Source organism: Kitasatospora sp. NPDC048286, assembly GCF_043201735.1.
Taxonomy (GTDB): domain Bacteria; phylum Actinomycetota; class Actinomycetes; order Streptomycetales; family Streptomycetaceae; genus Kitasatospora.
Genome location: NZ_JBICZE010000002.1, coordinates 395,589 through 451,256 on the forward strand (window position 1 = coordinate 395,589; position 55,668 = coordinate 451,256).

Consider the following 55,668-nt stretch of genomic DNA (forward strand, 5'->3'; position numbering starts at 1 on the left):
GCTCGGCGACCGGCCACAGCTCGCCGGTCACGTTGGAGGCGCCGGTGACGCAGAGCAGCTTGGGGCCCTCGGGCGCCTCGGCGAGCGCGGCGTCCAGCGCGGCCACCGCCTCGGCCCGCGAGCGCGGCGCCCGCAGGTAGGTGACGTCCAGTCCGGCGTGCGCCCAGGGCAGCAGCGAGGCGTGGTGCTCGGTCTCGAAGGCGAACACCCGGGTGCCGGCCGGAACGGCGGCGGCCAGCAGGTTGAGCGAGTCGGTGGTGGCCCGGGTGAAGACCACCTGGTCGCCCTCGCGCAGGTCGAGGAACTCGCCGACGGTGCGGCGGCTCTGCTCGAACAGGTCGGTGGACAGCTGGGAGAGGTAGCCGGCCCCGCGGTGGACGCTGCCGTAGTACGGCGCGTAGGCGGCGACGTCGTCCCACACCCGCTGGAGCGCCGGCGAGCTGGCCGCGTAGTCGAGTGCCGCGTAGCCGACCTTCTCACCGCTGGCCAGCGGGACCTGGACGTCGGTGCCGAGGACGGCGAGCGGGCCGCAGATTTCGGCGCAGGGCTGCCGCACGATGGGGGTCCCCCCGGACGAAGTCTGGGGGAGCGCCGAGAGAAGGGTGGTGGCGGGAGACGGGTGGGCGGACATGAGGATGCACTCCTTCAAGGGGTGAGGGACCCCGGGAGTGTCATTCGTCCGGCGTCCGCGCTTGTCGCACGGACGGCTTGCCGTGACGACCCGGTCCTCACCCAGGGCACCCCGCCACGGACGGAGGGTTGCCGGACAGCAAGCTGGGGCTTCGCGCTGTCACTCATGACCTGGCGAAGACTCTAGGCCGCGCCCTTCGGGCGGTCAAACGGGCGTCCGGCATCCGGACAGCGCGAGGGGCCCGCGGGAGGAATTCCCGCGGGCCCCGTCAACTGCCGTGTCAGATCCGGCTGGTGGCCTCCGACCAACGCCGCAGCAGGTCCTGGGCCGCGCCGGAGTCGATCGCCCTGGCGGCCCGCTCCATGCCGGCCGCCAGCTGCTCGGCGAGCGGTGCGTCGCGCAGGTCGAGCGCGACCAGCGCCGCCGCCGTGTTCAGCAGGACGGCGTCCCGGACCGGCCCGTGCTCCCCCGCCAGCAGTCGCCGCGCGACCTCCGCGTTGTACGAGGCGTCCGCCCCGCGCAGCGCCTCGATGCCGACCAGCTCGATGCCGACGTCCCGCGGGTCGAAGGCGGTCCGGGTGACCGCCCCGTCGCGCACCAGCCAGACCTGCGAGGTGGTGGTGATGGTCAGCTCGTCCAGTCCGTCGTCGCCGCGGAAGACCAGCGCCGTCGCACCCCGCTCGGCCAGCACCCCGGCGATCAGTCCGGCCAGCCGGGTGTCGAAGCAGCCGATGGCGTGCGCGGTGACCTTGGCCGGGTTGGTCAGCGGGCCGAGGATGTTGAAGGAGGTCGGCACCCCGAGGTCGCGCCGCGCGGTGGCGGCGTGCCGCATCGAGGGGTGGAACTTCGCCGCGAAGCAGAAGGTGAGCCCGACCTCCTCGGCCACCTCGGCGACCCGCCGGGCGGAGAGGTCCAGCGCCACCCCGAGCTTCTCCAGCACGTCCGAGGAGCCGCTGCTCGAGGAGGCCGACCGGTTGCCGTGCTTGACCACCTTGGCGCCGGCGGCCGCCGCGACGATCGCGGACATGGTGGAGATGTTGACGGTCTTCGCCCGGTCGCCGCCGGTGCCGACGATGTCCACCGCCGGGCCGGGGATGTCCAGCGGCTCCGCGTGCGCGTACATCGCGTCGACCAGGCCGCCGATCTCCTCGACCGACTCGCCCTTGGCCCGCAGCGCGATCATGAACCCGGCCACCTGTACGGGGGACGCCTCGCCGCTCATGATCCGGTCCATCGCCCACGCGGTGGACGAGCGGTCGAGGTCCTCCCCCTGCAACAGTGCCGCCAGGAGGTCCGGCCAGGTGCGGACCACCTGCGCGGGGTCGCTACCGCCGTTCGCAGGGTTCACGTTCACCATGGCTGACTCCAGCTGTTGTCGGTTCCCCACTACGGGGGGACGTCCGTACGGATGGAGCCAGCCTATCGAGCGAAGCCTCCGCTTCTACCCCTGTCCTTTCCAGTTGCCGGGGCCGTCTTCAGCGGACGGCCGGAGTCCGCTTCGCCAGTCGCGCCCGCAGCAGGGTGGCCGCCGCCTCGGCCAGCGCCACCGGCTCCACCGGGTGGGAGATGGCCGCGTCGGCCCGGCTCCAGGCGGCGAGCCAGGAGTCCTGCGGCCGGCCGATCAGCACCAGCACCGGCGGGCAGCCGTAGATCTCGTCCTTGAGCTGGCGCGCGAGGCCCAGCCCCCCGGCCGGTACGGCCTCACCGTCCAGCACGCAGAGGTCCACTCCCCCCTTCTCCAGTGCCTTGAGCACCGCGGGGGTGGTCGCGCACTCCAGGTAGGTCAGTTCCGGAAGGTCCTCGGCGGGCCGGCGGCCGAGCGCCGTCAGCACCTGCTCGCGGGTGTTGCGGTCGTCGCTGTAGACGAGGACGGTGAGCGTCTCATCGGTCGTGTACGCCATGGGCCCTGCTCCCTCAAGTGTGATCCGGACCACGTTCGCCTGATCCGGATGCTACTCCCGATCACCCCCCGCCGAGTCCTCCTCGCGCACCTTCCCGGCCAACCGGGCCGCACCCCGGCTCACCCACCCGGAGGACGGCCCGTCACCCGATCCCGCCCGGTCCACCCGTACGGCCGACCCCGGGTCCCTTCCCCTACCTCCCGCGGCTGCTCCGGCCGTGCAACGACGCGCTGGGCAACGGGGTCGCGGGCCCCTCCGAGGAACCATCAGAAAAGGGACACGCCGCTGCTCAGCCCCCGTCCGGCCCCCGTGCCGCCCCCCAAGCGGGCATACCGCACGCACCGGACACTCCGAGGGACACCCCCCGACGTGAAGACGGAATAAGGGACCGACATAATGTCCGTCGTGGCGACAGCAACAGCAGTAGAAACCGGGCACGCGCACGGATCGGTCAACCGGCCGAACATGGTCAGCGTCGGAACGATCGTCTGGCTCAGTTCCGAGTTGATGTTCTTCGCGGCCCTCTTCGCGATGTACTTCACGCTCCGCTCCGTCAAGGGGCCGGAGTTCTGGACCGAGAAGGCCCACGCCCTCAACGTGCCCTTCTCCTCGGTCAACACCACGATCCTGGTGCTCTCCTCGCTCACCTGCCAGCTCGGTGTGTTCGCCGCCGAGCGCGGTGACGTGAAGAAGCTCCGGGCGTGGTTCATCCTCACGTTCGCCATGGGCGCGGTCTTCATCGGCGGCCAGGTCTTCGAGTACACCGAGCTGGTCAAGAAGGACGGCCTCTCGCTGTCCTCCGACCCGTACGGCACGGTGTTCTACCTGACCACCGGCTTCCACGGGCTGCACGTGACGGGTGGTCTGATCGCCTTCCTGCTGGTCCTGGGACGGACGTACGCAGCCAAGCGCTTCACGCACGAGCAAGCCACCGCCGCGATCGTCGTGTCGTACTACTGGCACTTCGTCGACGTCGTGTGGATCGGCCTGTTCGCGACCATCTACCTGATCAAGTAACCAGCTGATCAGGTCGCTGGCCACCGGCTGCGGCCCCCGCCCTCACCGGCGACGGGCCGCTTCTGCCGGTGCCGACGCTCCCACCGACCGACCGCGCGCGCAGCCCTAGACAGGCAGCCTCGTGCCGGCCAGACCGGCCGCCGGGTGCACCCACCAGTCGACCAGATCCTGACACCGGGGTTATTCCGTGAAAAAGCTCTCCGCACGACGGCGCCACCCATTGGCGGCGCTGGTCGTCCTACTTCTCGCCCTGGCGGCAACCGGGGGGCTGTACGCCGCGTTCGCGCCCGCCGACAAGGCGCAGGCCGACGTCGCCGCGCAGTCGCTCGCGATCGATGAGGGCAAGAAGCTCTTCGCCGTGGGCTGCTCCTCCTGCCATGGCATGGACGGCCAGGGCAGCAGTGACGGTCCGAGCCTGGTCGGCGTCGGCTCCGCCGCCGTCGACTTCCAGGTCGGCACCGGCCGCATGCCCGCCCAGCAGCCCGGCGCGCAGGTCCCGCGCAAGAAGAACATCTACACGCAGGCCGAGATCGACCAGCTCGCCGCCTACGTCGCCTCCCTCGGTCCCGGCCCGGTGACCCCGACGGAGGAGCAGTTCACCTCGACCAACCCCGAGGACATCTCCAAGGGTGGCGAGCTGTTCCGCACCAACTGCGCCCAGTGCCACAACTTCGCCGGCCAGGGTGGTGCCCTGACCAAGGGCAAGTACGCCCCGTCGCTGGAGGGCGTGGACGCCAAGCACATCTACGAGGCCATGCAGACCGGCCCGCAGAACATGCCGTCGTTCCCGGACACCACCATGCCCGAGGAGCAGAAGAAGCAGATCGTGGCCTTCGTCCGCCACACCACCAACGATGAGCCCAACCCCGGCGGTCTCACCCTGGGCAGCCTCGGTCCGGTGACCGAGGGTCTGTTCGGCTGGATCTTCGGCCTCGGCACGCTCATCGCGGTCGCGATCTGGGTCGCCGCCCACACCACCAAGGCCAAGAAGTCATGAGCCACGACATGTCAGAAGAGAAGCTCCCGGAGCCGCACGGCTCCGCCGGCGAGGTGGCCGACCACGGCAGCCCGTTCGCCGACCCGGGCCTGCCGGCCCACGAGCCCCGTCGCACCGACATCGACGAGCGGGCCGCCAAGCGCGCCGAGCGCCAGGTCTCGCTGATGTTCGTGATCTCGATGCTCGCCACCGTCGGCTTCATCGCCTCGTACGTGGCCATCGACCCGGACAAGATCGTCTACATCTTCCCGCTCGGTCACGTCAGCGCGCTGAACTTCGCGCTCGGCCTGACCCTGGGCGTGGCGCTGTTCATGATCGGCGCGGGCGCGGTCCACTGGGCCCGCACCCTGATGTCGGACGTCGAGATGCCGGCCGAGCGTCACCCGATCGAGGCCTCCGACGAGGTCCGCGCGGACGTCATCGAGCAGTTCAAGACCGGTGCCGCCGAGTCCGGCTTCGGCCGCCGCAAGATGATCCGCAACACCCTGATCGGCTCCATGGCGCTGGTCCCGCTCTCCGGCGTGGTCCTGCTCCGTGACCTGGGCCCGCTTCCCGAGAAGAAGCTCAAGGAGACCGGTTGGAAGGAGGCGACCGACACCAAGCCGCTGGCGCTCATCAACATGAACACCATGCAGCCGATGAAGCCCGAGGACATCGTCGTCGGCTCGCTCACCTTCGCCATGCCCGAGGGCCTGTCCACGCACGACGAGGACTTCCAGCAGCGGATCGCCAAGGACGCCCTGATGCTGGTCCGGATCGCGCCCGAGGACATCAAGGACGAGAAGTCCAAGGACCTCGGCTTCGAGGGCATCCTGGCCTACTCCAAGATCTGCACCCACGTCGGCTGCCCGATCAGCCTGTACGAGCAGCAGACCCACCACGCGCTCTGCCCCTGCCACCAGTCGACCTTCGACCTGGCGGACGGCGCCCGCGTCATCTTCGGCCCGGCCGGCCACCCGCTGCCGCAGCTGAAGATCATCACTGACGAGAAGGGCAACCTGGTCGCCACCGGCGACTTCGATGAGCCCGTCGGCCCGAGCTACTGGGAGCGTGCTCGATGAGTAGCGCGAGCAGCACCACGACCGGTGCCGCCAAGCCCTCCAGCACGCGTGAGAAGCCCGCCAACAAGTGGGAAGCCGCGGCTGACTGGACTGACGGCCGGCTGGGGATCTACTCCCTCGCCAAGGCCAACCTGCGGAAGATCTTCCCGGACCACTGGTCCTTCATGCTGGGCGAGATCTGCCTCTACACGTTCGTCATCATCATCCTGACCGGTGTCTACCTGACGCTGTTCTTCAAGCCCTCGATGGCCGAGGTCGTCTACGACGGCTCGTACGTGCCGCTCAAGGGCATCCCGATGTCGGAGGCCTACGCCTCCACGGTGGACATCAGCTTCGAGGTCCGCGGCGGTCTGCTGATCCGTCAGATCCACCACTGGGCCGCCCTGGTCTTCGTGGCCGCGATGCTCGTCCACATGATGCGCGTGTTCTTCACCGGCGCGTTCCGCAAGCCGCGTGAGATCAACTGGGTCTTCGGCTTCCTGCTGCTGATCCTGGGCATGTTCGACGGCTTCTTCGGCTACTCCCTGCCGGACGACCTGCTGTCGGGCACCGGTATCCGCTTCATGGAAGGCGCGATCCTCGCCGTCCCGCTGATCGGCACCTACGTCCAGATGTTCCTGTTCGGGGGCGAGTTCCCCGGCCACGACATCGTGCCGCGGTTCTTCACCATCCACGTGCTGCTGATCCCGGGCATCATGCTCGGCCTGCTGGTGGCGCACCTGATCCTGGTCTTCTACCACAAGCACACCCAGTGGGCGGGCCCGGGCAAGACCGAGAAGAACGTCGTCGGCATGCCGCTGATGCCGGTCTACATGGCCAAGGCCGGTGGCTTCTTCTTCCTGGTGTTCGGCCTCATCGCCGTCATCTCGGCGATCGCCACGATCAACCCGATCTGGGCGTACGGCCCGTACCGTCCGGACCAGGTCTCCACGGACGCCCAGCCCGACTGGTACATGGGCTTCTCCGAGGGTCTGATCCGCATCATGCCGGGCTGGGAGATCAGCGTCTGGGGCGGCCACACCCTCAACCTGGGTGTCATGGTCCCGCTGGCGATCTTCCCGCTGGTCCTGGTCTCGATCGCGGCCTACCCGTTCATCGAGGGCTGGATCACCGGTGACAAGCGCGAGCACCACATCCTGGACCGCCCGCGCAACGCCCCGGTCCGCACCGCCCTGGGTGCCGCCTGGATCAGCCTCTACCTGATCCTGCTGATGGCCGGTGGCAACGACCTGTTCGCCACCCACCTGCACCTGTCGATCAACTCGGTCACCTACTTCGTCCGCGTCGGCTTCTTCGTCGTCCCGGTCGTGGTCTTCATCGTGACCAAGCGCTGGTGCCTCGGCCTCCAGCGCCGCGACAAGGAGAAGGTGCTGCACGGCCGCGAGACCGGCGTCATCAAGCGCCTGCCGCACGGCGAGTTCATCGAGGTGCACGCCCAGCTGCCGCAGCAGGACCTGTACAAGCTCACCGCGCACGACCAGAACCAGCCGGTCGAGCTGCCGGCCCAGACGGACGAGAACGGCGTGGCCCGCAAGGCCGGCGTCCTCACCCGCACCCGGGCCAAGCTCTCCCGCGGCTTCTACGGCGAGGGCAGCCAGATCCCCAAGCCGACCGCCGAGGAGCACCACGAGATCACCAGCGGCCACGGCCACCACTGATCCCGTAGGCACCACCGAGTCACCCCGAGGGCCGCTGACCAGAGTTCTTCTGGTCGGCGGCCCTCGGCCCTTTTCCGAACCAGCCGGCCCCGTACCCGCCCGCGTCACCAGGAGCCCCCGTGCAGCTCTCCGTCGACCCCGCCTCGGCCACTCCCCCGTACGAGCAGATCCGCGCCCAGATCGCCGAGCGGGCCCGCTCCGGCGAGCTGCCGACCGGGCTGCGGCTGCCCACCGTCCGGGCCCTGGCCGAAGAGCTGGGGCTGGCCGCCGGGACGGTCGCCCGGGCCTACCGCGAGCTGGAGGCGGACGGCGTGGTGGAGACCCACGGCCGGCGCGGCACGCTGATCGCCGCCACCGGGGACTCCGCCCACCGGCTGGCCGCCGAGGCCGCCGCCGAGTACGCCGCCCGCGCGCACCGCCTGGGCGTCTCCCACGCGGACGCCCTGGCCGCCGTGGACACCGCGCTGCGGCTGGCCTACCCGGAGCTCTGACGGGCCCGTCAGGGCTCCGGACGGATCATCCCCACGGCGGGGGCCTGGGAGACCGGTGAGGTGGTGCTGACGGGCTGTCCGGAGGCGCTGTGCTTGACCCACTCCGTCCAGGCCACGTTCCAGTCCCCGAAGCCGTTGCCGAAGGGCTCCATCGCGCCGCCGCGGCTGTTCACCACCGTCACCAGGTCCCCCACCCTGGTGTGCTGGTAGTACCACTCGGCGTTGTCGGTGCTCATGCCGGTACAGCCGTGGCTGACGTTCTCGACGCCCTGCGAGCCGACCGACCAGGGCGCGGCGTGGACGTACTCGCCGCTCCAGGTCACCCGGGTGGCCCACTTCACGTCGAGGTCGTACGACTCCGCGCTGCCCGCCGCTATGCCGATGGTCTCGCCGTTCATCCGGACCGAGCGCTCCTGGCCGAGCACCACCTTGACGCCGTTGCGGGTGTCGAAGCCGGGCTTGCCGGTGGTGACCGGGATGGTCCGCAGCGCCTCGCCGTCACGCTTCAGGGTGAGCTCGTGGGTCTCCGCGTCGATCACCGACTCCACCCGCTCGCCGATCCGCAGCTTCAGCGAGCTGCGGTCACCGCCGTAGAGGCCGTCGGCGATCCGACTGCCGGTGCCGTCGAAGGCCAGCGAGACGGTCGTCCCGGCCGGCCAGTAGGCCTCCGGGCGGAAGTGCAGGTTCTTGTCGTCCACCCAGTACCAGGCGCCGGTGACGGCGGGCTGGGAGCCGACGGTCAGCACGTGCTCGACCTCCAGGCGGGCCTGCGGGTCCTTCACGGCCTCGGAGAGCTGCACGGTGAGCGGCTGGCCCACCCCGTAGACGCCGCTGCCGGAGGAGTCCGGACCGAGCTTGGCGGTGAGCAGGCGCTGGCCGGGGAGGGTGCCGAAGTTCACCGTGGTGTCGCCGCGGCCGCCCTTGCCGTCGTCGGCGGAGATCCGCACGGTGTACGCGGTGGCGGCCTTCAGCCGGCCGGTGGTCTGCCAACTGCGCTGGTCCTCGGCGAGCTTCCCGGCGACCACCCGGCCGTCCGGGCCGACCACGGTGACGTCGGTGAGCCGGCTGTCCTTGACGGCGGTCACGGTGACCGGCTGGGACGGGTCGGCCTTGTCCTTTGCGGAGAGGCGGACCAGCGGGGCCGCGTCGATCCGGTGCGGTCCGACGGGCTCCTCCTCCCCGGCTGTGCAGGCGGCCAGGGGGGCCAGCACCGCGAGGGCCAGCGAGATGCCGCCGAGGGTTGCGATTCCCCGCCTGTCGGCCATGACCGCCTCCGAAGGTTCGCACGATTGATCAGATCGTAGGAACGCCACCTGGCGGAGCGACATCCGAGGGACTTCCGGTTCACCCACCGGAGTGAGTCCGTCACCCCGGAGGATGCAGCAGGGCCGGTCCTCCCGTGCGGGAGGACCGGCCCTGGTGCCGGAAACGGGAACCCTACTGGTTCTGGTTCTCGCCCCGGTAGAACTCGAAGACCCATCCGAAGATGCCGATCATGATGATCGGGGCGGCCCAGAACATCAGCCACCAGCCGAAGATCACGCCCAGGAAGGCGAGCGCGCCACCGAGCGCCAGCGAGAGCGGCTGCCAGCTGTGCGGGGCGAAGAAGCCCAGCTCGCCGGAGTCGTCCGCGACCTCGGCCTCGGGGTTGTCACCCGCGCCGCTGTCCACCCGGCGGGCGGTGAAGGCGAGGTAGTACCCGATGAACGCGCAGAGGCCGAAGGCCAGGAACAGCGCGGTGGTGCCGGCGGCCTCGATGCCGAGGTCCGAGTGGTTGGTCCACAGACCGTAGGTCAGGGCCATCGCCAGCACGAAGACCGACAGGCCCAGGAAGATCTTTCCCTGTTCCTTCATCAGGCGTCGCCCTCCTTCTTGCCCTTGTCCAGCTTCGGGGCGTCGTACTTCGCCGGGGTCACGCCGGCGAGGTGCTTGGCCGGCTCACCGTGGTTCTCCAGGTAGTCCAGCGCGGCGATCTCCGGGTGGTGGAGGTCGAAGGCCGGGGATTCGGAGCGGATCCGCGGGAGCGTGAGGAAGTTGTGCCGCGGCGGCGGGCAGGAGGTCGCCCACTCCAGCGAGCGGCCGAAGCCCCACGGGTCGTCCACGGTGACCTTCTCGCCGTACTTGGCGGTCTTCCAGACGTTGTAGAGGAACGGCAGGATCGACAGGCCGAGCACGAAGGAGCCGATGGTCGAGACGGTGTTCAGGGTGGTGAAGCCGTCCGCGGCCAGGTAGTCGGCATAGCGGCGGGGCATGCCCTCCGCGCCGAGCCAGTGCTGCACCAGGAAGGTGGTGTGGAAGCCGATGAACAGCGTCCAGAAGGTGATCTTGCCGAGGCGCTCGTCCAGCATCTTGCCGGTCATCTTCGGCCACCAGAAGTGGAAGCCGGCGAACATCGCGAAGACGACGGTGCCGAAGACCACGTAGTGGAAGTGGGCGACGACGAAGTACGAGTCCGAGACGTGGAAGTCGATCGGCGGGGAGGCCAGCAGAACACCGGTCAGACCACCGAAGAGGAAGGTGACCAGGAAGCCGACCGTCCAGAGCATCGGGGTCTCGAAGCTCAGCGAGCCCTTCCACATGGTGCCGACCCAGTTGAAGAACTTCACACCGGTCGGGACCGCGATCAGGAAGGTCATGAACGAGAAGAACGGCAGCAGTACCTGCCCGGTGACGTACATGTGGTGCGCCCACACCGTCACGGACAGACCGGCGATCGCGATGGTGGCCGCGATCAGGCCGGAGTAGCCGAACATCGGCTTGCGGCTGAAGACCGGGATGATCTCGGACACGATGCCGAAGAACGGCAGCGCGATGATGTACACCTCGGGGTGGCCGAAGAACCAGAACAGGTGCTGCCAGAGCATCGCCCCGCCGTTGGCCGGGTCGAAGACGTGGGCACCGAACTTGCGGTCCGCCTCCAGGGCGAACAGCGCGGCGGCCAGCACCGGGAAGGCCAGCAGGACCAGCACCGAGGTCAGCAGGACGTTCCAGACGAAGATCGACATCCGGAACATCGTCATGCCGGGAGCGCGCATGCAGATGATCGTGGTGATGAAGTTGACCGCACCGAGGATCGTGCCGAAGCCGGAGAAGGCCAGACCCATGATCCACATGTCGCCGCCGATGCCGGGCGAGTGCACGGCGTCGGACAGCGGGGAGTAGGCGAACCAACCGAAGTCGGCGGCGCCGTTCGGGGTGACGAAGCCCGCCACCGCGATGGTCGAACCGAAGAGGTACAGCCAGTACGCGAACATGTTCAGACGCGGGAACGCCACGTCCGGGGCGCCGATCTGGAGCGGCATGATCCAGTTCGCGAAGCCGGCGAAGAGCGGCGTCGCGAACATCAGCAGCATGATCGTGCCGTGCATCGTGAACGCCTGGTTGAACTGCTCGTTCGACAGGATCTGGGTCCCGGGACGAGCCAGCTCGGCGCGCATGACCAGGGCGAGGATGCCACCGATCAGGAAGAAGGCGAACGACGTGGCCAGGTACAGCGTGCCGATCGTCTTGTGGTCAGTGGTGGTCATCCACTTGATGATGGTCGAACCCGGCTTCCGGGTCCGCTGCGCCCCGACCGTGACGGCCTCGGCGCCCCCGCCGGCCGCGGCGGGCTCGTTGAGGATTGTCACTTCTCTTCACTTCCCATGGTGATCAGGCCGGAGGGCACCGCACCGTTCTGGCCCTTGGCGCGAAGCTCGGCCAGGTGCTTGTCGTAGTCGGCACGGTCGACGACCTTGACGTTGAACAGCATGCGCGAGTGGTCGACGCCGCAGAGCTCGGCACACTTGCCCATGTACTCGCCCTTGACGGTCGGCGTGACCTCGAACTTGTTCACCACGCCCGGCACGACGTCCATCTTCATCATGAAGTTGACGGGCCAGAAGTCATGGATGACATCACGCGAGGTGAGGCGGAACTGCACCTTCTCGTTGACCGGCAGCCAGAGCGTCGGAGCGTCCTTGGGCGTACCGACCTCGTACGCGGCATCCTTGTTGGCCGGGTCGGGGGTCTCGGTGTTCTCGTAGTTGAACGCCCAGCTCCACTGGAAGCCGACCACGTTGACGTAGTGCTGCGGCTTCTCGGAGACCTGCGTCAGCTTCGACTCGTCGCGGGCGACGAAGTAGAAGAGGACCGAGACGATGATGATGGGGACCGCGGTGTAGAGCGCCTCGATGGGCACGTTGTACCGGGTCTGCGGGGGGATCTCCACACCGGTGCGCTTGCGCCGGTGGAAGATCACGCTCCAGATGATCAGACCCCACATCAGTACGCCGACCACCAGCGCCGCGATCCAGGAGCCCTGCCACATCCGGAGGACCATGGGCCCTTCCTCGGTGACGGGGCTCGGGAGGCCAAGCCTGGGGAGGTCGTTGGCCGAGCAGCCGGTGGCGGTCGCGATGACGAGGCCCAGTGCCAGCGCCTGAGGCAGCTTCCGCCGCATCGTGCGCCGCGGCGAGCGGTCGGAGCCGTTGGGACTCACGTAGCGCCTTCCCGAAGTCTCGCCCGCCTTCGCGTCGCCCCGGGGAGGAGTGTGAGCCTCCCCGGCGACCCGTCCACGGGCACGGTTTGAATGCTTATGCGGGCCAAACCCTACTCCAGCCTTATGCGCTCCTGACGGGCAGCCCCCGGTAACGCGCCGCCTGCTAGCCCGATCAGGCCCGACAGGGGCTGCGTCGCAGGTCATCGCAGGCATTCGAGGTCCGTACGCCCGATCGGGGGATGACCTCGGACGACACCCGTGACGGCCCGTCGGACGCGGACGAAGCGGACATTCGGGATGATCGACTGACGGCGGGTGAGTCGCGCGATCGGACCGGGTCGCGGACCGGGTGTGTCGTTAAATGTGACCGTGTACTTCGACGCGGCCTCGACGGCCCCCCTGCACCCCGTCGCGCGGCAGGCCCTGACCGCCGCCCTGGACGAGGGCTGGGCCGATCCGGCCCGGCTGTACCGCTCCGGCCGACAGGCCCGGATGCTGCTGGACGCCGCCCGCGAGACGGTCGCCGCGGTGCTGGGCGCGCGGGCCGACGAGATCGCCTTCACCGCGAGCGGCACCCAGGCCGTCCAACTGGGCCTGCTGGGCGCCCTGGCCGGGAACCGGCGGCGCGGCGGCCACTTCGTGCACTCCGCGGTGGAGCACTCCAGCGTGCTGCACGTCGCCGAGCGCCAGCTGGCGGGCGGGGGCGAGGTCTCGGTGGCGCCGGTGGACCGGGGCGGCCGGGTCGACCCGGCGGCGCTCGGCGCGCTGCTGCGCCCGGACACCGCACTGGCCGCGGTGCAGAGCGCCAACCACGAGGTCGGGACGGTGCAGCCGGTCGGCGAGGTCGCCGCGCTGTGCGCCGAGGCCGGCGTCCCACTGCTGGTGGACGCGGCGCAGAGCGCCGGACGGCTGGACGTCCCGGCGGGCTGGTCGCTGCTGACGGCGAGCGCCCACAAGTGGGGCGGCCCGCCCGGGGTCGGGGTGCTGGCGGTGCGCAAGGGCGTCCGGTACGCCTCGCCGCTGCCGGCCGACGAGCGCGAGGGCGGCCGGGTGCCCGGCTACGTCAACGTCCCGGCGATCGTGGCCGCGGCCGCCTCGCTGCGCGCCGTACGGGCCGAGGCCGAACGGGAGAACGCCCGGCTGCACGCGCTGGTCGAACGGATCCGCACCCGGGTGCCGCGGCTGGTGCCCGAGGTCGAGGTGGTCGGCGACCCGGTGCGGCGGCTGCCGCACATCGTCACCTTCTCCTGCATGTACGTGGACGGGGAGGTGCTGCTGACCGAGCTGGACCGGGCGGGCTTCGCGGTCTCCTCCGGCTCCTCCTGCACCTCGTCCACGTTGACGCCCAGCCACGTGCTGGCGGCGATGGGGGTGCTCACCGAGGGGAACGTGCGGGTCTCGCTGCCGTACGGGACGGCCGAGGCCGACGTGGAGCGCTTCCTCGCGGTGCTGCCGGACCTGGTGGCCGGCGTCCGGGCGCCGCTCGGGCTGGACCTGCCGGCGCCGGTGGCGCCCGTGGAGGTCACCGGGTCCGAGCACCCGGAGGCGGGCGGGCCCGTCATCATCATCGACGCCTTGGGCAAGCGCTGCCCGCTGCCGGTGATCGAGCTGGCGAAGCGGATCGGCGAGGTGCCGCCGGGCGGCACGGTCGTCGTGCTGGCGGACGACGACGCGGCCCGGCTGGACATCCCGGCCTGGTGCGGGATGCGCGGGCAGGAGTACGCGGGCGAGGCCCCGGCCGCCGAGTACGGCGGCGACCGGGGCTCGGCCTACCTCGTGGTGCGCCGCTCCTGAGCGGGGCGGACTACTTGACCAGGTGCGCGGCGATCTCGCCGGCCGCCTCGGCGCCGTAGGCCTCCTCGAAGCGCTTCAGGAAGGTGGCCGGGCGCAGCTCGTACTCCTGGGTGCCGACGGTCTCGATCACCAGGGTGGCGAGCATGCAGCCGAGCTGGGCGGAACGCTCCAGGTCGAGGTCCCAGGACAGGCCCGTCAGGAAGCCGGCGCGGAAGGCGTCGCCGACACCGGTCGGGTCGACCTTCGCCTCCTCCTTGGCGCAGCCGACCAGGATCGGCGCCTCGCCCTTGCGCTCGATCCGCACGCCCTTGCTGCCCAGGGTGGTGACCCGGGTGCCGACGCGGGTGAGCAGCTCCTCGGCGCCCCAGCCGGTCTTGCTCTCGATCAGCGCGGCCTCGTACTCGTTGGTGAAGAGGTACGCGGCGCCGTCCACGATCTCGCGGATGTCGTCGCCCTCCAGGCGGGCCAGCTGCTGGGAGGGGTCGGCGGCGAAGGCGTAGCCGCGGGTGCGGCACTCCTGGGTGTGGCGGACCATGCCCTGCGGGTCGTCGGCGCCGATCAGGACGAGGTCCAGGCCGCCGACGCGGTCGGCGATCGGCTTCAGCTCGATGTTGCGGGCCTCGGCCATGGCGCCGGTGTAGAACGAGGCGATCTGGTTGTGGTCCTCGTCCGTGGTGCACATGAAGCGCGCGGTGTGGCGGGTCTCGGAGATGTGGACGGAGTCGCAGTCCACACCGTTGCGCTCGAGCCAGCTGCGGTACTCGGCGAAGTCCGCGCCGGCGGCGCCGACCAGGACGGGGCGCAGGCCGAGGACCCCCATGCCGAAGGCGATGTTCGGCGCGACGCCGCCGCGGCGGATGTCCAGGGCGTCGACCAGGAAGGACAGCGACACGGTGTGCAGCTGCTCGGCGACGAGCTGGTCGGCGAACCGACCCGGGAACGTCATCAGGTGGTCGGTGGCGATCGAGCCGGCGACGGCGATACGCACGGAAGGTCTCCTCAGGGTGGCTGCTGGGCCAGCGGGCAGGCGGGGATGAACCCACCCACGGTACCCGGCCCCGGGGAGCGCCCAGGCAGGAGTGCCGCAAGTTGCCGCCCGTACGGCCATGGTGGCACCCGTTGCCCCCCAACGTGTACTACCTCCCGGTAGCACTGGTGGGCGGCCGGGCCGCTGCCTAGGGTCGGCCGTGGAGGGCCCGTCGTGCGGGCCCCGTCGAAGACCGTGGCAGCGTGGCCACGGCCCTGGATCGGAGCGATACCGATGACGACCGACCCCTGCGCCCTGCCCGTCCTGCGGACCGAGGACGGCGAGACGCTCGACGCCCTGGTGGACTCCTCCCGGCGGCTGCGCCGGTTCTGGCCGGAGGTCGCGGCCGGCCCGGAGCCCGCCGTCCCCGCGCCGACCGGCTTCCGGGTGCCCTCCGGCGCGCGGCGGGTGGTCGCCGGGATGGCCGAGTACGGGCTCTGAGTCCGCCGGGCCGGGTTGATCGGAACGGGTCGCAACCGGGGCGGAACCGGATCCGACCGGAGCACGTCACATCCGCGCGGAGCGGCGAGGAGGCGGCACCGCTGAGCCCTCGGGAGGATGTGCAGATGGATCTGGAGACGATGCCCCGGCGCGGTCGGCGGGCGGTGGCCCTGGCCGCTCTGGCACTGGCGGCGGTGGTGACGGTGGCCGGCTGTGACGGGGGCGGCAAGTCCGCCTCGGATTCGGCGGCGAGCGGCGCGGGCGCCGCCTCCGCCTCGGCGAGTGCCTCCGCGCAGGCCCCGGCGGACTCCGCGAGCGGGACCGCTTCCGGTGCCGCTCAGCCGCCGGCCGGCCAGACGGCCACGGCGGCCTCGCCGGCGCCCGGGCAGCCGGCCCCGGCCACTCCCCCGGGCAACGGGATCGCGGTGGGCGAGCCGAACCCGAACGGGTCGGGCTCGCCGGTGCGCCCGCCGGTCGGCTACCGGGTGGACGGCACCACCAAGCTGACCGTCTACTTCTTCGGCGGGGTCTGCACCACGTACGCGCTGAAGGCGGACGAGTCGCAGCCGGGCCGGGTGGACGTGCTGGTCGTGCCGGGACCGCCGACCGTCCAGCCGGGTCAGGTGTGCAACGCCCTGGCCAAGCGGCAGTCGGTGTCGGCCGACCTGCGCTCGCCGCTGGCCGGGCGGACCGTGGTGGACCGGACCAGCGGCCAGGAGGTGCCGCTGGAGGGCGACCCGCACATCGGGCCGGACCCGGTGAGCCCGGACGTCGCCGGGCGGTAGCCGCGCCGCGGCCGGAGGAACGAGAAGGCGGCCCCGGGGTGACCCCGGGGCCGCCTTCCGCAGCGGGCTTAGCTGAACGAGTCGCCGCAGGCGCAGGAGCCGGTGGCGTTCGGGTTGTCGATGGTGAAGCCCTGCTTCTCGATGGTGTCGACGAAGTCGACGGTGGCGCCGCCCAGGTACGGGGCGCTCATCCGGTCGGTGACGACCTTGACACCGTTGAAGTCCTTGAGCACGTCGCCGTCGAGCGAGCGCTCGTCGAAGAACAGCTGGTAACGCAGGCCGGAGCAGCCACCGGGCTGGACGGCGACGCGCAGCGCGAGGTCCTCGCGGCCTTCCTGCTCCAGCAGGGCCTTGACCTTGGCCGCGGCGGCATCGGTGAGGAGGATGCCACTCTCGACGGTGGTCTCGTCCTGGACGGTCATCTGCTTTCTCCCGGTCTTGACGACATTCTGCCGCCAGTGCCAACCAACCGCCGTCCGGTTTCATTTCCCGGGTGGGCGATGAATTGTGCGGCCTGTTCGCGGCTGGATATCCGTGGGCCGGGTGTGCCACCCGCGTCCCCTACGCTCCCCATGCTCGCACACCGCCGGACGCCGGGTCACCGTCGAGCGGTCCCGAGGTCGTGGATCCGGGTGAACCGGCCCCGCGGCGGGCCGCCGGACGCCAGGATGGTCCTCATGATCATTCGCCCGGTCAGGGACACCGCCGCGGACGCGGAGGTCGTCCGGGAGCTCGCCGACGCCGCGTTCGCCGGCACCTCCCCGGCCGGGGCGGCGCCGGGGCCGACGCCCCTGCGGCTGGCCGGGACCAGACACCTGGCGCGCACCGATCCCGGGGGCTGCTGGCTGGCCGAGAGCGGCGGCGAGCCGGTCGGGGCGGTGCTGTCGATCCGTCGGGAGGGCCTGTGGGCGCCCTCACTGTTCGCCGTCCGGCCGTCCGCCCAGGGCAAGGGCGTCGGGCGGCTGCTGCTGGAACGGGCGGCGGCGCACTCCCGGGGCTGCCTGCGCGGGATGGTCTGCGCCGCTGACTCCCCGGCGGCGGCCCGCCGCTACCGGCTGGCCGGGTTCACCCTGCACCCGGCGATGCGGCTGGCCGGGCGGGTGGACCGGAACGGGCTGCTCGATCCCGGGGACATCCCGGTGCACCGCGGCAACGCGACCCACCTGCACCTGCTGGACTCGGTGGACCGGCGGCTGCGCGGCTCCGCGCACGGGCCGGACCACGAGCTGATGCTGGGCCACTTCGAGGAGCTGCTGATCGCCGACGCGCTGGCTGGCAGCGGCTACTGCTACCGGGACGGCGGCGTGGTGCGGCTGCTCGCGGCCACCAGCAAGCGGATCGCCGCCCGGCTGCTGCGCGAGGCGCTGGCCCGGGTGCCGGACGGCGTCGAGGCGCGGGTGGAGCACCTGACCGCGGAGCAGGAGTGGGCGCTGGACGTCGGGCTGGAGGTGGGGCTGACGCCGCGGGCCGGCGGCTTCGTCGGGGTGCGCGGGATGCGGCCGCCGACGCCGTACCTGCCGAGCGGGGCGTTCCTGTAGGCACGCGTACGGCCCCGCCGGAATGCCGGCGGGGCCGTGGACGTCAGGGGGCTCAGACCATGGTGTCCAGGATCTCCCGGACCATCTCCATGGTGGTGCCCGGGTGCAGGAAGGCGAAGCGGGCGACCGTCTCGCCGTCCCAGCCGGTGGGGGTGACGAAGCCGATCTGGTCCGCGAGCAGCTGCTGCGACCAGCGGTAGTAGTCGTCGTTGGTCCAGCCGACGCGCTTGAAGCAGACCGCCGAGAGCTGCGGGTCGAACAGCAGCTCCAGGTGCTCGGTCTCGCGGATCAGCTGGGCGGTCTCCCGGGCCAGGGTGAGGCCGGCCTCGATGGCGTCGGTGTAGGCCTGGACGCCGTGCACGGCCAGCGAGAACCAGAGCGGCAGGCCGCGGGCGCGCCGGGTCAGGTGGTAGGCGTAGTCGGTGGGGTTCCACTCGTCGCCCTCGGTGTGCAGGACGTCCAGGTAGGAGGCGTCCTGGGTGTGCACGGCGCGGGCGAGCTGCGGGTTGCGGTAGATCAGCGCGGCGCAGTCGAAGGGGGCGAACAGCCACTTGTGCGGGTCGACCACGAAGGAGTCGGCGTGCTCGATGCCGTCGTAGCGTTCGCGCACCGAGGGGGCGAACAGGCCGGCGCCGCCGTAGGCGCCGTCCACGTGGAACCAGAGGTCGCGCTCGCGGGCGACCTCGGCCAGGCCCTTGAGGTCGTCGACGATGCCCTCGTTGGTGGTGCCGGCGGTGCCGACGACGGCGATCACCGTCTCCGGGTTGGGGTCGGCGGCCAGCGCGGCGCGCAGCGCCTCGCCGGTGAACCGCCGGTCGACGGTCGGGACCTTGAAGGCCTCGACGCCGATGATGTTGAAGGTGTTCTTAACCGAGGAGTGCACCTGGTCGGCGACGGCGATCCGCAGCCGGGCCTCCGGGCCGACGCCCAGCCGGCGACGGGCGGTGTCGCGGGCGACGACCAGGGCGGAGAGGTTGCCGGCCGAGCCGCCGGAGACGAAGGTGCCGCCGGCCGACTGGGGCAGGCCCGCGCGGTCGGCGATCAGGCGCAGCACCTGGTTCTCGGCGGCGATCGCGCCGGCCGCCTCCAGCCAGGAGATGCCCTGCAGGGAGGCGCAGGAGACGACCATGTCGAACAGCAGCGCGGCCTTGGTCGGGGCGCACGGGATGAAGGACAGGTAGCGCGGGCTGTCGGCGGAGATGACCGCCCGGGACAGCTCGTGGTCGTACAGCTTGAGCACGTCGACCGGGTTGTTGCCGTGCTGGTTGAGCAGGCCGGCCAGCTGGGCGCGCAGGTGCTCGCCGTCACCGGGGTGGTCGAGCGGGACGGGGTCGTACTGCAGCCGCTCCCGCATGTAGTCGAAAACCAGGTCGACCAGTTCGTTGTCGGGCCGGTGCATGCGGTCGGGTGCTGCGGACACGGCGGTCCCTCTCGGCGTGGGGTGTCGGGGGGCGCCCGGTCGGCGGGAGGCTTCACCGCGACGGCCGGACGTGATCAGCGTAGGCAGCGCGGGCGCCCCGCCGCGCGTCGGAACGCGGCTGGTCAGGCAGGTTTCGGGCGTCTTCGGGCGGGTCCGCGCAGGATTCCTGCGTACGGCCCGCGGGCGCTACCCGATGAGCTGGGAGAGGACCACCGAGGAGCGGCTGCGCTGCACGCCGGGCTCGCGCCGGATGCGCTCGATGACGGCTTCCAGGTGGCGCATGTCGGCGGCCCGCAGGTGGACCAGGGCGTCCGGGTCGCCGGTGACCGTCCAGGCGGCGACCACCTCGGGGAACTGCCGCAGGCTGGCGAGGATCTCCTCGGGGGCGGTGCGCTCGCGGCAGTAGACCTCGACGAAGGCCTCGGTCTGCCAGCCCAGCACGGACGGGTCGAGCACCACGGTGAAGCCCCGCACCACGCCGCGCGCCCGCAGCCGGTCGATCCGCCGGCGCACGGCGGTGGCGGAGAGGTTCACCTGCAGGCCGATCTCGGCGTACGAGGCGCGGCCGTCGCTGCCGAGCCGGGCGAGCAGGAGCCGGTCGGTCTCGTCCAGGTCGGCCCCGACCACCTCGTGCGCTCGGCTGCTGGTCATGGGTACGGGGCTCCACGGGTCGTACGGGGGTCGGCGGGGTCGCTCCGGGTGGCGGACTGCCACTGCCGAAACGGTTCGTCACCATTCTGGCGGATGACCTGGACGAGTTCACCGCCGCCGGATGACGGGCGGGAGGCCGTCACGGGACGTCGGGAGGCCGTCACGGGACGAGCAGCACGATCTTCCCCCGGGTGCGGCCCTCGGCGCTGAGCGCCTGGGCGGAGGCGGCCTGGGCCAGCGGGAAGGTGGAGGCGACGGCGACGGTCAGCCGCCCGTCGTCGGCGAGCGCGGCCAGTTCGGCGAGGCCGTCGGCGTCCGGGCGGACCCAGACGTACCGGCCACCGACCGCCTTGACCCCGAAGTCGGCGACCGAGGCGATCCGGCCCGGGTCCGCCACCAGCTCGGCCGAGACCCGGACGGCGCCGTGGCCCACCAGGTCGAGCGCCGCGTCCACCCCGTCGGGGGCGAGCGCGCGGACCCGGTCGGCCAGGCCCTCGCCGTAGAGCACCGGATCGGCGCCGAGGCCGCGCAGGAAGTCGTGGTTGCGCTCGGCCGCGGTGCCGATCACCCGGGCGCCGGCGGCCCTGGCCAGCTGCACCGCCAGATGGCCGACCCCGCCGGCGGCAGCGTGCACCAGGACGGTCTCCCCCTCGGCCAGGCGCAGTGCCCGCAGGCTCTGGAGGGCGGTGAGCCCGGCCAGTGGCAGGCCGCCGGACTGCGCCCAGTCCAGCGCGGCCGGCTTGCGGGCCAGGGTGCGGACGGGGGCGGAGACCAGCTCGGCGTAGGTGCCGTGCTCGACGGCGTCCTTGCGGACGTAGCCGAACACCTCGTCGCCCGGGGCGAACTCGGTGACCGCGCCGCCGACCGCGCGGACCACGCCGGCCACGTCCCAGCCCATGACCAGCGGGAAGTGCGCGTCGAGGATGCCGTCCAGGGCACCGTCCCTGACCTTCCAGTCCACCGGGTTCACCCCGGCCGCCCGGACCTCGACCAGCACGGAGTCGGGGCCGACCTTGGGGTCGGGCAGGTCGGTGTACTCGACCACCTCGGGACCGCCGTAGCGGTTGATCGCGATTGCTTTCATGGGCTCAGCCATACCCGCGGGCTTGGAAATATCGATTCGGCCACCGACGGAAGCATCCGTTTCGACGAGCGGTTCTCGTCACATCGACAGGATGGCCATCGTCACTCTGACGCTAAGCGGTTAGAATAGATAGCGTCAGTTAGACGAAAAGGCCCCACCGCTAGCTCGGCCGCACAGAAGGGCACCCGCCCGTGACCACCACCATCACCGAGACCCACGGCGTCGACCCCACCCCGACCCCGCTCGCTCTGCTGCTGCTCGGCCGCGAGGCCGACCCGAACAGCGAGCGCGGCGTCGAATGCCCCGGTGACCTCCCCCCGGCCTCCGACCCGAACCTCGTCGAGCGCGCCCGCGCCGCCAAGGCCGCGCTCGGCGACCGCGTGTTCATCCTCGGCCACCACTACCAGCGCGACGAGGTGATCGAGTTCGCCGACGTCACCGGCGACTCCTTCAAGCTCGCCCGCGACGCGGCGGCCCGCCCCGAGGCCGAGTACATCGTCTTCTGCGGCGTGCACTTCATGGCCGAGTCCGCGGACATCCTCACCAGCGACCGGCAGCAGGTCGTCCTGCCGGACCTCGCGGCCGGCTGCTCGATGGCCGACATGGCCACCGCCGAGCAGGTCGCCGAGTGCTGGGACGTGCTGACCGACGCCGGCATAGCCGACGTGACCGTCCCGGTCTCGTACATGAACTCCTCCGCCGACATCAAGGCCTTCACCGGCCGGCACGGCGGCCTCATCTGCACCTCCTCCAACGCCAAGCGCGCCCTGGAGTGGGCCTTCGAGCAGGGCCAGAAGGTGCTGTTCCTGCCCGACCAGCACCTCGGCCGCAACACCGCGGTGCGGGACATGGGCTTCTCGCTGGACGACTGCGTCGTCTACAACCCGCACCGGCCGAACGGCGGCCTGACCGCCGAGCAGCTGCGGAACGCGAAGATGATCCTCTGGCGCGGCCACTGCTCGGTGCACGGCCGGTTCAGCCTGGACTCGGTGAACGACGTCCGCGAGCGGATCCCCGGCGTTACCGTCCTGGTGCACCCCGAGTGCAAGCACGAGGTCGTCGCGGCCGCCGACATGGTGGGCTCGACCGAGTACATCATCAAGGCGCTGGACGCCGCCGAGCCCGGCTCCAAGTGGGCCATCGGCACCGAGCTGAACCTGGTCCGCCGCCTGGCCAAGGCGCACCCGGACAAGGAGATCGTCTTCCTGGACCGCGCGGTCTGCTTCTGCTCGACCATGAACCGGATCGACCTGCCGCACCTGGTCTGGGCGCTGGAGTCGCTGGTTGAGGGCCGGGTGCCGAACGTGATCACCGTCGACCCGGAGACCGAGAAGTACGCCAAGGCGGCGCTGGACCGGATGCTGGCCCTGCCGTAGTCCGCAGTTCCCGGGCCCGCGGGCCCGGGAAACCGCGGCCGTACGCACGAAGGGCGGGCCCCCTCCGGTGGGAGGGGGCCCGCCCTTTCGTCTGGCAGCAGCCGCAGGCGCTACTCGGGGAAGCCCGGGATCACGCCCTCGCCGTCGGCCATGAGCAGTTCGCGGACCTCGTCGATCGTCGCGTCGGCACTCGGCAGGATCAGCTCGGACGGCTCCAGCGAATCCAGCGGCACCGGGGTGCCGAACTGCTTCACCGCGTCGATGAGCTTGCCGTAGGCCTGGCGGAAGAGCGTCTCGTCCCCCGACTCCACTGCGGTGACGAGCTCCGCGTCGAGCTCGTTGAGCAGGTTCAGGTGGTCCTCGCCCACCTCGTACTGCCCCTCACCCATGACCCTCATGATCATGCCGTGCGTCTCCCTGGTTCGTGGGGTCGAGCTCAGATCACTTGTTGTAGTTGATGCGCGGGGTGTCCTGCTGCGGCTGCGGCTGGGCACCCGGCTGCTTGCCCTGCTCGATCGCGGCGGGACCGGCCGAGGACGGGCCCGACAGCTCGGCCTTCATCCGGGCCAGCTCCAGCTCGACGTCGGAACCGCCGGCCACGCGCTCCAGCTCGGCCTCGATGTCGTCCTTGCGGCCGAGACCGCTCGCGTCGTCGAGCGCGCCGGAGGCGAGCAGCTCGTCGATGGCGCCGGCGCGGGCCTGCATCTGGGCGGTCTTGTCCTCGGCACGCTGGATCGCCAGGCCGACGTCGCCCATCTCCTCCGAGATGCCGGAGAAGGACTCGGCGATGCGGGTCTGCGCCTGCGCGGCCGTGTACGTCGCCTTGATGGTCTCCTTCTTGGTGCGGAAGGCGTCCACCTTGGCCTGAAGTCGCTGGGAGGCGAGCGTGAGCTTCTCCTCCTCGGCCTGGAGCTGCTGGTACTGCGTCTCCAGGTCGGTGATCTGCGACTGCATGTTGGCCTTGCGGGTCAGGGCCTCGCGGGCGAGGTCCTCGCGGCCGAGCGACAGCGCCTTGCGGCCCTGGTCCTCGTACTTGGCCGACTGCTGCTGGAGCTGGGTCAGCTGGAGCTCGAGCCGCTTGCGCGAGGTCGCGACGTCCGCGACACCGCGCCGTACCTTCTGCAGCAATTCGAGCTGCTTCTGGTACGAGTAGTCGAGCGTCTCACGCGGATCCTCCGCCCGATCCAAGGCCTTGTTCGCCTTGGAGCGGAAGATCAGCCCCATACGCTTCATGATTCCGTCGCTCATGGGCCTCGGGTGCCCCCTTCTCCGGCCTGCGGTCTCTATCTCGTTACCAGACACGACGAGTGTATGTGCAGCGAGCCCGTCGCCGCAGTGCACCTGCCTGCAACAAGACTGCTACAGCGACCGGAGGCGTTTCCTCCTCCCCCGGGTGGATCCGCCCCTCATACCTCCCATCGTCCATCCGAATGATCCCCTACGGGAAGGCCCCCGGAAACGCGGCCCGGACGCCGTCCCTGCGGTATCGATATGCGTTTGGGTCCGAGGGCACCCGTGGAAGCCGCCCGGCACCCCGTACGCTGGTGGTGTGTTCCGACGCCGTTCAGATGATGCCGCCGCCTCCGCCACCGTGCTGGAGAAGCAGGACGAGACGACCCAGGCCCGCGACCCGCAGGCCAAGAAGGGCCGCCCCACCCCCAAGCGCAGTGAGGCCGAGGCCAACCGGCGTACCCGGGTGACCGTGCCCAAGGACCGCAAGGAGGCCGCCCGTCAGGGGCGCGAGCGGATGCGCTCCGAGCGCGAGAAGCAGCGCCAGGCCCTGATGAACGGCGACGAGCGCCACCTGCCGGCCCGTGACAAGGGCCCGGTGCGCAAGTTCGCGCGCGACTACGTGGACTCCCGCTGGTCGCTCGCCGAGTTCTTCCTGCCGGCCGCCGTGGTCATCCTGGTGCTCAGCATCGTCAAGGTGCCGACCCTCCAGCTGCTCTCCACGCTGCTGTTCCTGCTGTTCTTCGTGTTCGTCGTCCTGGACTTCGTCCGCCTCGGCCTCGGCCTGCGCAAGCAGCTGGCCGAGCGCTTCGCCGGGCAGAACACCCGCGGCGCCGTCGCGTACGGCATCATGCGCACCCTCCAGATGCGCCGGCTGCGCCTGCCCAAGCCGCAGGTGCGGCGCGGGGAGAAGCCCTGACCGCCGAACCGGTCGACTCCGGCTGGGCCCCGCCCTCCTGGGAGGGGCCCGGCCTCTACGCGGTTCCCGGGCAGGGGGGCACGCTTCCGGGGCAGGGCGAGGGCGGCCACGACCGGATCGCGCAGGAGCGCCGGCTGCCCTCGCGCAGCGGATCCTTCGCGGGCGGCACCACCGCCTGGCCGACCCGGCCCGGCGGACTGCGCAACTTCGTCCGCCAGGAGCTCGTCGCCCGCCAGCTCGCCGAACAGCTGTCCGGCCGCAGCGCGCAGCGCGTCCTCGACATCGGCTGCGGCCAGGGCACCCAGGCGCTGCGGCTGGCCCGGGCCGGCCACTACGTCACCGGGATCGACTCCGACCCGGTCGCGCTCGGCGTCGCCCAGGCGGCGCTCGCCGAGGAGCCGCCGGAGGTCCGCGGCCGGATGCAGCTGCTCAGCGGCGACGGCCACCAGTGCGGACGCTGGTTCGGCCCGCGCAGCTTCGACGTGGTGCTCTGCCACGGCGTGCTGACGTACCTGCCCGACCCGGACCCGATGATCGCCTCGCTGGCCCGGCTGCTGGCGCCCGGCGGACTGCTCTCGCTGCTCGTCCGCAACCGCGACTCGCTCGCCCTGCGGCCGGCCGCCGCTGGGGACTGGCGGGCCGCCCTGCACGCCTTCGAGAGCGACCGGTACTACAACCGGGTCGGACTGGCCGCACGGGCCGACCGGCTCTCCGACCTCACCGTCACCCTCTCCGAGGTGTCGGTGCCGCTGCGGCACTGGTACGGCGTTCGGGTCTTCACCGACAACGCCGCGGACGACGCGGCCCCGCCGGTGGACGGGCGGCAGCTGGCCCAGCTCCTGGAAGCCGAGGACCGGGCCGGCCGCACCGACCCGTACCGGCAGGTCGCCGCGCTCCTGCACGTGATCGGGGCGAAGTAGCCCCGCGCGCCCGGCCCCGGGCTCAGCCCTCGTGCAGGCTCATCGCGTAGACCTTGTTGCCGTCCTCCAGCAGGACCGCGGTGTCCACGCCCTCCTCGGCGAGCTGCTTCCAGGTCTCCCCGATCCAGGTCTCGGCGTCCCCCTGGCCGGCGAACTCCTCCTGGCCGCCGCCGGGCGTCACCGCGCTGCCGTCCGCCTTCTCGTACCGCCACGTCCAGACCATGCCCGGCTCCTCCCACTGACGCTGCCTGTGTGCTGCGCACCATAGCCTGCCCGACCCGACCCGCCGTATACCTCTCGGGCAGGATGGCGGCATGGCGACCCCACCCGAGCCCACCCGTCCCCCGCTGCCCCGCACGCTGCTGCTCGGCGGCGCCCGCTCCGGCAAGTCCACCCGCGCCGAACAGCTGCTGGCCGACCACCCGGACGTCCTGTACGTGGCCACCGGCGGCACCCGGGACGGCGACGCCGAGTGGGCCCAGCGGGTCGCGCTGCACCGGGAGCGCCGGCCGGGGAGCTGGCGCACCGCCGAGACCTGCGACCTGGAGACCGTGCTCGCCGACCCGGCCGACCCGGCACCGGTGCTGATCGACTGCCTCGCCCTGTGGCTGACCGCCGTGATGGACGAGTGCGGCGCCTGGGACGACGCGGTCTGGGCGGACGGCGGCGAGGCCGCCGTGCGGCGCCGTTGCGACGCGCTGGCCCGGGCCTGGGCCGCCACCGGACGGACGGCCGTCGCGGTGAGCAACGAGGTCGGCATGGGCGTCGTCCCGGCCACCCCCGCGGGCCGCCGCTTCCGCGACACCCTGGGCCGGCTCAACATGGCCGTGGCGGACGCCTCGGAGCGCGTCCTGCTGGTGGTGGCCGGACAGGCGCTCACCATCAAGCCGGACGTCAAGCCAGCCTCAAACTGAACACCTTCGGCGTGTAGCCTTCCGGACGATGGACACGACCGTGGATCTCGATACGTTCTCCTCGCTCGTCGAGCGCCCCGACGAGAGCGCCCGGCGGGCCGCCGAGGAACGCTGGCAGGCGGCCGACCGGCCGCGCGGCGGGCTCGGCCGGCTGGAGGAGCTGGGCAGCTGGCTGGCCTCCGTACAGGGGCGCTCGCCGGTGCTGCCGGTCTCCGCCCCCAAGGTGCTGCTGTTCGCCGCCGACCACGGCGTGGCGGCGCTCGGGGTCTCCCGGATGCCCGCCGAGGGCGGCACCGCGGCCCGGGTGCGGGCCGTGCTCGACGGCAGCGCGCCGGTGTCCCGGCTGGCCGCGCGCTACGGCGCCCAGGTGCGGGTCGTCGACGTCGCGGTGGACGCCGACCCGCACGACTTCCCGGAGGAGGTGGTCGCCCACCGGATCCGGCGCGGCTCCGGGCGGATCGACGTCGAGGACGCGCTCACCGCGCAGGAGACCGTCCGGGCGTTCCGGGCCGGCATGGCCGTCGCCGACGAGGAGGCCGACGCCGGCACCGACCTGGTGCTGCTCGGCGACCTCGGGGTCGGCGCCACCACGGTGGCCGGCGTGCTGGTCGGCGCGCTCTGCGGGACTGACGCGGCGGCGGTGACCGGGCGCGGCTCCGGCATCGACGACCGCGTGTGGATGGTCAAGTGCGCCGCCATCCGGGACTCGCTGCGGCGGGCCCGGCCGGTGCTCGGCGACCAGCTGGCGCTGCTCGGCGCCACCGGCGGGGCCGACTTCGCGGCGATCACCGGCTTCCTGCTCCAGGCTGCCGTCCGACGGCTGCCGGTGGTGCTGGACGGCGTGGTCTCGGCGGCCTGCGCGCTGGTCGCGCAGCGGATCGCCTTCCGGGCCCCGGAGTGGTGGCGGGCCGGGCAGTCCAGCGGCGAGCCGGCCCAGGCGAAGGCGTACGACCGGCTGACCCTGACGCCGCTTCAGGACCAGGGCATCACCATGGGCGAGGGCGTCGGCGCGCTGCTGGCGCTGCCGCTGCTCCAGGCCGCGGGCGACGTGCTCGCCGACGAGGCGCCGAAGCCGTTCGTCCCGGCCGCGCCGGGCGCGCCGAGGGAGCAGCCCAAGCTGCCCTCGGCGGCGGACCTGCTGCGGAAGCTGTAGCGGCACGGCCCGGCCGGCTGACTGACACCCCACAAGAACGCCCCTGGTCAGGGGCGTTCTTGTGGGTGAGAGGAACACGATTCATGGCGAGCGGCGGCGATCGGGCCGGCTGGGCCGACGGCCTGCGGTTCGGGTTCGGGACGCTGTCCGTCCTGCGGGTGCGGGTGGAGCGGTGGGACCGGACCGCGGCGGCCCGGGCGATGCTGACGGCCCCGCTGGTCGGGCTGGTGCTGGGGGCCCTGGCGGCCGCGGCCGGGGCGCTGGTGGCCTGGCGGGCGGGCGGGCTGCTCGGCGCGGTGACCACGGTGGGGGTGCTCGCCGGTCTGACCCGCGGGCTGCACCTCGACGGTCTGGCGGACGTCGCCGACGGGCTGGGCAGCGGGAAGCCGGCCGAGGACGCGCTGCGCATCATGAAGCAGTCCGACATCGGTCCGTTCGGCGTCCTGACCTTGGTCCTCGTGCTGCTCGCCCAGGTCGCCGCACTGGCCGGGCAGTTCGACCACTCCCCGCTGCGCGGCGCGCTCGCGGTGCTCGCCTCGGCGACGGCCGCCCGGTGCGCGCTCTCCTGGGGCTGCCTGCGGTCGGTGCCGGCCGCCCGGCCCGGCGGGCTGGGGGCGATGGTGGCGGGCACCGTGCCGCCCGCCGGGGCCGCCGCCGCAACGGCCGCCGCGGCGCTCGCCCTGGCCGCCGCGGGACTGTTCGACGGATGGTCAACTCTCTTTCTCCCAGTGGCCGTTGTGTTCGGCACCGGCTGCGCCCGACTGCTGCTCGGCCGGTGCGTGCGGCGGTTCGGCGGGATCACCGGCGACGTGCTCGGCGCGATGGCCGAAACCGCCGCGACCGCCTCGCTGTTCGCCCTGGCTTTGCTCGGCTGATACCGGGCGGCGCGTGATCCCAGCATGCGGACTACCATGCGTGGAGCACCGCAGCCCTGCACCGTGGCAGGTCCTGCCCGCCCGGCGCGCACCGAGGAGCCGGGGCCTCTGGTGTGCGCGGCCGCGCGGACGGCCGCGCGCACCAGGGGGCCCGGACCCGCGGAGGCCCGCCGGCGGACGGCCTGCGACGGCGGGCTGCGCCGGTGCGGCAGCCTCGCCGTGGCCGGCCGTGGACCGCGAAAGAACAGGACGCATTACGTGACTGCATTGTCTGTGAGCACCTCCTCCGCCGCCTCGCTGCGCGCGGACGCCCTGGTGGTCGGTGTCGCGAAGGGCCCCAAGGGCATCGTGCTGGCCCCCGGCGCCGAGGCCGTCAACGAGGCGTTCGAGGGCAAGCTGACCGAGGTCCTCAGCACCCTGGGCGCGACCGGCGCCGAGGGCGAGGCCGTCAAGGTCCCCTCCCCCGCCGGCCTGAAGGCCGCGCTCGTGCTCGCGGTCGGCCTGGGTGAGGCCGCCGAGGGCGCCTACGAGCTGGAGACGCTGCGCCGCGCCGCCGGTGTCGCCGCCCGCACCCTGGCCGGTGCCAAGAAGGCCGCGCTGGCCCTGCCGGCCGAGTCCGCCGCGGAGGTCGAGGCGGTCGCGCTGGGCGGCCTGCTCGGCTCGTACGCCTTCGGCGCGTACAAGGGCGACGGCAACGGCAAGGAGCCGGTCGGCGAGCTGGTCCTGCTGGCCGTCCGCAAGGGCAGCAAGGACGCCAAGGCCGCCGTGGAGCGCGCCGCCGCGATCGGCGAGGAGATGAACCGGGCCCGCGACCTGGTCAACACCGCGCCGAACGACCTGAACCCGAAGAGCTTCGCCGCGATCGCCCAGGCGGCCGGCAAGGAGCACGGCCTCAAGGTCGAGGTGCTGGACGAGAAGGCACTGACCAAGGGCGGCTTCGGCGGCCTGCTGGGCGTCGGCGGCGGCTCGGAGAACCCGCCCCGCCTGGTGAAGGTGGCCTACACCCACCCGAAGGCCAAGGCCACCCTCGCCTTCGTCGGCAAGGGCATCACCTACGACTCGGGCGGCATCTCGCTGAAGCCGGCCGGCCACAACGAGACCATGAAGTGCGACATGGCCGGCGCCGCCGCCGTGTTCGCCGCCGTGGTGGCCGCCAAGCGCCTGGGCCTGGTCGTCAACGTGACCGCCTGGCTGGCGCTGGCCGAGAACATGCCGTCCGGCTCCGCCACCCGCCCGGGCGACGTGCTGAAGATGTACGGCGGCAAGACCGTCGAGGTCCTGAACACGGACGCCGAGGGCCGCCTGGTGCTGGCCGACGCGATCGTGCGGGCCGGCGAGGAGAAGCCGGACGTCATCGTCGACGTGGCCACCCTGACCGGCGCCATGGTGCTGGCCCTGGGCAACCGCACCTTCGGCGTGATGGCCAACGACGACGAGCTGCGCGAGGAGCTGCACGTCCTGGCCGGCGAGGCGGGCGAGCAGTCCTGGCCGATGCCGCTGCCGGCCGACCTGCGCAAGGGCTTCACCGAGTCGACCATCGCCGACATGGCCAACATGGGCGAGCGGATGGGCGGCGGCCTGGTGGCCGGCCTGTTCCTGAAGGAGTTCGTGGCCGAGGGCACCGACTGGGCGCACCTGGACATCGCCGGCCCGGCGTTCCACGAGGGCGCGCCGTACGGCTACACCCCCAAGGGCGGCACCGCGAGCGCGGTGCGCACCCTGGTCCGCTTCGCCGAGCAGAAGGCGAACGGCAAGGCCTGATCCAAGGGAACCCGCTGCGACGGGGCCCGGCGCGCGTGCGCCGGGCCCCGTCGGCGTTCCGGCCGGGCGTTCCGGGGTTCCGGCCGGGTTACCTGCGAGTAGGTCGGGGCGCCGGGGCGCACCCCTGTTCGCTGCGGGCGAAACTTTGTTCCGCACTGCGGAAGAAGCTGCGGCGAGCGGCGCGGAAGACGCCCGTCCGGCGGCTGTCAACACCTCGCTGAGCTGCGATGATGCCCTTCCGCCGGGGGTATTCCCGCCCCGGTGACCGCTCCGCGGGACACCCCTGACCCGGGCCCGGACATCAGTCACCGTGAACAAGTGCGAAGATGTATTTCCGGCACGACTGGGCGCCCCACAAAGGCTTCCGACCCACCGGACCGCGACCGGCCCGGCGACCCACCCCATGCATGGAGGACGTGACGTGGCGAACGACGCCAGCACCGTTTTCGACGTAGTCATTCTCGGAGGCGGAAGCGGCGGTTACGCCGCGGCGCTCCGCGCCGCTCAGCTGGGCCTGAGTGTTGCCCTGGTCGAGAAGGGTGAGCTGGGCGGCACCTGCCTGCACCGCGGCTGCATCCCGACCAAGGCTCTCCTGCACGCCGCGGAGATCGCGGACGAGACGAAGGAGGCCGCCGAGTTCGGCGTGCTGGCCACCTTCCAGGGCATCGACATCAACGGCGTCCACAAGTACAAGGACGACGTCATCGCCGGCCTGTACAAGGGCCTCCAGGGCCTGGTGGCATCCCGCAAGGTCACCTTCATCCAGGGCGAGGGCAAGCTCTCCTCGCAGACCTCGGTGGACGTCAACGGCCAGCGCATCGAAGGCCGCCACATCGTCCTGGCCACCGGTTCCGTGCCGCGCTCGATCCCGGGCCTGGAGATCGACGGCAACCGCGTGATCTCCTCGGACCACGCCCTCAAGCTCGACCGCATCCCGAAGTCGGCCGTCATCCTCGGCGGCGGCGTGATCGGCGTCGAGTTCGCCTCGGTCTGGAAGTCCTTCGGCGTCGAGGTCACCATCGTCGAGGCGCTGCCGCACCTCGTCCCGCTGGAGGACGAGAACTCCTCCAAGCTGCTGGAGCGCGCGTTCCGCAAGCGCGGCATCAAGTTCGAGCTGAAGGCCCGCTTCTCGGGCGTCGAGTACACCGAGACCGGTGTCCGCGTCTCCACCGAGAACGGCAAGCAGATCGACGCCGACCTGCTGCTCGTCGCCATCGGCCGCGGCCCGGTCTCGGCCGGCCTCGGCTACGAGGAGAACGGCGTCGCGATGGACCGCGGCTACGTCCTGGTCGACGAGTACATGCGCACCAACGTGCCCACCATCTCCGCGGTCGGTGACCTCGCCCCGACCCTGCAGCTGGCCCACGTCGGCTTCGCCGAGGGCATCCTGGTGGCCGAGCGCCTGGCCGGCCTCAAGCCGATGCCGATCGACTACGACGGCGTCCCGCGCGTGACCTACTCCAACCCCGAGGTCGCCTCCGTCGGCATCTCCGAGGCCAAGGCCGTCGAGCTGTACGGCAAGGAGAAGGTCGTCACCCTCAAGTACAACCTGGCCGGCAACGGCAAGAGCAAGATCCTGAAGACCGCCGGCGAGATCAAGCTCGTCCAGGTCAAGGACGGCGCCGTGGTCGGCGTCCACATGGTCGGCGCCCGCATGGGCGAGCAGGTCGGCGAAGCCCAGCTGATCTACAACTGGGAGGCCCTGCCGGCCGAGGTCGCGCAGCTCATCCACGCGCACCCGACCCAGTCCGAGGCCCTGGGCGAGGCGCACCTGGCGCTGGCCGGCAAGCCGCTGCACGCGCACGACTGATCACGCCCCACCCCCTTTCCCGGTACTTCCCGTACGCAGGTACTTCCCGTACGCAAGACTTGATAGGAGTCGCTGAAACCATGGCGGTCTCAGTAACACTGCCCGCGCTGGGCGAGAGCGTTTCCGAGGGCACCGTCACCCGCTGGCTGAAGGCCGAGGGTGAGCGTGTCGAGGTCGACGAGCCGCTGCTCGAGGTGTCGACCGACAAGGTCGACACCGAGATCCCGGCCCCGGCTTCCGGCATCCTGGCCTCCATCAAGGTCGCCGAGGACGAGACCGTCGAGGTGGGCGCCGAGCTGGCGGTCATCGACGACGGTTCGGGCGCCCCGGTCGCCGCCGCGGCCCCGGCCGCCGAGGCCGCGCCCGCCGCCGCCCCGGCTCCGGCCGCCGAGGCCCCGGTCGCCGCTCCGGCTCCGGCCCCGGTCGCCGCTCCGGCCCCCGCCGCCGCTCCGGCCGCCGACGCCACCCCGGTGCTGCTGCCGGCGCTGGGCGAGTCGGTCACCGAGGGCACCGTCACCCGCTGGCTGAAGGCCGAGGGTGACACCGTCGAGGTCGACGAGCCGCTGCTCGAGGTCTCCACCGACAAGGTCGACACCGAGATCCCGTCGCCGGTCGCCGGCACCCTGGTGAAGATCCTGGTCGGCGAGGACGAGACCGCCGAGGTCGGCGCCCAGCTCGCGCTGATCGGCGCCGCCGGTGCCGTCGCCGCCGCTCCGGCTCCGGTTGCCGCTCCGGCTCCGGTTGCCGCTCCGGCTCCCGTTGCCGCCCCGGCCCCGGTCGCCGCTCCGGCCCCCGCTGCCCCGGCCGCTCCGGCTCCGGTCGCCGCCGCTCCGGCCCCGGTCGCCCCGGCCCCGGTCGCCGCCCCGGCTCCGGTCGCCGCTCCGGCTCCGGTTGCCGCCCCGGCCGCTCCGGTGGCCGACAACGGTGACGCCTACGTCACCCCGCTGGTGCGCAAGCTCGCCGCCGAGCACGGCGTCGCGCTGTCCTCCGTCGCCGGTACCGGCGTCGGCGGCCGCATCCGCAAGCAGGACGTCATCGCCGCCGCGGAGGCCGCCAAGGCCGCTCCGGCCCCCGTCGCCGCTCCCGCCCCGGCCGCCGCGCCGAAGGCCGCCGTCGCGCCGTCCGCCCTGCGCGGTCAGACCGTCAAGATGACCCGCATGCGCAAGGTCATCGGCGACAACATGATGAAGGCGCTGCACGAGCAGGCCCAGCTGACCAGCGTGGTCGAGGTGGACATCACCAAGATCATGTCGCTGCGCGCCAAGGCCAAGGAGGGCTTCCTGGCCCGCGAGGGCGTCAAGCTCTCCCCGATGCCGTTCTTCGTCAAGGCCGCCGCCCAGGCGCTGAAGGTCCACGCGGTCGTCAACGCCCGGATCAACGACGCCGAGGGCACGGTCACCTACTTCGACACCGAGAACATCGGTATCGCGGTGGACTCCGAGAAGGGCCTGATGACCCCGGTCATCAAGGGCGCGGGCGACCTCAACATCGCCGGCATCTCGAAGAAGACCGCCGAGCTGGCCACCAAGGTCCGCGACAGCAAGATCACCCCGGACGAGCTGTCCGGCGCCACCTTCACCATCAGCAACACCGGCTCGCGCGGTGCGCTGTTCGACACCGTGATCGTGCCGCCAAACCAGGTCGCCATCCTGGGCATCGGCGCCACCGTCAAGCGCCCGGTGGTCATCGAGGCCGACGGCGGCACCGCCATCGGCATCCGCGACATGACCTACCTGTCGCTCTCCTACGACCACCGCCTGGTGGACGGCGCCGACGCCGCCCGCTACCTGGTCGCGGTCAAGGAGATCCTCGAGGCCGGCGAGTTCGAGGTCGAGCTCGGCCTCTGACCCCACCAGGTCCCCGCGGAAACCCGCGTACGGAACCCCGCGTCGTCCCCGGACGGCGCGGGGTTCCGCCGTTCCCGGCCCCTGACGGACCGAGTCCCGAACGCGCGCCGAGTCGCGGCATGCGCGGACGCGGCCGAACGGGGATGCTGGAGCGGTGATGGACGAGACGGACTTCTGGCAGATCATCGACGACACCCGGGACGCCGCCGAGGGCGACCCCGACGAACAGGCCGACCTCCTGGTGGAACGGCTCCTCCAGCTGACCCCGGACGACGTGATCGACTTCGCCCGGCTGTTCCAGGCGCGGTTCCACCGGGCCTACCGCCACGACCTGTGGGGCGCGGCCTACCTGCTGCTCGACGGCGCCTCCGACGACACCTTCGACTACTTCCGGTCCTGGCTGATCGGCCAGGGCCGGGAGGTCTTCGAGGGCGGGCTGGCCGAGCCGGACGACCTGGCGGACCTGCTGCCCGAGTTCGACGAGGAGGAGGACGGCGAGGCCGAGGACCTCGGCTACGCCGCCGACGAGGCGTACGAGCAGCTGACCGGTCTGCCGCTGCCCGAGGTGGGCGGGCGGCAGCCCGCGCGGCCGTCCGGGACGGCGATGGACTTCGACGACCCGGACGTCATGGCGAAGCGCTTCCCCAAGCTCTGGGAGCGGTACGGGGACTAGGTGTCGGTCCTCAGACGCTGCTGCCGGCGGTGCCGTCCTGCTTGATGCCCCTGAGGATCCGGTCCAGCGCCGCGAACTCCGGCGCCGCCGGGTTGTCGTCCACGCCGCCCTCCATGACCACGTAGCCGCCGCCCTTGGCCGGGAGGGCGGCCAGCAGGACGTAGCCCTGGGTGCCGTCCGTGGTGCGGATGTGCCAGCGGGTGGCGTAGCCGAGCACCCCGGCCACGCTGACGTACCCGGAGCCGGCGTCGGTGTGCGAGCTGACCCCGGAGAAGATCTGCGCGGCGTAGACGGGCATCCGGGCGTCGGCGGCCGCCTTCGGCGTGGTGCCCTGGACGGTGTCCTTCTCGACCGAGAACTGGCCGCGGATGCAGGAGCTGCCGTCCGGGCAGGTGTAACGGCCGGTGCCGAGGTAGACCGTCGAGTGCGGCGGGTTCGCGGACACGTCCCAGCCGTCGAAGACCGGCACGGTGATCGCGTGCTGGGGGTCGGGGACGGTGCTCTTGACCGCCGGCAGGGGCTTGGGCGCGACGGGGCTGCCGGTGGGTACGGTCGGGCTGGGGCTCGGCGAGGGGCTGCCGCTCTCGGTCACGGTGACGGTCGGGGCCGGGTCCGCCTTCCGGTCGCCGCCGCCGCTGAGCGCGACCCCGGCGACGATCCCGACCACGGCCAGTACGGCGACCGCGATGCCGATGACCGGGCCGGTCCTCGACCTGGTCTTCGGCGGCGGGTAGCCCGGACCCGGGTAGCCGTAGCCGGGGTCCTGGGGCGGGTAGCCTGCCTGGGGCTGGGCCTGGGCCGGGTAGCCGAGCGGGGGCTGGGCCTGGGCCTGGTAGGCGTCCTGGCCCGGGTAGCCGTAGGCCGGTGCCGCCTGGCCGCCCGGGTGGCCGTAGCCGGGCGGCTGCCGGTCGGAGGGCGGCGAGGTCTGGGTGGGGGCGTCGGCGAGCCCGCCCGCGACGCCGCCCCGGAGCGGTCGGACCTCGCTGGTCCAGGCGTTGCCGTCCCACCAGCGCTCGTGACCGGGGGCGCCGTCCGCACCCGGGACCGGGTACCACCCGGGAGGCGTCGAGTTGCTCACGGCCGTACGGTACCCGGCGCGGAGGCGGTCCGGACAGGGCGGAACCGTCACGACTCCGCACCACTCGCACGCGGTGAACCGCCTTTTGCGGCAAGCCTGTTCGAGTGGCCGGCCGCCTGTCCGGGCAGGGTTCCGGCGAGTCCGGGGCAGGGCCACGGTGAGGCCCGGGCAGGCCTCCTGGCGGATCAGTCGGTCAGGCCGCGGGCCATCCAGACGTCGTCCACGAACCGGCCGTCGATCAGGAACTCCTCGGCCAGCGAGCCCTCGACGACGAAGCCGCAGCTCTCGTAGAGGCGGCGGGCCGGGGCGTTCCAGCCGAGCACCCGCAGGGTCATCTTGCGGGCGCCCTCCGCCCGGGCCGCCGCGCAGGCCGCCTCGACCAGCCGGCGGCCGACGCCCCGGCCGCGGACGGTGTCGTCGACGGCGAGGCCCTGGATCTGCCGCACGTGCCGGTTGCTCGCCAGCGGGGTGGGCGGGACCTGGCGGACGTAGCCGACGATCCGGCTGTCCAGCACAGCCAGCAGGTAGTGCTCGGGGGCGTGCCGCTCGTCGAAGATCGGGTCCTCGACGGCCGGTTGCGGGGAGACGTCGGACAGGACGGACCAGGCCGCGTGGTTGAGGACGGCGAGCTCGCGCTCGTCCTCGCTCCGCGCCGTACGGATGATCAGATCGTCGTCAGGCATGCGCGCCATGCTAAGTGAGGTGCGCGCGGGGTGTGACGGGCAGTCGGAGAAGCCGGGAACTGCGAGGATGGGCGCATGCGCATCGCTGTCACGGGTTCCACGGGTTTGATCGGTTCGGCGCTCGTCCGCTCCCTGCTGGCGGACGGCCACGAGGTGGTCCGGCTGGTCCGGCACCGTTCGAAGACCGGCCCACGGCCGGACGGCAGCACGGCGATCGGCTGGAACCCGCTGGGCGGCGAGGTCCAGCGGGGCGGCCTGGACGGGGTCCAGGCCGTGGTGCACCTGGCCGGCGCCGGGGTCGGCGACCGCCGCTGGTCGGACTCCTACAAGCGGGAGATCCGGGAGAGCCGGGTGTACGGCACCGAGACGCTGGCCGTCGCCCTGGCCGCGCTCAAGGAGCCGCCGCAGGTCCTGGTGAGCGCCTCCGCGGTCGGCTGGTACGGGCAGACCGGCGACCGGGTGATCGACGAGGACTCCCCCGCCGGCGACGACTTCCTGGCCGAGGTCTGCCGGGAGTGGGAGGACGCCGCCAGGCCGGCCGAGCGGGCCGGGATCCGGGTCGTCCACCCCCGCACCGGGATGGTGCTCTCCTCGGCCGGCGGGGCCGGCGCACGGCTGTTCCCGCTGTTCAAGCTGGGCCTCGGCGGGCGACTCGGCAACGGGCGGCAGTACTGGAGCTTCATCTCGCTGCACGACGAGGTGGCCGCGCTGCGGTTCCTGATCGACCACGACGACCTCTCCGGCGCCTTCAACCTCACCGCGCCGAACCCGGCGACCAACGCCGAGCTGACGGCCGCGCTCGGCCGGGCGCTGCGGCGGCCGACGCCGTTCCCGGTGCCGGAGGCAGTGCTCAAGGCGGTGCTGGGCGAGCTGGCGGTCGAGGTGGTCGGCAGCCACCGGGTGGTGCCGCGGCGGCTGCTGGACGCGGGCTTCCGCTTCACCCACCCAGAGGTGTACTCGGCGGTGCTCGCGGCGATGTGACGGGCGGGCGGGGCGGACGCCGGGGGCGGCGGGCAGGTCGGGCGGCGGGCGGGCTGGATGCTCGGGCGGCGGGCGCCGGGTGCCGGACGGCGGGGCGCGCGGGGTGGCTGCGCGCGCTGGGCGGGTCGGCGCGCGTGCGGGTCGCGCGGACCCGTGCGTACTCCGACTACGGCATCCGCCCTGGCCAGCGGCATATGCCGGGCGGATCCCGAGGGGGCCCGAGGAGGGGGCGCACGGGAGCACACGGCGGGCGCGTCGCACGCCCCCGGTGACCGTACGCGCCCGCCGATCCCCGAACCCGGCCGCCACGGCGCACTGTCCGTGACCGCGCCCCCGCCCGGTGCCGCACTACCCTCCCCGCCCCTCGGATCCGGACGGATGCGACTGTCTGACGCTCACACTGACTGGGCATCACCCTCCACGGACCGTGTCCCGGCACCCCGCTGCCTGCGTCGGCCGGAGCCCCGGGACCAGGGAGGGAGCACCCCAGTGCCCACGTACGACTTCACCCGCCGCGCCCGCCGGCCGTCCGACCCGGACGTCGTCGTGGTCGGCGCCGGACTCGCGGGCCTGGCCGCCGCCCGCGCGCTCACCGGCCACGGCCTCACCGTTCAGGTCCTGGAGACCACCGACCGGATCGGCGGCCGGATGGCCACCCGCGAGCAGGACGGCTTCCGGCTCGACGACGGCAGTCACCTGCTGAACACCGCCTTCCCGGAACTGCGCCGCACGCTCGACCTCGACCACCTCGACCTGCGCCCGCTCGCGCCCGGCGTACTGGTGCACAGCGCCGGACGCCGGTACCGCGCCGGGGATACCCAGCTCACCGTCGCCCGCCAGGCCGCCGCCCGGGCCCCGCTCGGCAGCCCGCTGGACAAGGCCCGGCTGGCCGGCCGGCTCGGCCGGCTGGCCGCCACCCCGGTCGGCCGCCTCCAGGCCCGGCCGGAGACCACCGCCGCCCGCGCACTGGCCGGCCACGGCCTCGCCCAGCGCACCGTGGACGGCTTCCTGCGCCCGCTGCTCAGCGCCCTGCTCTCCGATCCGGCCCTCGGCACCAGCAGCCGGGTCGCCGACCTGGTGCTGCGCTCGTACGCGCGCGGGCGCCTGTGTCTGCCCGCCGACGGGATCGCGGCGGTACCGGCCCAGCTGGCCGCCGCCCTGCCCGCCGGCACCGTACGCACCGGGGTGCGGGTCACCTCGGTCGCCGCGGACGGCGTGGAGACCGTCGCGCACGGGCGGATCGGCGCCCAGGCCGTCGTCGTCGCCACCGACGCCCGCTCCGCCGCCGAGCTGCTGCCCGGCCTACGGCTGCCGGTCTTCCACCCCGTCACCACCTTCTTCCACGCGGCCGACGCCGCCCCGCTGGGCGAGGCCGTCCTACTGCTCGACGGCGACCGGCCGAACGGGCAGCCGCCACTGGTCTCGCACTCGCTGGTGCTCAGCGAGCTGCACCCGTCCTACGCCCCGGCCGGTCAGGCGCTGATCGCCACCACCGTGCTCGGGCGGCGCGCCTTCGACGTGGGCGGCCCGGCCGGGCTGGAGCCGGCCGTCCGGGCCCGGCTGGCCGAGCTGTACGGCGGCTCGACGTCGGGCTGGCAGTTCCTCGGCGTGCGGCACGTCCCGGACGCGCTGCCCGCGATGCCGCCGCCGCACAACCCCCGCCGCCCGGTGCGGCTGCTGGCCGGGCTGTACGTCGCCGGGGACCACCGGGACACCAGCACCGTGCAGGGCGCGCTGGTCTCCGGGCGGCGGGCGGCGCAGGCGGTGCTGAGCGACCTCGGTGTCCCGGCCGAGGCCCCGGCGGCGGAGGCGGCGGCCTGACGGGCGGGGCACCTGTCGGCCCCGCCGCCCCGCCCGCGCACTTCGCGGCGCCGGGACACAGCAGCGGTCTGCCGGGGTGACAGACCGACGGCGTGCCCGGCGTCCTGGCCCGCACGGAGACCGGGCCCGGCCTCCGTGCGCCGGGTGCGTGGGGCCCGTCCCCACGCACCCGGCCCGCCGGTGGGCGACCGGCTCCCGCCGACCGGTCGGATCACTCCGCCGGTCAGATCACCCCCGCCTGCCGGGCCGTCTCCTCGAAGGCGCGGGCCACCGGGCTGCCGCGGTACGGGGTGAGGCGGCGGTGGAAGTCCCGGACGTACTCCAGCGAGCGGGCCGAGCGCATCTCCCCCGCCGCCCGCAGCGCGTCGGTGGCCATGGTGCAGGCCTCGTCGAGGTCCCCCATGCCGAGCCGGGCGGTGGCCAGCACCAGGCGGCAGAAGATCCGGCTGCGGGCGTAGGCGGGCGAGCGCAGCCGCAGCGACTTCTCGGCGTGCTGCGCGGCCGTCCGCCACTGCTGGAGGTCGCGGTAGCAGTGGGCGAACTCGTCGGAGAGCTGGGCTTCGTCGAAGTACCGCGCCCAGGAGGGCAGTTCGTCGCCGGTCCGGGCCGCGGCCAGCGAGCGCTCGGCGCGCACCAGGGCGGTGGTGCAGGACCTGACGTCGCCCAGCAGGCCGTGTCCGCGCGCCTCGGCGGCGTGCATCAGCGACTGGACCACCGGCGGCACGGCGGTGCCCACGCCCTGCTGGGCGACCCGGGCGAGCTGGACGGCCTCCCGGCCGTGGCCCAGGTGGACGGCCTGCTGGCTCATCGTCACCAGCACGTACCCGCCGAGCGCGCGGTCCCCGGCGGCCTGGGAGAGCCGCAGCGCCTGGACGAAGTAGCGCTGGGCGAGGCCGTGCGCGGCGATGTCGAAGGACGTCCAGCCGGCCAGCCTGGTGAGGTCGGCGACCGCGCCGAACAGGGCCCGGCCGATCTGCTCGCCGTAGCGGCCGCGCAGCATCGGCTCGGCCTCGCTCTCCAGGTAGCGGACCAGCGCCTGGCGGGCGTGGCCGCCGCCGTAGGCGTGGTCGAGCGCGCGGAAGAGGTCGCCGACGGCCCGGATGGCGGCGATGTCGCCGCGGCCGACCCGCAGGGTGGGGCGGGACTCGCGGGCCGGGTCGGTGTACGGCGGCTCGACGGCGACCGGCGGCCGGCGGCTCTGGATCGGCACCCGGCCGATGGTCGGGGCGGTGCCGGTGGTCCCGGCCGTGCTGCGGGCCGTGGGGGCGCCGGGCGCCGGGCCGCGCGCCGGGCTCCCGGGGGACGCGCCGGGCGCGCCCGGCGCCGGGGCGCCGGTGATGGCCGCGGAGGTGGCACTGCCGGCGGGCGGGCCGGCGGCGTCCGGCCGGGCCAGCGTGGAGCCGTCCCGGGCGACCCGCTCGTCGGTGCGGCCGATCAGCCAGTCCCGGCTGGGGACGACCAGGCCGGCCGGGGTGAAGGCGATCCGGCGCAGCTCGGACTGCGGGCCGTTGTCCTTGCGCCACATGCTCGCCACGATGTCCACCGCCTCCTGCGGTGTCTCGGCGAACTCCAGGCCCGCGTAGACCGGGGCGCAGGCGTCCAGGCCGAGGTCCTGGGCGGTGAGCCGGCGGCCGAGCCGGCGGGTGAAGACCTCGGCGATCAGCGCCGGGGTGGCCCCGCGCGGCTGCTGGCCGCGCAGCCAGCGGGTGACCGAGGTCTTGTCGTAACGCAGGTCGAGGCCGTGCTCCAGGCCGAGCTGGTCGACCCGGCGGGCGAGGCCGGCGTGCGAGAAGCCGGCCTCCTCGATCAGCGCCGCGAGCTGGCCGTTCTGCGGCGCCGGGCCGGAGTGGCCGGGGCCGCGGGCCGGGGCGGGCGCGACCGGGTTCTCGTGCCGGTCGGGTGTGGCCTGCACCGGCAGCCGAAGGTCGTCGGCGTCCGGGGCGTCGGCGGGCAGCGTCTCGGCGGTCAGGGCGTCGGGGGCGTCCGGAAGGGTCCGGCCGACCGGCCCTCGGCGCTGGCCGAGCGGGTCGAGCGGTCCGTACGCCGGGCTGTCGGTTGCAGGCCGTTGGGGCATGTCTGTCAACACCTCTCGGACGTCGCACCGGGCTTCACCAGCACTTCGGCGGCCTGGGGCGGCGCCCCCTGTCGGGAATCGGCGTGAATGTAGCGAGCATTCGGGCGCTATGGGTGGATCTGACCGAGCAATCCACCGAACGGGTGAAGCAAGCGCGCCCATTGTGGGGAAGCGGGCTCGGGATGGGTTTGGTCGTCCGGGGTCGAACCTTCGGCCGTTCCGGGGGCTTTCCCGAGGGCTTCCGCGGGGGTCGATCCGCCGTTCGGACCTCGCTCCGGTGTCATGGCGGACGGCACCACAGCCCAGCGGTGTGCTGTGGAGGTCTGCCACATGGGAGCGGGGCCGTCGGATTCCTACCGTTCTCGGCCATGGACACCTCTACTGCCCGCCCGCTCGCCGGCCGCACGGCCATGGTCACCGGGGCCGCCTCGGGCATCGGCCGGGCCTGCGCCGAGGCCTTCGCCGGGGCCGGAGCCCGGGTCTACGTCGTCGACCTCGCGGCCGGCCCGGCCGAGGAACTCGCCGAGCGGATCGGCGGCCGCGCGATCGTCGCCGACCTCGCCGACCCCGGAGCCGTGGACGCCCTGCCGGACGACGCCGACATCGTCGTCAACAACGCCGGTCTCCAGCACGTCGCGCCCGTGCACGAGTTCCCGCCGGACCGCTTCACGCTCATCCAGCGCGTCATGGTCGAGGCCCCGTTCCGCATCCTGCGCCGCACCCTGCCGCACATGTACGAGCAGGGGTGGGGCCGGGTCGTCAACGTCTCCTCCGTCCACGGCCTGCGCGCCAGCGCCTTCAAGTCCGCGTACGTCACCGCCAAGCACGCCCTGGAGGGCCTGAGCAAGACCGTCGCCCTGGAGGGCGCGCCGCACGGCGTCACCAGCAACTGCATCAACCCGGGCTACGTCCGAACCCCGCTGGTGGAGAAGCAGATCGCCGCCCAGGCGCTCGCCCACGGCATCCCCGAGGACGAGGTGGTCGAGCGGATCATGCTCGACCGCACCGCCGTGAAGCGCCTCATCGAACCCGAGGAGGTCGCCCAGCTCGCCCTCTGGCTCTGCTCCTCCTCCGCCTCCTACATCACCGGCGCCAGCCTCCCCGTCGACGGCGGCTGGACGGCGCACTGAGTGGGGACGCTCCGCGCCCCTACCGCCCGCTCATAGGGTAGAGCGGCACATTCGACCCCGGGACTGTGTGGACCACCCACATAGTCCCGGGGTCGGGCGCTTCCTACCTTGTGGCGACATCGACTCCCCCTGGTTCTGGAAGTGGTGGCCATGAACACCTCCGCGCGAGGTACGGCGGCGAGCAGCTCACTCCCGAAAGTGGTGGCTGCGAGCCTGATCGGCACGACGATCGAGTGGTACGACTACTTCCTGTACGGAACGGCGGCGGCGCTGGTGTTCGGGAAGCTGTTCTTCCCGCACAGCGATCCGCTGACCGGGACGCTGCTGTCCTTCCTGACCTATGCGATCGGGTTCGCGGCGCGGCCGATCGGGGCGCTGGTGTTCGGTCACTTCGGGGACCGGGTGGGGCGCAAGAAGCTGCTCGTGGTGAGCCTGCTGCTGATGGGCGGGTCGACCACGGCGATCGGGCTGCTGCCGACCTACGACTCGATCGGGGTCGCTGCGCCGGTGCTGCTGACGGCACTGCGGCTGGTGCAGGGCTTCGCGCTCGGCGGTGAGTGGGGCGGTGCCGTGCTGCTGGTGTCGGAGCACGGGGACCAGCGGCGGCGGGGGTTCTGGGCGTCCTGGCCGCAGGGCGGGGCGCCGGCCGGGAACCTGCTGGCGGCCGGGGTGCTGTCGCTGATGACGGCGGTGCAGTCGGACGCGGCGTTCCTCGCGTGGGGCTGGCGGGTGCCGTTCCTGCTGTCGGCGGTGCTGGTCGCGGTCGGGATGTGGATCCGGCTCGCGGTGGACGAGTCGCCGCTGTTCAAGCAGGCGCTGGCGGCCCGGCAGCAGCGGCAGGCGGAGCGGCGGACGGCCGAACGGCTGCCGCTGGTGGAGGTGTTGCGCAACCACTGGCGGGAGGTGCTGGTGGCCATGGGCGCGCGGATGGCGGAGAACATCTCCTACTACGTGATGACGACCTTCGTGCTGACCTACGCCGTCACCCACGCCCATTTCTCCAAGCAGACCGCGCTGAACGCCGTCCTGATCGCCTCCGCGATCCAGTTCGCGCTGATCCCGCTGTTCGGCGCGCTGTCCGACCGGATCGGGCGCAAGCCGGTCTACCTGGTGGGCGCGGTCGGGGTGGGCGCCTGGGCCTTCGTCTTCTTCGGCATGGTCGACACCAGGTCCTTCGGCTCGCTGGTCACCGCCGTCACCGTCGGCCTGGTCTTCCACAGCGCCATGTACGCGCCCCAGGCCGCCTTCTTCTCCGAGCTGTTCGCGACCCGGATGCGGTACTCGGGCGCCTCGATCGGGGCCCAGTTCTCCTCGGTGGCGGCCGGCGCCCCCGCGCCGCTGATCGCCACCGCGTTGCTCAAGGACTACGGCAGCTCCACCCCCATCGCCGTCTACGTCGCCATCGCGGCGGCGATCACCGTCCTGGCGGTGCTCTGCGGCCGGGAGACCCGGGGCCAGGACCTCACGGAGGTCGACGGGGAGGCCGCGGACGGCGCTCAGGCCGGGCCGGAGGGCCGGGAGGCCGGTGCCGGCGACCACGGGAAGCCCGCCGTCGCCTGAGGACCGAGCCGATACGATCGCGCTTTCTCGGAACCGACGGAACCGACGCCGATTGGCAGCACGCACCATGAACCACCCTCACGAAAGCGCCGCGCCCGCGCTGCGGCGGCTGCTCGACCTGCTCGCCTCCGGCGCCGCCACCGAGGACTTCGCCGACGTGCTGGCCGACGCCCGCCGCCGCGGGGCGCCGGCCGCCGTCCTCGCCGAGATCGACGACGCCACCTGGCAGGCCCTGCGGGTCCACCGCACCCTGCGTCAACACCGGCGCCGCGAAGCCGAGTTGACCGCCCTCTTCGACACCGCAGGAGACCTCGCCGCCTCCCGGGACCTGGACTCGGTGCTCCAGGCGATCGTCCGCCGGGCCCGGATGCTGCTCGGCACCGACACCGCCTACCTGACCCTGCCGGACGAGGCCGCGGGCGACACCTACATGCGGGTCACCGACGGCTCGGTCTCCGTCCTGTTCCAGACCCTGCGGCTCAGCCTCGGCGACGGCCTGGGCGGGCTGGTCGCGCAGACCGCCCGCCCGTACGCCACCCCCGACTACCGCAACGACGAGCGCTTCCACCACACCGGCACGATCGACGCGGGCGTGCTGGACGAGGGACTGGTGGCGATCATCGGGGTGCCGCTGCTGATCGGCGGGCAGGTCATCGGCGTCCTGTTCGCCGCCGACCGCACGCCGCGCGCCTTCTCCCCCGACGAGGTCGCGCTGCTCTGCTCGCTGGCCGCGCACGCCGCGATCGCCCTGGACACCGCCAAGTCGCTGGCCGACACCCGTGCCGCGCTCGCCGAGCTGAACGCCGCCAACGAGCTGGTCCGGGCCCACTCCGCCGCCGTGCAGCGCGCCGAGCAGGCACACGACCGGCTCACCGACCTGGTGCTGCGCGGCGCCGAGGTGCCGGACGTCGCCGCCGCCGTCGCCGCCCTGCTGGGCGGGGAGATAGCGGTCCTGGACGCCGAGGGCGAGCCGCTGGCCGGACGCTCCGCACCCGCCGCCGAACTGGCGGAGGCGGTCGCCGCCTCCCGCGCCGAGGGCCGGTCCGTACGGCACGGCGAGCAGTGGGTCTGCGCGGTGCTGGCCGGGCACGACGCGCTCGGCACCATGGTGCTGCGCGGCCGGCCCGACCTCGACGACGCCGACCGGCGACTGTTCGAGCGGGCCAGCGTGGTCACCGCGCTGCTCCTGCTGCTGCGCCGCTCGGTCGCCGAGACCGAGAACCGGATCCGCGGCGAACTGCTCACCGACCTGCTGACCGCCCCCGAGCGCGACCCGGCCGGGCTCACCGCGCGCGGCCGCCGGCTCGGCGTCGACCTCGCCCGGCCGCACCTGGTGCTGGTGGCGGAACCGGCCGACGGGAAGGGCGACGACCGGGGACGGCTGGCCGGCGCGGCCCGGCGCTACCTGTTCGGCTCCCGCGGCGTCAGCGCCGAGCACGCCGAGACGGTGGTGCTGCTGGTGCCCGTCGAGACCGGCGGCACCGACCCCGAGGAGACCGCCCGGCAGGCCGCCGAGCGGCTGGCCCGGCTGGCCGGGTTCCCGGTCACCGTCGGCGCGGGCCGCCCGGCCGCCGGGCCGTCCGCGGTGGCCGCCTCGTACGGCGAGGGCCTGCGCTGCCTGCGGGCGCTGCGGGTGCTCGGCCGCGCCGGGGAGGGCGCCTCCGCCCGGGCGCTCGGCTTCCTCGGCGTGCTGCTCGGCGACGGCCACGACGTGGACGGCTTCGTCGGCGCGACGCTCGGCCCGCTGCTCGCGTACGACGCCCGGCGCGGCACCGAGCTGGTCCGCACCCTGCGCGCCTACTTCGACTGCGGCGGCAGCCTGACCAGGGCCAAGGACGAGCTGCACGTCCACGTGAACACGGTGGTCCAGCGGCTGGACCGGGTCGAGGCGCTGCTCGGGCGGGACTGGAACCAGCCGGAGCGGTCGCTGGAGCTGCAGCTCGCGCTGCGGTTGCAGCTGCTCGCGGCGAGTTGAGCGAGCGGGCGGACTGCTCGCGGCGAGTCGAGCGAGCGGGGAGGGAGCGCGGCGAGGGAGCGGGTACGGGGTGGCGGCGGCTCGCGGGCGGCTGAGGGGTCCTCGCGGGCGGGGCGTACAGTGGCGAGGTTGGTCTCGAACGCCTGGCAAGGAGCGGTAGCGGTGAGCGAGAACGTGCGTTTTGTTCACATGGGCATCGGCGAGCGGACCGTGCCCTACCAGGAGGCCTGGGAGGAGCAGCAGCGGCTGCACGCCCTGCGGGTCGCCGACGAGATCCCCGACACCGTCCTGCTCCTGGAGCACCAGTCGGTGTACACCATGGGCAAGCGCACCAACCCCGCCGACCTGCCGCTGGACGGCACCCCGGTGGTCGAGGTCAACCGGGGCGGGGAGATCACCTGGCACGGCCCCGGCCAGCTGGTCGGCTACCCGATCGTCAAGCTGCCCGACCCGATCGACGTCATCGCCTACGTCCGCCGGCTGGAGGAGGCGCTGATCCGCACCGCCGGGGAGTTCGGCATCGACTCCACCCGGGTCGAGGGCCGCAGCGGGGTCTGGGTGCTGGGCGACTCCATCCCGGACGCCGTGGTGGACCCGGCGCAGGTGGTGGACATCGGCAAGCTGACCCTGCGGATGGGCCTGCCGCTGGGCATCGACCCGCGGCTGGCGGGCCCCGAGTACGCGCCCTCCAACGCCGGCCAGCGCGGTGACGACCGCAAGCTCGCCGCGATCGGCGTGCGGGTCGCCCGCGGGGTGACGATGCACGGCTTCGCGCTCAACTGCGACCCGGACATGACCTGGTTCGACAAGATCGTGCCGTGCGGCATCCGGGACGCGGGCGTGGCCTCGCTCAGCGACGAGCTGAAGCGCGGGCTGAGCGCCGCCGAGGCGGCGCCGGCCGTCGAACGGCACCTGGCGGCCGTCCTCGCCGAGCTGCCGGAACCGGCGCTCGGCCGCTGAACCCTCCGCCCCGCCGGGGATCCGGCGAGATTCCCGGCGGGGCGCCGGGAATCTACCGGCCGGTAGCCATGTTGCCCTGCGATTGCAGGGCGGCAGGCCCGGCGAAGGCCGTACAACCACAGGCGTACCCTGGGGGTACCCCGTCTAGTTCTAGGAGTCGCACGTGTCCGCTGTCGCGCCCGACGGCAGGAAGCTTCTCCGCCTGGAGGTCCGCAACAGCGAGACCCCCATCGAGCGGAAGCCCGAGTGGATCAAGACCCGCGCGAAGATGGGCCCGGAGTACAACGCCCTCCAGTCGCTGGTGAAGAAGGAGGGGCTGCACACGGTCTGCCAGGAGGCCGGCTGCCCCAACATCTTCGAGTGCTGGGAGGACCGCGAGGCGACCTTCCTCATCGGCGGTGACCAGTGCACCCGCCGCTGCGACTTCTGCCAGATCGACACCGGCAAGCCCGCCGAGTTCGACCGCGACGAGCCGCGCCGGGTCGCCGAGTCCATCGTCACCATGGACCTCAACTACGCCACCATCACCGGCGTCGCCCGCGACGACCTGGAGGACGGCGGCGCCTGGCTGTACGCCGAGACCGTGCGCCAGGTGCACGCGATGACCGCCGGCCGCGAGGCCGGCCGCACCGGCGTCGAGCTGCTCATCCCCGACTTCAACGCGGTGCCCGAGCAGCTGGCCGAGGTCTTCTCCTCCCGCCCCGAGGTGCTCGCGCACAACGTCGAGACGGTGCCGCGGATCTTCAAGCGGATCCGCCCGGCGTTCCGCTACGAGCGCTCGCTGGACGTCATCACCCAGGCCCGCGCGGCCGGGCTGGTCACCAAGTCCAACCTGATCCTGGGCATGGGCGAGACCCGCGAGGAGGTCAGCCAGGCGCTGGCCGACCTGGTCGGCGCCGGCTGCGAGCTGATCACCATCACCCAGTACCTGCGCCCCTCGCTGCGCCACCACCCGGTCGAGCGCTGGGTGAAGCCGCAGGAGTTCGTCGAGCTCCAGGAGGAGGCCGAGGAGCTGGGCTTCGCGGGCGTCATGTCGGGCCCGCTGGTGCGGTCCTCGTACCGGGCCGGCCGGCTGTACCGGCAGGCGCTGGAGCGGCGCGAGCAGGCCGCGGTCTGACCACGCGCTGACGCCGGTCAACCGCGCGCTGACGCCGGCCTCGCGGTCCACCGACCGGTTCGAGCCATGGGAAGGGCGGAGCTTCGGCTCCGCCCTTTCGCCTTCACCACGCTTTGACGGCCTGGTCACGGGCTGGTAACACGGAGTGGGGACGCTGGACGCCTGATGGGCGTTCGATTCTTCTCAGCCACGGGAGGAGCTGTTCGGCATGCGGATGCGGATCCGGTCGGTGGGGGTGGCGCTGCGGTTCGCCGAAAGCGTCCTGCTGGCCCCCGGCCAGCGGCACGCGCGCCGCAACGCGTGGGCGGCGGTGTGCGAGGACCGCCGGCACGCGGCGGACCGCCGGCACGACCACGCGGCGGCGGAGACGGTGCCGACACGACCCGTTCGGCGGTAACGCTCCGGCACCGCCGGGACCGCCATCCCCACCCCGGCGTCGCTCTGCGCGACGGCGTGTGGGCGCGCGGGTCACGGTTGGGGCGAACGGGTACCCGGGCTTGGATATCCCGTACCCGTGCCACGTACCATGAGCGTTATGGCGAGGGAAACATCCGAGAACCCCGGGCGACTGAAGCAGATCCGCCTGGCGTACACCATGACCAAGAAGGTCGACACCAAGATCGGCCTGATCATCGCCGGCATCGGCCTGCTGACCTTCGGCGTGTTCCTCGCCATCGGCTTCGCGATCGAGCATCCCGTCTACCTGGGCGTCCTGGGCTTCATCGTGGCCGTGCTGGCCATGGCGATCGTCTTCGGGCGCCGGGCCGAGCGCGCCGCGTTCGGTCAGATGGAGGGGCAGCCGGGCGCCGTCGCCGCGGTGCTGAACAACATCCGGCGCGGCTGGAGCTCCAACACCACCCCGGTCGCGGTCACCCGTAACCAGGACGCGGTCTACCGCGCCGTGGGCCGGGCCGGCATCGCGCTGATCGGCGAGGGCAACCCGAACCGGGTCCGCCAGCTGCTGGCCTCCGAGAAGAAGAAGATGGCCCGCATCGTCGGCGACGTGCCGGTGCACGACATCGTGGTGGGCAACGGCGAGGGCGAGATCCCGCTGAAGAAGCTCCAGATCCACCTGATGCGCCTGCCCCGCGCGATCACCGCCGCCCAGGTCACCGAGACCAACGACCGCCTGCGCGCGCTGGGCGACCTGCTCTCCAAGGCGCCGATCCCCAAGGGCCCGATGCCGAAGGGCGCCCGGATGCCCAAGGGCGGCCAGGCCCGCTGACCCTCCCCCTCCCCTGACGACACGAGAACGGCCCCGCCGCGGAAGCTCCGCGGCGGGGCCGTTTCGACGTTCGTACAGCGGGCTAGACCCGGACCTCGACGGTGCCGACCGCCTTGTCGTGCAGGCCGCGGGTGTCGCGGTCCCAGACCAGCGGCGGCACCACCAGGCAGAGCAGCAGGGTGCGCAGCAGGACCTGCGGGATGGTCGCGCGGCGGCCGTCCAGGCGGACCACCCGGAGGCCGAACAGCCGCTTGCCGACCGTCGTGCCGGTGGTGGACAGCAGCAGGGACACGACCAGGAAGTACAGCGGGCTGGTCCACAGGTTGGCCTCGGCCTGGTCACCGCGGGCGAGCAGCCCGTACGCGATCAGGGAGACCAGCCAGCCGTCCACGAACAGGGCCCCGATCCGGCGGCCGGGGCCGGCGATCGAGCCGGAGCCCTCCTTGGGCAGCCCGAGGCGTTCGCCGCGGTAGCCGAAGTCGGCGCCCATCTTCTCGGCGGCCGCCCGGGGGCCGTCGATCCACGATCCCAACGCTTCTCTGGTGTCCACGAATCCACACTAACCGGGCTGACGGCCCGCTCCGCCACCGGCTCCCCTCCCCGCCGGGCATCACCCCCGACCGGGTGAATCGTCGTTCCGGGGCTTTCCCGGCAGTTTTCGAATGGTCCAGACCACTTGCGGAAGGGTGCCCAGCTGGGCGGGGTGATTTGTACCGTCCCGTACGCCTTTGCCATGCGCCCGGCGACCGTGGTTAACATCTAGGAAACGAGCGGGTCACCGAGTGGAAACGGCCCATTCCTATGGTGAGCCCAATTCGCACGCCGAGGAGGATGGATGTTCAACAACGCCGCCGAAGTGAAGCAGTTCATCCAGGACAACGACGTGAAGTTCGTCGACGTCCGCTTCTGTGACCTGCCGGGCGTCTTGCAGCACTTCTCCGTACCTGCGGCGACCTTCGACCCGTCCGAGATCCTGATGTTCGACGGCTCGTCGATCCGCGGTTTCCAGGCCATCCACGAGTCCGACATGGCCCTGGTCCCGGACCTCGCCACGGCCCGCCTCGACCCCTTCCGGGCCGAGAAGCACCTCAACATCAACTTCTTCATCCAGGACCCGGTCACCGGCGAGGCGTACAGCCGCGACCCGCGCAACGTCGCCAGGAAGGCCGAGGCCTACCTCGCCTCCTCCGGCATCGCCGACACCGCCTACTTCGGGCCCGAGGCCGAGTTCTACGTCTTCGACTCGGTCCGCTTCGAGACCAGCGCCAACGCGTCCTTCTACCACATCGACTCGGAGGCCGGCGCCTGGAACAGCGGCGCCGCCGAGGGCGACGTGCGCGGCTACAAGGTCAAGTACAAGGGCGGGTACTTCCCCGTCCCGCCGGTCGACCACTTCGCCGACCTGCGCGCCGAGATGTCGCTGGAACTCGCCAAGGCCGGGCTGGAGGTCGAGCGCCAGCACCACGAGGTCGGCACCGCCGGCCAGGCCGAGATCAACTACAAGTTCAACACCCTGCTGCACGCCGCCGACGACCTGATGCTGTTCAAGTACATCATCAAGAACGTCGCCTGGCGCAACGGCAAGACCGCCACCTTCATGCCGAAGCCGATCTTCGGCGACAACGGCTCGGGCATGCACGTCCACCAGTCCCTGTGGGCCGAGGGCACCCCGCTCTTCTACGACGAGCAGGGCTACGCCGGGCTCTCCGACACCGCCCGCTACTACATCGGCGGCCTGCTGCGGCACGCCCCCTCGCTGCTGGCCTTCACCAACCCCTCGGTGAACTCCTACCACCGCCTGGTGCCGGGCTTCGAGGCGCCGGTCAACCTGGTCTACTCCCAGCGCAACCGCTCCGCCGCGATCCGCATCCCGATCACCGGCTCCAACGCCAAGGCCAAGCGCATCGAGTTCCGCGCCCCCGACCCGGCCTCCAACCCCTACCTGGCCTTCGCCGCCATGCTGATGGCCGGCCTCGACGGCATCCGCAACAAGATCGAGCCCCTGGAGCCGGTCGACAAGGACCTCTACGAGCTGGCCCCCGAGGAGCACGCCAACGTCCCCCAGGTGCCCTCCTCCCTCCCCGCCGTCCTGGAGGCCCTCGAAGCCGACCACGAGTACCTCCTCGCCGGCAACGTCTTCACCCCGGACCTCATCGAGACCTGGATCGACTACAAGCGCACCAACGAGATCGCCCCGATCGCCCTCCGCCCCCACCCGCACGAGTTCGAGCTCTACTACGACCTGTAGAGGGCCGTCCGGCCCGCGGGAGCGGACAGGGACCGGTGCCGTTCGGCGCCGGTCCCTTTCGGGTTTTGTGGGGTCGGGTTCGTGGGGGCGGCCCGGTCACTTCGGGGGGCGCGGCGGCGCGGCGCGGACGACGGCGAGGGACGCCACGGCGGCCGCGAAGCCGAGGAGGGCGCCGGCCGCGACGTCGCCCGGATAGTGCACGCCGGTGTGGACCCGGGAGTAGCCGACCGCGGCCGCCACCGCGCCGAGCGGGACCGCCATCGGCGGCAGCAGCACGCCGACCGCGGTGGCGAAGGCCGTCGCCGAGGCCATGTGACCGGACGGGAAGGAGGCCGACTCGGGCATCGGCACCTGCCGGCCGACCACCACCCGGGCCTGCTCCCGGTCGGGCCGGGGGCGGCGGACCAACTGCTTGCCGACCAGGTTCGCCGTCACCGAGGCCAGCGCCACCGCGCCGACCCCGGCCACCGCCGCCTGCCGGGGGCGGCCGGGGACAAGGGCGAGGAGCGCGGCGACGGCCAGCGAGATCTTCGAGTGGTCGGCGGCCCGGGAGAGGCGGCGCAGCGCGGAGTCCAGGGCCGGGGTGGGGGTGCCGGCGACGGCCGCGTAGACGGCTCCGTCGAGCGTCCGCAGGTCGGTGAGCACGGCCTGCGGGGCGGGCGGAACCGCGTGGTGCTTCGGATCAGTCACGGGTCGGCCCCTCGGTGGTCGGCCCCTCGGTGGTCGGGCCGGAGTGGCGGTGGGCGCCGGGGAGGCCGCGGCCGAGCGCGAGGTCGGCCAGCCGGTGCCAGTTCACGGGCGGCGCGGAGGCGGGGACGCCCGGGCGGTCGCGCGGCACCAGGACCCGCAGCACCCGCGGGCGCAGGGTGCACACGACCGGTACGGGCATCCGCAGCGCCTCGCCGTCGACCGCCACCGGGATCTCGCCCCCGTCCGCGGTCACCTCGACCCGCCGGGCGGTCAGCGCTCTCAGCCCGGTGGAGCGGCTGCCGCGCACGACCACGTCCGCGGCCTCGGTCACGCCCTCCACCCGGATGCCGAGCACGCCGAGTTCGCCGCCGTCGAGCCGGGGGCGGCGGTCGCCGATGCCGAGGCCCTCGGTCGAGCCGTACGGGTTGTTGCTGACCAGCAGCGCCTGCTCGCCGGTGAGCACGGTGGCGTCGGCCCGGACGTCGATGCGCGGCACGCCCTCGCCGACCAGCAGCTGGGGCAGCAGCGCCAGCACCGTTCCGACCTTGTCCTCCCGGTACTCGGGGCGCTGCACGATGTCGGCGTACACGCCGAAGGAGACGGTGTTGACGAAGGCCCGGCCCGAGACCTCGCCGAGGTCGACCCGCAGTTCCTCGCCGTCGGTCAGCGCGTCCAGGGCGCGGGACGGGTCCGTCCGGTCGAGGCCGAGGTCCAGGGCGAAGTGGTTGCGGGTGCCGGCGGGGAGCACCAGGAACGGCAGGCCGTGCTCGGCGGCGACGGCCGCGACCGGCGCCAGGCTGCCGTCGCCGCCCGCCACGCCGAGCAGGTCCGCGCCCTCGGCCACGGCCGTACGGGCGAGCGCGACGGGATCGGTGGGGGCGGTGCGGTCGAACAGGACCACCCGGGCGCCGAGTTCCTCCGCCCGCTCGACCAGTCCGAAGCGGCCGACCTTCCCGCCGCCGGACTTCGGGTTCATGATCAGGACCGGCCGCTGCGGACGGGGCGCGGCAACCGCCTGCATCGGCGGTTCCGGAGTGGCCCTGCGCAGTGCCGCGCGGGCGAGTACCAGCGCGGCTCCCCAGCACAGGACGAGGACCAGGGCGGTCAGCCACAGCCGGTGGTGGGCGAAGAGCACCAGCACCGCGACCGGCGCCGCGATCGCGACGAGCAGCCCGAACACCCGGACCGCGCCCCGGTAGGCCAGGAACCACCAGATGCCGGCGGCCCAGACGACCAGTCCGAGCAGCCCCGCGGCGACCACCAGCAGTCCGCCCTCCCCCAGCGCGAACAGCAGCATCCCGATTGCCCCCGCCGCCGCCAGCAGGGCGCCGCGCGCCAGCAGCCGCGCGCCGGCTCCCCCGCCGGTGTCCGCCGTCCGTGTCCCGTCGATCTCGTCCTCCCGTGCCGTGCCCTCGGGGCCCGGCCGGGCCCGGTGGTTGCCAGCAGCCTGCGCACTCCCGCGCCCGGGGGCATCCCGGCGGACCCGTCCGGGTGACGGGGGGAGGAACGGGGAGAGGCCTCGCCTACGGGGCGTCCGGGGTGAGGGCGAGGACGGCGAGGTCGTCGGCGAGGAGGCCGGCGTAGCGGTGGACGTCCTGGGCCAGGAAGGAGACCACCCGGTCGGGGGCGGTGCTGCCGAGGGCGGCGAGGCGGGGGGCCAGCGGGTAGAAGGCGCCCGTGGTGTCGCGGGCCTCGCTGACGCCGTCGGTGTAGAGCAGGACGGTGTGGCCCGGGGGCAGCGCGACGGCGATCGCCTTGCTGCGCTCGTCGGCGGGGCCGAGGTGGCCGAGGCCGAGCGGAAGCTCGTCGGCGCAGGACACCGGGGATATGCCGCCTCCGCCGAGAAGCAGCGGCCTGGTGTGGCCGCGGTTGACGATCTCCACGCAGTCCGAGCCGGGCCGGTACTGGAGCAGGACGGCGGTGACGAACAGCTCGTCGTCGCCGCGGTCGGCGGCGTCGCGCAGCACCGCGCGGTCCAGCTGGTCGGCCAGTTCGACCAGCCCGGGGGTGTCGTACGCGGCCGCCCGGAAGGCGCCGAGGACGTCGGCGACGGTGCGGACGGCGCCCAGGCCCTTGCCGCGGACGTCGCCGAGCAGCACCCGCGCGCCGAAGCGGGTGTCGCACACCTCGTACAGGTCGCCGCCGACCAGCACGTCGGCCTGGGCCGGGCGGTAGAGGCCGGACAGCCGCAGCCCGCCGGTCCGCTCGGGCACCGGGCGCAGCACGGTGCGCTGCAGGGTCTCGGCGACCGTGCGGGCCTGGATCAGGTTGCGGTTCTGCCGGGTGCGCTGCCAGGACAGCGCGGTGCCCATGACGCCGGAGACCAGGGTGGTGATGTAGACCCAGACGTGGTGCTGCTCGGAGATGTGGTCCATGCGCAGCGCCAGGAGGAGCTGGAGGGCCAGCGAGCCGACCGTGGTGACGGCGGTCAGCACCGGTCCGTAGCTGAACGCGGCCACCACGGGCAGCGCGGTCAGCAGGAAGCCGGCGGCGACGGCCTGCGGGACGACGGCCTCGGCGATCAGGTCCAGCACCAGCAGGATCGCCGGCAGCCAGGGCACCCACCGCGGCACCTCGGGCTGCGGCGCCGCGGGGCGCGGCGGGCGGGGTGCTGTGGGCACGGTGGGGACCTCCTGGCGGGTGGCCGTTCCGGGTGATCGGTCCGGATTGGCCGCTTTCATCCCCCATGATCTCCCATGAACGGCCCCGCCACGAACGGCCGAACGTCCCGGCCACCGGGGCCGGAGGAGCTCGTTCCGGTCCCGGCGGCCGCTGGTCGACGCACCCTCAGCGCACCCTCAGCGGACGGTCACCGGACGGTCACCGGACGGTCACCGGCAGGGTCTCGAAGCCGCGCAGCACCAAGCGGTCGCGCCGGGTGGGGACGCCGCCGGGGGCGAGCCGGGGGAAGCGGTCGAGCAGCGCGGGCACCGCGACCTCGGCCTCCAGCCGGGCCAGCTGGGAGCCCAGGCAGAAGTGGGCGCCGCCGCCGAAGCTGAGCGGCTGGCTGTCGGTGCGGGTCGGGTCGAAGACCTCGGAGCGCTCGTACCGGGCCGGGTCGCGGTTGGCCGAGCCGACCAGCAGGGTCACCCCGTGGCCGGGCGGGATCGGCACGCCCTCGATGACCAGGTCCTCCCCCAGCGCGACCCGGCCGCTGACCTGGACCGGCGAGTCGAAGCGCAACACCTCGTCGGTGAACCCGGCCGGGGTGATCGCGCCGCTGCGCAGCCCGGCGACCGCCTCGGGGTGGTGGAACAGCAGGTTCAGGCCGTTGCCGAGCAGGTTGGTGGTGGTCTCGAAGCCGGCCACCAGCAGCAGGACCAGGTTGGCCAGCAGCTCCTCGGCGGAGAGCCGCTCGTCGTCGGCGGCGGCGATCCGGGCCAGGTCGGTGACCAGGTCGTCCTGCGGACGGGCCAGGCGCTCGACGGCCAGCTCGGTGAAGTAGCGGGTCAGCTCCTCGGCGGCGCTGTCGGCGTCGGTCAGTTCGTCCAGGTCCTGGACGAACTCCAGGGCGACGGTCAGGTCGGAGGCGAGGCCGCGGAAGCGGTAGCGGTCCTGCTCGGGCACGCCGAGCAGCTCGCAGATCACCCCGACCGGCAGCCGGAAGGCGAAGGCGTCCATGAAGTCCACCGGCGAGCCGTCGGCGCCCTGCTCGGCCATCTCGTCCAGCAG

Annotated in this window: 52 protein-coding genes and 1 riboswitch (2 of these 53 running past the window's edge); of the genes, 29 read left to right on the top strand and 23 right to left on the bottom strand. The window is 72.8% G+C overall.

Annotation, left to right across the window (positions count from 1 at the left end; genetic code table 11):
* From ACGF13_RS06100 to ACGF13_RS06110, 3 genes are all read right to left on the bottom strand, one after another.
* Positions 1-631: the 5' end (the start) of an aminotransferase class V-fold PLP-dependent enzyme gene (locus ACGF13_RS06100; RefSeq protein WP_392869406.1), read on the bottom strand. It extends 812 nt beyond the left edge of the window; only the first 631 of its 1,443 coding nucleotides appear in the window; its start codon is at positions 629-631; the stop codon falls past the left edge of the window.
* A 52-nt stretch (positions 632-683) separates the two neighbouring features.
* Positions 684-802, bottom strand: a riboswitch (SAM riboswitch).
* Positions 803-911: 109 nt separating this feature from the next.
* Positions 912-1,988 carry an anthranilate phosphoribosyltransferase gene (trpD, locus tag ACGF13_RS06105; protein WP_392869408.1) on the bottom strand — a complete coding sequence of 359 codons (1,077 nt, stop codon included), beginning with the start codon at positions 1,986-1,988 and terminating at the stop codon, positions 912-914.
* A gap of 118 nt (positions 1,989-2,106) precedes the next feature.
* Positions 2,107-2,532, bottom strand: coding sequence for a hypothetical protein (locus ACGF13_RS06110; RefSeq protein WP_392869410.1), 426 nt, complete (start codon positions 2,530-2,532; stop codon positions 2,107-2,109).
* A 396-nt stretch (positions 2,533-2,928) separates the two neighbouring features.
* On the opposite strand from ACGF13_RS06110, the gene ACGF13_RS06115 reads away from it, so the two are divergent.
* From ACGF13_RS06115 to ACGF13_RS06135, 5 genes are all read left to right on the top strand, one after another.
* Complete coding sequence (locus tag ACGF13_RS06115) at positions 2,929-3,549, top strand: heme-copper oxidase subunit III (RefSeq protein WP_049651835.1); 621 nt, start codon at positions 2,929-2,931, stop codon at positions 3,547-3,549.
* Between the two features lie 187 nt (positions 3,550-3,736).
* Complete coding sequence (locus ACGF13_RS06120) at positions 3,737-4,546, top strand: c-type cytochrome (protein WP_392869411.1); 810 nt, start codon at positions 3,737-3,739, stop codon at positions 4,544-4,546.
* A gap of 8 nt (positions 4,547-4,554) precedes the next feature.
* Entirely contained in the window at positions 4,555-5,607 is a 1,053-nt protein-coding gene (locus ACGF13_RS06125) for a Rieske 2Fe-2S domain-containing protein (RefSeq protein WP_392869413.1), read from the top strand.
* Complete coding sequence (locus ACGF13_RS06130) at positions 5,604-7,265, top strand: cytochrome bc complex cytochrome b subunit (RefSeq protein ID WP_392869415.1); 1,662 nt, start codon at positions 5,604-5,606, stop codon at positions 7,263-7,265. Before ACGF13_RS06125 ends, ACGF13_RS06130 begins: the two co-directional genes overlap by 4 nt.
* 119 nt (positions 7,266-7,384) lie before the next feature.
* Positions 7,385-7,756: a GntR family transcriptional regulator gene (locus tag ACGF13_RS06135; RefSeq protein WP_392869417.1), complete on the top strand. Its 372-nt coding sequence runs from the start codon at positions 7,385-7,387 to the stop codon at positions 7,754-7,756.
* An 8-nt stretch (positions 7,757-7,764) separates the two neighbouring features.
* Here ACGF13_RS06135 and ACGF13_RS06140 read toward each other — a convergent pair whose 3' ends face one another.
* From ACGF13_RS06140 to coxB, 4 genes are all read right to left on the bottom strand, one after another.
* The gene (locus tag ACGF13_RS06140) at positions 7,765-9,021 is read right to left on the bottom strand and encodes an Ig-like domain-containing protein (RefSeq protein ID WP_392869418.1); all 1,257 of its coding nucleotides are present in this window, start codon (positions 9,019-9,021) and stop codon (positions 7,765-7,767) included.
* Between the two features lie 172 nt (positions 9,022-9,193).
* Positions 9,194-9,610: a cytochrome c oxidase subunit 4 gene (locus ACGF13_RS06145; protein WP_392869420.1), complete on the bottom strand. Its 417-nt coding sequence runs from the start codon at positions 9,608-9,610 to the stop codon at positions 9,194-9,196.
* Positions 9,610-11,385, bottom strand: coding sequence for a cytochrome c oxidase subunit I (gene ctaD, locus ACGF13_RS06150; RefSeq protein ID WP_392869422.1), 1,776 nt, complete (start codon positions 11,383-11,385; stop codon positions 9,610-9,612). The genes ACGF13_RS06145 and ctaD overlap by 1 nt, the downstream gene beginning before the upstream one ends.
* Entirely contained in the window at positions 11,382-12,236 is an 855-nt protein-coding gene (gene coxB / locus ACGF13_RS06155; protein WP_392869423.1) for a cytochrome c oxidase subunit II, read from the bottom strand. Before coxB ends, ctaD begins: the two co-directional genes overlap by 4 nt.
* A gap of 369 nt (positions 12,237-12,605) precedes the next feature.
* On the opposite strand from coxB, the gene ACGF13_RS06160 reads away from it, so the two are divergent.
* On the top strand, positions 12,606-14,030 hold the full coding sequence (locus tag ACGF13_RS06160; RefSeq protein ID WP_392869425.1) for a cysteine desulfurase/sulfurtransferase TusA family protein: 1,425 nt from the start codon (positions 12,606-12,608) through the stop codon (positions 14,028-14,030).
* Positions 14,031-14,040: 10 nt separating this feature from the next.
* Here the strand turns inward: ACGF13_RS06160 and ACGF13_RS06165 are convergent, their stop codons facing one another.
* A complete protein-coding gene (locus ACGF13_RS06165; protein WP_392869427.1) occupies positions 14,041-15,018 on the bottom strand; it encodes a carbohydrate kinase family protein in 978 nt (325 codons plus the stop codon).
* Between the two features lie 273 nt (positions 15,019-15,291).
* Between ACGF13_RS06165 and ACGF13_RS06170 the strand changes: the two genes are divergently transcribed.
* Positions 15,292-15,498 (top strand): hypothetical protein, encoded by a 207-nt coding sequence (locus tag ACGF13_RS06170; protein WP_392869428.1) that lies wholly within the window; start codon positions 15,292-15,294, stop codon positions 15,496-15,498.
* Positions 15,499-15,623: 125 nt separating this feature from the next.
* Positions 15,624-16,283, top strand: a complete 660-nt coding sequence (locus tag ACGF13_RS06175; RefSeq protein WP_392869430.1) for a hypothetical protein — start codon at positions 15,624-15,626, stop codon at positions 16,281-16,283.
* A 68-nt stretch (positions 16,284-16,351) separates the two neighbouring features.
* Here ACGF13_RS06175 and erpA read toward each other — a convergent pair whose 3' ends face one another.
* A complete protein-coding gene (gene erpA / locus ACGF13_RS06180) occupies positions 16,352-16,705 on the bottom strand; it encodes an iron-sulfur cluster insertion protein ErpA (RefSeq protein ID WP_350515887.1) in 354 nt (117 codons plus the stop codon).
* A 255-nt stretch (positions 16,706-16,960) separates the two neighbouring features.
* Between erpA and ACGF13_RS06185 the strand changes: the two genes are divergently transcribed.
* The gene (locus tag ACGF13_RS06185; protein ID WP_392869432.1) at positions 16,961-17,821 is read left to right on the top strand and encodes a GNAT family N-acetyltransferase; all 861 of its coding nucleotides are present in this window, start codon (positions 16,961-16,963) and stop codon (positions 17,819-17,821) included.
* Positions 17,822-17,873: 52 nt separating this feature from the next.
* Here the strand turns inward: ACGF13_RS06185 and ACGF13_RS06190 are convergent, their stop codons facing one another.
* The 3 genes from ACGF13_RS06190 to ACGF13_RS06200 all read right to left on the bottom strand — a co-directional run bounded on the left by ACGF13_RS06190 (position 17,874) and on the right by ACGF13_RS06200 (position 20,976).
* Positions 17,874-19,241, bottom strand: coding sequence for a pyridoxal phosphate-dependent decarboxylase family protein (locus ACGF13_RS06190; RefSeq protein WP_392869434.1), 1,368 nt, complete (start codon positions 19,239-19,241; stop codon positions 17,874-17,876).
* A 186-nt stretch (positions 19,242-19,427) separates the two neighbouring features.
* Complete coding sequence (locus ACGF13_RS06195) at positions 19,428-19,892, bottom strand: Lrp/AsnC family transcriptional regulator (RefSeq protein ID WP_049651848.1); 465 nt, start codon at positions 19,890-19,892, stop codon at positions 19,428-19,430.
* A gap of 160 nt (positions 19,893-20,052) precedes the next feature.
* Entirely contained in the window at positions 20,053-20,976 is a 924-nt protein-coding gene (locus ACGF13_RS06200) for an NADP-dependent oxidoreductase (RefSeq protein WP_392869436.1), read from the bottom strand.
* Positions 20,977-21,167: 191 nt separating this feature from the next.
* Between ACGF13_RS06200 and nadA the strand changes: the two genes are divergently transcribed.
* Positions 21,168-22,352: a quinolinate synthase NadA gene (gene nadA / locus ACGF13_RS06205; protein ID WP_392869438.1), complete on the top strand. Its 1,185-nt coding sequence runs from the start codon at positions 21,168-21,170 to the stop codon at positions 22,350-22,352.
* A gap of 110 nt (positions 22,353-22,462) precedes the next feature.
* Here the strand turns inward: nadA and ACGF13_RS06210 are convergent, their stop codons facing one another.
* Together ACGF13_RS06210 and ACGF13_RS06215 are read right to left on the bottom strand one after the other, a co-directional pair.
* The gene (locus ACGF13_RS06210; protein ID WP_392869440.1) at positions 22,463-22,756 is read right to left on the bottom strand and encodes a hypothetical protein; all 294 of its coding nucleotides are present in this window, start codon (positions 22,754-22,756) and stop codon (positions 22,463-22,465) included.
* Between the two features lie 37 nt (positions 22,757-22,793).
* Positions 22,794-23,600 (bottom strand): PspA/IM30 family protein, encoded by an 807-nt coding sequence (locus tag ACGF13_RS06215; RefSeq protein ID WP_392869442.1) that lies wholly within the window; start codon positions 23,598-23,600, stop codon positions 22,794-22,796.
* Positions 23,601-23,901: 301 nt separating this feature from the next.
* Here ACGF13_RS06215 and ACGF13_RS06220 point away from each other — a divergent pair, with 301 nt between their 5' ends.
* Both ACGF13_RS06220 and ACGF13_RS06225 read left to right on the top strand, forming a co-directional pair.
* The gene (locus ACGF13_RS06220; protein ID WP_392869443.1) at positions 23,902-24,501 is read left to right on the top strand and encodes a DUF3043 domain-containing protein; all 600 of its coding nucleotides are present in this window, start codon (positions 23,902-23,904) and stop codon (positions 24,499-24,501) included.
* A 197-nt stretch (positions 24,502-24,698) separates the two neighbouring features.
* Positions 24,699-25,421 (top strand): class I SAM-dependent methyltransferase, encoded by a 723-nt coding sequence (locus tag ACGF13_RS06225; protein WP_392870075.1) that lies wholly within the window; start codon positions 24,699-24,701, stop codon positions 25,419-25,421.
* Between the two features lie 22 nt (positions 25,422-25,443).
* Here ACGF13_RS06225 and ACGF13_RS06230 read toward each other — a convergent pair whose 3' ends face one another.
* Positions 25,444-25,644, bottom strand: coding sequence for a hypothetical protein (locus tag ACGF13_RS06230; RefSeq protein WP_392869445.1), 201 nt, complete (start codon positions 25,642-25,644; stop codon positions 25,444-25,446).
* Positions 25,645-25,735: 91 nt separating this feature from the next.
* On the opposite strand from ACGF13_RS06230, the gene cobU reads away from it, so the two are divergent.
* The 7 genes from cobU to ACGF13_RS06265 all read left to right on the top strand — a co-directional run bounded on the left by cobU (position 25,736) and on the right by ACGF13_RS06265 (position 34,454).
* Complete coding sequence (gene cobU, locus ACGF13_RS06235; RefSeq protein ID WP_392869447.1) at positions 25,736-26,335, top strand: bifunctional adenosylcobinamide kinase/adenosylcobinamide-phosphate guanylyltransferase; 600 nt, start codon at positions 25,736-25,738, stop codon at positions 26,333-26,335.
* Positions 26,336-26,363: 28 nt separating this feature from the next.
* Positions 26,364-27,488 (top strand): nicotinate-nucleotide--dimethylbenzimidazole phosphoribosyltransferase, encoded by a 1,125-nt coding sequence (locus ACGF13_RS06240; RefSeq protein ID WP_392869448.1) that lies wholly within the window; start codon positions 26,364-26,366, stop codon positions 27,486-27,488.
* A gap of 83 nt (positions 27,489-27,571) precedes the next feature.
* A complete protein-coding gene (locus ACGF13_RS06245; protein ID WP_392869450.1) occupies positions 27,572-28,363 on the top strand; it encodes an adenosylcobinamide-GDP ribazoletransferase in 792 nt (263 codons plus the stop codon).
* A 258-nt stretch (positions 28,364-28,621) separates the two neighbouring features.
* Positions 28,622-30,124 (top strand): leucyl aminopeptidase, encoded by a 1,503-nt coding sequence (locus ACGF13_RS06250; RefSeq protein WP_392869452.1) that lies wholly within the window; start codon positions 28,622-28,624, stop codon positions 30,122-30,124.
* 403 nt (positions 30,125-30,527) lie between these two features.
* A complete protein-coding gene (lpdA, locus tag ACGF13_RS06255; RefSeq protein ID WP_263455757.1) occupies positions 30,528-31,934 on the top strand; it encodes a dihydrolipoyl dehydrogenase in 1,407 nt (468 codons plus the stop codon).
* Between the two features lie 80 nt (positions 31,935-32,014).
* Positions 32,015-33,781, top strand: coding sequence for a 2-oxoglutarate dehydrogenase, E2 component, dihydrolipoamide succinyltransferase (gene sucB / locus ACGF13_RS06260; protein WP_392869454.1), 1,767 nt, complete (start codon positions 32,015-32,017; stop codon positions 33,779-33,781).
* Positions 33,782-33,938: 157 nt separating this feature from the next.
* Positions 33,939-34,454, top strand: a complete 516-nt coding sequence (locus tag ACGF13_RS06265) for a DUF4240 domain-containing protein (RefSeq protein WP_392869456.1) — start codon at positions 33,939-33,941, stop codon at positions 34,452-34,454.
* Between the two features lie 10 nt (positions 34,455-34,464).
* Here the strand turns inward: ACGF13_RS06265 and ACGF13_RS06270 are convergent, their stop codons facing one another.
* Both ACGF13_RS06270 and ACGF13_RS06275 read right to left on the bottom strand, forming a co-directional pair.
* Entirely contained in the window at positions 34,465-35,532 is a 1,068-nt protein-coding gene (locus ACGF13_RS06270; protein WP_392869457.1) for a DUF2510 domain-containing protein, read from the bottom strand.
* 185 nt (positions 35,533-35,717) lie between these two features.
* The gene (locus ACGF13_RS06275; protein WP_392869459.1) at positions 35,718-36,224 is read right to left on the bottom strand and encodes a GNAT family N-acetyltransferase; all 507 of its coding nucleotides are present in this window, start codon (positions 36,222-36,224) and stop codon (positions 35,718-35,720) included.
* 66 nt (positions 36,225-36,290) lie between these two features.
* On the opposite strand from ACGF13_RS06275, the gene ACGF13_RS06280 reads away from it, so the two are divergent.
* Entirely contained in the window at positions 36,291-37,196 is a 906-nt protein-coding gene (locus tag ACGF13_RS06280; RefSeq protein WP_392869461.1) for a TIGR01777 family oxidoreductase, read from the top strand.
* A gap of 489 nt (positions 37,197-37,685) precedes the next feature.
* Positions 37,686-39,017: an FAD-dependent oxidoreductase gene (locus tag ACGF13_RS06285; protein ID WP_392869463.1), complete on the top strand. Its 1,332-nt coding sequence runs from the start codon at positions 37,686-37,688 to the stop codon at positions 39,015-39,017.
* 223 nt (positions 39,018-39,240) lie between these two features.
* On the opposite strand, the gene ACGF13_RS06290 is transcribed toward ACGF13_RS06285, so the two are convergent.
* Positions 39,241-41,091: a regulator gene (locus tag ACGF13_RS06290; RefSeq protein ID WP_392869465.1), complete on the bottom strand. Its 1,851-nt coding sequence runs from the start codon at positions 41,089-41,091 to the stop codon at positions 39,241-39,243.
* Positions 41,092-41,459: 368 nt separating this feature from the next.
* Here ACGF13_RS06290 and ACGF13_RS06295 point away from each other — a divergent pair, with 368 nt between their 5' ends.
* The 7 genes from ACGF13_RS06295 (at position 41,460) to ACGF13_RS06325 (ending at position 49,058) form a co-directional block, all read left to right on the top strand.
* Positions 41,460-42,221, top strand: a complete 762-nt coding sequence (locus tag ACGF13_RS06295) for a 3-hydroxybutyrate dehydrogenase (RefSeq protein ID WP_392869466.1) — start codon at positions 41,460-41,462, stop codon at positions 42,219-42,221.
* 150 nt (positions 42,222-42,371) lie between these two features.
* Positions 42,372-43,781, top strand: coding sequence for an MFS transporter (locus tag ACGF13_RS06300; protein WP_392869468.1), 1,410 nt, complete (start codon positions 42,372-42,374; stop codon positions 43,779-43,781).
* A gap of 67 nt (positions 43,782-43,848) precedes the next feature.
* Complete coding sequence (locus ACGF13_RS06305) at positions 43,849-45,756, top strand: helix-turn-helix domain-containing protein (protein ID WP_392869470.1); 1,908 nt, start codon at positions 43,849-43,851, stop codon at positions 45,754-45,756.
* Between the two features lie 189 nt (positions 45,757-45,945).
* The gene (gene lipB, locus ACGF13_RS06310; protein ID WP_392870078.1) at positions 45,946-46,716 is read left to right on the top strand and encodes a lipoyl(octanoyl) transferase LipB; all 771 of its coding nucleotides are present in this window, start codon (positions 45,946-45,948) and stop codon (positions 46,714-46,716) included.
* 163 nt (positions 46,717-46,879) lie between these two features.
* Positions 46,880-47,833 (top strand): lipoyl synthase, encoded by a 954-nt coding sequence (lipA, locus tag ACGF13_RS06315; RefSeq protein ID WP_360349931.1) that lies wholly within the window; start codon positions 46,880-46,882, stop codon positions 47,831-47,833.
* Between the two features lie 208 nt (positions 47,834-48,041).
* Complete coding sequence (locus ACGF13_RS06320; RefSeq protein WP_392869472.1) at positions 48,042-48,230, top strand: hypothetical protein; 189 nt, start codon at positions 48,042-48,044, stop codon at positions 48,228-48,230.
* Positions 48,231-48,359: 129 nt separating this feature from the next.
* Positions 48,360-49,058: a DUF4191 domain-containing protein gene (locus ACGF13_RS06325; RefSeq protein ID WP_392870081.1), complete on the top strand. Its 699-nt coding sequence runs from the start codon at positions 48,360-48,362 to the stop codon at positions 49,056-49,058.
* An 82-nt stretch (positions 49,059-49,140) separates the two neighbouring features.
* Here the strand turns inward: ACGF13_RS06325 and ACGF13_RS06330 are convergent, their stop codons facing one another.
* A complete protein-coding gene (locus tag ACGF13_RS06330; RefSeq protein ID WP_392869474.1) occupies positions 49,141-49,608 on the bottom strand; it encodes an RDD family protein in 468 nt (155 codons plus the stop codon).
* A 285-nt stretch (positions 49,609-49,893) separates the two neighbouring features.
* On the opposite strand from ACGF13_RS06330, the gene glnA reads away from it, so the two are divergent.
* Positions 49,894-51,306 carry a type I glutamate--ammonia ligase gene (gene glnA, locus ACGF13_RS06335; protein WP_392869476.1) on the top strand — a complete coding sequence of 471 codons (1,413 nt, stop codon included), beginning with the start codon at positions 49,894-49,896 and terminating at the stop codon, positions 51,304-51,306.
* A gap of 96 nt (positions 51,307-51,402) precedes the next feature.
* On the opposite strand, the gene ACGF13_RS06340 is transcribed toward glnA, so the two are convergent.
* From ACGF13_RS06340 to ACGF13_RS06355, 4 genes are all read right to left on the bottom strand, one after another.
* Positions 51,403-51,996, bottom strand: a complete 594-nt coding sequence (locus ACGF13_RS06340; RefSeq protein ID WP_392869478.1) for a phosphatase PAP2 family protein — start codon at positions 51,994-51,996, stop codon at positions 51,403-51,405.
* Complete coding sequence (locus tag ACGF13_RS06345) at positions 51,989-53,293, bottom strand: diacylglycerol/lipid kinase family protein (RefSeq protein WP_392869480.1); 1,305 nt, start codon at positions 53,291-53,293, stop codon at positions 51,989-51,991. Before ACGF13_RS06345 ends, ACGF13_RS06340 begins: the two co-directional genes overlap by 8 nt.
* A gap of 226 nt (positions 53,294-53,519) precedes the next feature.
* Positions 53,520-54,617 (bottom strand): PP2C family protein-serine/threonine phosphatase, encoded by a 1,098-nt coding sequence (locus tag ACGF13_RS06350; protein ID WP_392869482.1) that lies wholly within the window; start codon positions 54,615-54,617, stop codon positions 53,520-53,522.
* A gap of 199 nt (positions 54,618-54,816) precedes the next feature.
* Positions 54,817-55,668, bottom strand: partial view of a cytochrome P450 gene (locus tag ACGF13_RS06355; protein WP_392869484.1) — the 3' portion only. The gene runs 366 nt beyond the window's last position; only the last 852 of its 1,218 coding nucleotides appear in the window; the start codon falls outside the window, past its right edge; the stop codon is at positions 54,817-54,819.

What these genes read in the sequence shown, in the direction of transcription:
- ACGF13_RS06265 (WP_392869456.1), top strand. Translation starts at nt 33,939, where the DNA reads ATGGACGAGACGGACTTCTGGCAGATCATCGACGACACCCGGGACGCC.
- trpD (WP_392869408.1), bottom strand. Translation starts at nt 1,988, where the DNA reads ATGGTGAACGTGAACCCTGCGAACGGCGGTAGCGACCCCGCGCAGGTG.
- ACGF13_RS06215 (WP_392869442.1), bottom strand. Translation starts at nt 23,600, where the DNA reads ATGAGCGACGGAATCATGAAGCGTATGGGGCTGATCTTCCGCTCCAAG.
- ACGF13_RS06230 (WP_392869445.1), bottom strand. Translation starts at nt 25,644, where the DNA reads ATGGTCTGGACGTGGCGGTACGAGAAGGCGGACGGCAGCGCGGTGACG.
- erpA (WP_350515887.1), bottom strand. Translation starts at nt 16,705, where the DNA reads ATGACCGTCCAGGACGAGACCACCGTCGAGAGTGGCATCCTCCTCACC.
- ACGF13_RS06110 (WP_392869410.1), bottom strand. Translation starts at nt 2,532, where the DNA reads ATGGCGTACACGACCGATGAGACGCTCACCGTCCTCGTCTACAGCGAC.
- ACGF13_RS06280 (WP_392869461.1), top strand. Translation starts at nt 36,291, where the DNA reads ATGCGCATCGCTGTCACGGGTTCCACGGGTTTGATCGGTTCGGCGCTC.
- ACGF13_RS06145 (WP_392869420.1), bottom strand. Translation starts at nt 9,610, where the DNA reads ATGAAGGAACAGGGAAAGATCTTCCTGGGCCTGTCGGTCTTCGTGCTG.
- sucB (WP_392869454.1), top strand. Translation starts at nt 32,015, where the DNA reads ATGGCGGTCTCAGTAACACTGCCCGCGCTGGGCGAGAGCGTTTCCGAG.
- ACGF13_RS06115 (WP_049651835.1), top strand. Translation starts at nt 2,929, where the DNA reads ATGTCCGTCGTGGCGACAGCAACAGCAGTAGAAACCGGGCACGCGCAC.
- ACGF13_RS06200 (WP_392869436.1), bottom strand. Translation starts at nt 20,976, where the DNA reads ATGAAAGCAATCGCGATCAACCGCTACGGCGGTCCCGAGGTGGTCGAG.
- ACGF13_RS06320 (WP_392869472.1), top strand. Translation starts at nt 48,042, where the DNA reads ATGCGGATGCGGATCCGGTCGGTGGGGGTGGCGCTGCGGTTCGCCGAA.
- glnA (WP_392869476.1), top strand. Translation starts at nt 49,894, where the DNA reads ATGTTCAACAACGCCGCCGAAGTGAAGCAGTTCATCCAGGACAACGAC.
- ACGF13_RS06240 (WP_392869448.1), top strand. Translation starts at nt 26,364, where the DNA reads ATGGACACGACCGTGGATCTCGATACGTTCTCCTCGCTCGTCGAGCGC.
- ACGF13_RS06300 (WP_392869468.1), top strand. Translation starts at nt 42,372, where the DNA reads ATGAACACCTCCGCGCGAGGTACGGCGGCGAGCAGCTCACTCCCGAAA.
- ACGF13_RS06325 (WP_392870081.1), top strand. Translation starts at nt 48,360, where the DNA reads ATGAGCGTTATGGCGAGGGAAACATCCGAGAACCCCGGGCGACTGAAG.
- ACGF13_RS06130 (WP_392869415.1), top strand. Translation starts at nt 5,604, where the DNA reads ATGAGTAGCGCGAGCAGCACCACGACCGGTGCCGCCAAGCCCTCCAGC.
- ACGF13_RS06345 (WP_392869480.1), bottom strand. Translation starts at nt 53,293, where the DNA reads ATGCTGCTGTTCGCGCTGGGGGAGGGCGGACTGCTGGTGGTCGCCGCG.
- ACGF13_RS06125 (WP_392869413.1), top strand. Translation starts at nt 4,555, where the DNA reads ATGTCAGAAGAGAAGCTCCCGGAGCCGCACGGCTCCGCCGGCGAGGTG.
- ACGF13_RS06275 (WP_392869459.1), bottom strand. Translation starts at nt 36,224, where the DNA reads ATGGCGCGCATGCCTGACGACGATCTGATCATCCGTACGGCGCGGAGC.
- lipB (WP_392870078.1), top strand. Translation starts at nt 45,946, where the DNA reads ATGGGCATCGGCGAGCGGACCGTGCCCTACCAGGAGGCCTGGGAGGAG.
- ACGF13_RS06140 (WP_392869418.1), bottom strand. Translation starts at nt 9,021, where the DNA reads ATGGCCGACAGGCGGGGAATCGCAACCCTCGGCGGCATCTCGCTGGCC.
- ACGF13_RS06245 (WP_392869450.1), top strand. Translation starts at nt 27,572, where the DNA reads ATGGCGAGCGGCGGCGATCGGGCCGGCTGGGCCGACGGCCTGCGGTTC.
- ACGF13_RS06210 (WP_392869440.1), bottom strand. Translation starts at nt 22,756, where the DNA reads ATGATCATGAGGGTCATGGGTGAGGGGCAGTACGAGGTGGGCGAGGAC.
- lpdA (WP_263455757.1), top strand. Translation starts at nt 30,528, where the DNA reads ATGCATGGAGGACGTGACGTGGCGAACGACGCCAGCACCGTTTTCGAC.
- ACGF13_RS06195 (WP_049651848.1), bottom strand. Translation starts at nt 19,892, where the DNA reads ATGACCAGCAGCCGAGCGCACGAGGTGGTCGGGGCCGACCTGGACGAG.
- ACGF13_RS06290 (WP_392869465.1), bottom strand. Translation starts at nt 41,091, where the DNA reads ATGCCCCAACGGCCTGCAACCGACAGCCCGGCGTACGGACCGCTCGAC.
- ACGF13_RS06175 (WP_392869430.1), top strand. Translation starts at nt 15,624, where the DNA reads ATGGATCTGGAGACGATGCCCCGGCGCGGTCGGCGGGCGGTGGCCCTG.
- ACGF13_RS06185 (WP_392869432.1), top strand. Translation starts at nt 16,961, where the DNA reads ATGATCATTCGCCCGGTCAGGGACACCGCCGCGGACGCGGAGGTCGTC.
- cobU (WP_392869447.1), top strand. Translation starts at nt 25,736, where the DNA reads ATGGCGACCCCACCCGAGCCCACCCGTCCCCCGCTGCCCCGCACGCTG.
- ACGF13_RS06170 (WP_392869428.1), top strand. Translation starts at nt 15,292, where the DNA reads ATGACGACCGACCCCTGCGCCCTGCCCGTCCTGCGGACCGAGGACGGC.
- ACGF13_RS06305 (WP_392869470.1), top strand. Translation starts at nt 43,849, where the DNA reads ATGAACCACCCTCACGAAAGCGCCGCGCCCGCGCTGCGGCGGCTGCTC.
- ACGF13_RS06295 (WP_392869466.1), top strand. Translation starts at nt 41,460, where the DNA reads ATGGACACCTCTACTGCCCGCCCGCTCGCCGGCCGCACGGCCATGGTC.